This window comes from Streptomyces sp. NPDC058157, assembly GCF_042884105.1.
In the GTDB taxonomy this organism is placed as follows: Bacteria; Actinomycetota; Actinomycetes; order Streptomycetales; family Streptomycetaceae; genus Streptomyces.
On the sequence record NZ_JBHVUQ010000018.1, the window covers coordinates 1 to 55474 of the forward strand.

Consider the following 55474-nt stretch of genomic DNA (forward strand, 5'->3'; position numbering starts at 1 on the left):
GGGATACCCGGGGCGGGGGGCCTTCGTCAGGTGCGGGGGCGTCAGTCCTTGATTTCGCAGATCGTGGCGCCGGAGGTGAGGCTCGCGCCGACCTCCGCCGTCAGGCCGACGATGGTGCCTGAGCGGTGCGCGTTCAGCGGCTGCTCCATCTTCATCGCCTCCAGGACGACGATCAGGTCGCCCTCGTTGACCTGCTGGCCCTCCTCCACCGCGACCTTGACGATCGTGCCCTGCATCGGGGACGCCAGGGTGTCGCCGGAGGCGGCCGGGCCGGACTTCTTCGCGGCGCGGCGCTTCGGCTTGGCACCGCCCGCGGCGGCCGTGCGGGCCAGGGTCATGCCCAGCGAGGACGGGAGGGAGACCTCCAGCCGCTTGCCGCCGACCTCGACGACGACCGTCTCGCGGCCGGGCTCGTCCTCGGTGTCCTCGGCGGCCGGAGCCGCGAACGCGGGGATCTCGTTGACGAACTCGGTCTCGATCCAGCGGGTGTGGACCGTGAACGGGTTGCCGCCGGCCGGGGCGAAGGCGGGGTCGGCGACGACCGCGCGGTGGAAGGGGATGGCGGTGGCCATGCCCTCCACGTTGAACTCCGCCAGGGCGCGCGCGGCGCGCTGCAGGGCCTGCTCGCGGGTGGCGCCGGTGACGATCAGCTTGGCCAGCAGCGAGTCCCAGGCGGGGCCGATGACCGAGCCGGACTCCACGCCGGCGTCCAGGCGCACGCCCGGGCCGGTCGGGGCGTCGAACCTGGTGACGGTGCCGGGGGCGGGCAGGAAGTTGCGGCCCGGGTCCTCGCCGTTGATGCGGAACTCGAAGGAGTGGCCGCGCAGGACCGGGTCGCCGTAGCCGAGTTCCTCGCCGTCGGCGATGCGGAACATCTCGCGGACCAGGTCGATGCCGGCGACCTCCTCGGTCACCGGGTGCTCGACCTGGAGGCGGGTGTTGACCTCGAGGAAGGAGATGGTGCCGTCGGTGCCGACGAGGAACTCGACGGTGCCCGCGCCGACGTAGCCGGCCTCCTTGAGGATGGCCTTGGACGCGGCGTAGAGCTCGGCGTTCTGGGCCTCGGAGAGGAAGGGGGCCGGGGCCTCTTCCACGAGCTTCTGGTGGCGGCGCTGGAGCGAGCAGTCGCGCGTGGAGACGACGACCACGTTGCCGTGGGAGTCGGCCAGGCACTGCGTCTCGACGTGGCGCGGCTTGTCGAGGTAGCGCTCGACGAAGCACTCGCCGCGGCCGAAGGCGGCGACGGCCTCGCGGACGGCGGACTCGTAGAGCTCGGGGACCTCTTCGAGGGTGCGGGCGACCTTCAGGCCGCGCCCGCCACCGCCGAAGGCGGCCTTGATGGCGATGGGCAGGCCGTGCTGCTCGGCGAACGCGACGACCTCGTCGGCCCCGGAGACGGGGTCGGGGGTGCCGGCGACGAGCGGGGCTCCGGCGCGCTGGGCGATGTGGCGGGCGGCCACCTTGTCGCCGAGGTCGCGGATGGCCTGCGGCGGCGGGCCGATCCAGGTCAGGCCCGCGTCGAGGACGGCCTGGGCGAACTCGGCGTTCTCGGACAGGAAGCCGTACCCGGGGTGGATGGCGTCGGCGCCGGAGTCTGCCGCGGCCTGCAGGACCTTGCCGATGTCGAGGTAGCTGGCCGCCGGGGTGTCACCGCCCAACGCGAAAGCTTCGTCTGCCGCGCGGACGTGCAGAGCGTCCCGGTCCGGATCGGCGTAGACGGCTACGCTCGCGATCCCGGCGTCCCGGCAGGCCCGGGCAACGCGGACAGCGATTTCGCCACGGTTGGCGATGAGCACCTTGCGCACGATGGCTCCCTCCTTGAAACAAGCTGAGTTTAGGGACTGCCGACACGGCCTTACGACCCTTCCCCGGTGGTGAGCTTGCCCACACAGAGCGTGATGCGAGTGCCCCTTGAGTGTGAAAACCCTTGTGTCGGCCCAGGTCAGGGAGATCCCCGACTGCACAGTAACCCTGTGGCGCGTCGAAGGTCTCTGTTCTGCGGGTCAGCGGCCCCCGTCGATTCTTTGTGGAGTCCCTACGAACGGCCTAGGCAATCTTTGCGTGAGAGCCGTCACGGCGCCCGTCGTCCAACGGAGCCGTCCCGACCTCTTGTCCGCGGGTTTACTCGTTAGTAGCCTCCCTGACATCGAACACGCTTGTGGCGTGGGAGGGATGGGGGCGTCGTGCTGCGCAGACTCGTGGCGGGGCTGGGCGCGCTCGCGCTCGTCGTGGAGGCCGCGGTGCTCGTGCTCGTCCACCTGGTGCTCGGACGGACGACGGCCGATCAGTCGATGTCCATCCAGGGCAGCGACCCGGACCTCATGTCCAAGGCGACCTACGGGCTGGGCGCGGCCATCGGTGCCTTCCTCCTGCTGACCGCCGTCCTCCTCGCCGTCACCGCCGTACGGGACCACCCGCCCGGCCGCTTCGCCCGTGTCGTCCTCGTCGCCGCCGCCGTCACCCACGGGGTGCTCGGCGCCCTCGCGGCCGCCCTCGTCGGCTGGGGCGCCTTCGCGGCGACGATGGCCGTCTTCTGCCTGATCGTGGGCGTCCTGATCCTTCACGGAGACGGCCGGCGCGGAGCGCGCGCGGCGGCCGGGAAGCGGCTCAGGCCCACAAGTCCGTGATGGACACGTCCAGTTCTCCCAGCAGGGAGCGCAGCAGCGGCATCGACAGGCCGATGACGTTGCCCGGGTCCCCGTCGATGCCGTCGATGAACGCCGACGACAGCCCGTCCAGCGTGAACGCCCCGGCCACGTGCAGCGGCTCGCCGCTCTCCACGTACGCCGCCACCTCCGCGTCCGTCGGCTCGCCGAAGCGGACCGTCGTGGAGGCCGTGGCGGACACCTGACGGCCCGTCGCCGTGTCGATCACGCAGTGCCCCGTGCGCAGCACGCCGGCCCGCCCGCGCATCGACTTCCAGCGGGCCGTGGCCTCCGCCGCGTCCGCCGGCTTGCCCAGGGCCTCGCCGTCCAGCTCCAGCACCGAGTCGCAGCCGATCACCAGCGCGCCGGCGGCCTCCGGCAGCTCGGCCACCACGCCCGCCTTGGCCTCGGCCAGGGCCAGCGCCAGCTCGGCGGGCTCGTCGTGGTCCAGCGTGTCCTCGTCGAAGCCGCTGACGATCACGTGCGGGGCCAGACCGGCCTGCCGCAGCAGGTTCAGCCGGGCGGGGGAGGCGGAGGCGAGGACGAGCGTGCGTACGGTCATGGGGGCCAGCCTAGCCAGCCTAGAACGGGGCCACGCCCAGCACGTAGACGCCCACCACGGTCGCCAGCAGCAGCACCACCAGCATCCGCCGCAGCATCGCCTGCGCGTCGCGCATGTCCTTGGGCGGCTCGTCCTTCGGGTCTGACCAGAGCATGCTCCGATCCTTGCCCCGGCGCGGCGGTGGCGCCTGAGTACGGGTACTCAGGCGCCACCGTCCGTTCGCGCCATCTTCGGGTGCCCCGCGGGCCCCCGGGAGGGCCTCAGCCCTGGTGGGGCCAGTACGTACGGCCCCACGCCCGCGGCCCCGGCCGCATGACGTGCCGCCGCGCCACCCGGGCCGGCGCCGCCCACTCGTCCGGGACCCGGGGCGCGCCCGACGGCGAGGAGGCCAGCGCCGCCGCGCGCGCGTGGACCACCGCCAGTGCGGCGGCCAGCTCCTCGGGGGTCGGGTTGCCCTTGACGACCTTGATCATCACTGTGAGCTCCTCGGGGGCCTAGAGGGGGATGTTGCCGTGCTTCTTCGGGGGCAGCGACTCCCGCTTGCTGCGCAGCTGCCGCAGCCCCTTGACCACGTGGGCGCGGGTCTCGGACGGCATGGTGACCGCGTCGATGTAACCGCGCTCGGCGGCCGTGTACGGGTTGAGCAGGGTGTCCTCGTACTCGGCGATGAGCCGGGCCCGGGTCTCCTCCACCTCCTCCGGAGCGGCTTCCGCGAGGGTGCGCCGGTGCAGGATGTTCACCGCGCCCTGCGCGCCCATGACGGCGATCTGGGCGGTCGGCCAGGCCAGGTTCAGGTCCGCGCCGAGGTGCTTGGAGCCCATGACGTCGTAGGCGCCGCCGAAGGCCTTGCGGGTGATGACGGTGATGAGGGGGACGGTGGCCTCGGCGTAGGCGTAGATCAGCTTCGCCCCGCGCCGGATGATTCCGTTGTACTCCTGGTCGGTGCCCGGGAGGAAGCCCGGCACGTCGACGAACGTCAGCACCGGGATGTTGAAGGCGTCGCACGTCCGGACGAAGCGCGCGGCCTTCTCAGAGGCGTTGATGTCCAGGCAGCCGGCGAACTGCATCGGCTGGTTGGCGACCACGCCCACCGGGTGTCCCTCGACGCGGCCGAAGCCGGTGAGGATGTTCGGGGCGAACAGGGACTGCGTCTCCAGGAACTCCCCGTCGTCCAGCACGTGCTCAATCACAGTGTGCATGTCGTACGGCTGGTTCGCACTGTCCGGGATCAGCACGTCGAGTTCGAGGTCGGCCTCGGAGACCTCGGTGTCCGCCTCCTCCGGGAAGGCCGGGGGCTCGGACAGGTTGTTGGACGGCAGGTACGCGAGGAGCGACTTCACATACTCGATGGCGTCCTTCTCGTCACCCGCCATGTGGTGCGCCACGCCCGAGGTGGAGTTGTGGGTGCGGGCGCCGCCGAGCTCCTCGAAGCCGACGTCCTCGCCGGTGACCGTCTTGATGACGTCCGGGCCGGTGATGAACATGTGCGAGGTCTGGTCGACCATGACCGTGAAGTCGGTGATGGCCGGGGAGTAGACGGCGCCGCCGGCGCACGGGCCGACGACCAGGCTGATCTGCGGGATCACCCCGGAGGCGTGGACGTTGCGGCGGAAGATCTCGCCGTACATGCCCAGCGCGCTGACGCCCTCCTGGATGCGGGCGCCGCCGGAGTCGTTGATGCCGATGACCGGGCAGCCGGTCTTCAGGGCGAAGTCCATCACCTTGATGATCTTCTGCCCGTAGACCTCGCCGAGGGCCCCGCCGAAGACGGTGAAGTCCTGGGAGAACACGGCCACGGGGCGGCCGTCGACGGTGCCGTAGCCGGTGACGACGCCGTCGCCGTAGGGGCGGGTCTTCTCCAGCCCGAAGTTGGTCGACCGGTGCCGGGCGAACTCGTCCAGCTCGACGAACGACCCCTCGTCCAGCAGCAACGCCACCCGCTCACGTGCCGTCAGCTTGCCCTTGGCGTGCTGCTTCTCGACGGCGCGCCCGGAACCGGCGTGCGTGGCTTCCTCGACTCGGCGCCGCAGGTCCGCGAGCTTGCCCGCGGTCGTGTGGATGTCGATCGGCTCTGAGGGTTGGGACATCGGGGTCGCGGCTCCCTGTGTGGTGTCAACTGCCTGGTCAATTGATTGACTGCTGCTGGCTACTGGTGCGTAGCGTATCGGCGGGCATGGCGCTCGGCAGTGCGGCGTTTGACACACCTAGATTGGGTTGCTTGGCCTTGCCGCCTTCCCTAAGGGGAGGCGGTGCACCCTCGCGGGTGGGGGCTTCCTGCTTCACCGCGCGCCGCCCCGGCCGGGAGGGGTCCCGGTGGGGTCTTACGCGCGCTCCACAGGCGGCAGCCGCCAGCCCGGCGGCCAGGAGGTTGACCGCTGCGTTCACGTCGCGGTCGTGGGTCGTGCCGCAACCTGTACAGGTCCATGTGCGGATGTTCAGGGGCATCGCGTCGGCGAGCGCCCCGCAGGCCGAGCACAGCTTGGAGCTGGGGAACCACCGGTCGACGACGATCAGGGTGCGGCCGTACCAGGCCGCTTTGTACTCCAGCATCGTCCGCAGCTCGCGCCAGGAGGCGTCGCCGATGGCCCGGGCGAGGCGCCGGTTCTTGAGCAGATTGCGGACGGTGATGTCCTCGATCACGAGCGTTTGGTTGTCGCGCACGAGCCGAGTCGTCAGTTTGTGCAGGTGGTCCCTGCGGCGGTCGGCGATCCGAGCCCGCATCCGCGCCACACGGATGCGGGCCTTGGCCCTGTTCGCCGAACCCTTCTGCTTCCGTGAGAGCGTGCGCTCCGCGCGGGCCAGCCGTTCGCGACCCCTGCGTCCATGTTTCGGGTTGGGCACCTTCTCACCGGTGGAGAGCGTGACGAGAGCCTTCAGCCCGACGTCGATACCGACTGCCTGTGTCGTGATCGGCAGAGGAACAGGGGTGGCCGCGAACAGCAACGAGACGAACCACCGGCCGGCCGGGTCCCGGGACACCGTGACCGTGGTGGGTTCCTTGTCCTTCGGCACCGGACGGGACCAGGCGACGGCCAGAGGAGCCGCCATCTTGGCCAACGTGAGCTGCCCGGCATGGAAGCGGAAAGCGGACCGGGTGTATTCCGCGGCGGCCCGGGACCGCCGCTTGGACTTGAAACGCGGGTGCCGTGCCCGTCCCTCCCGGAAGGCCGTGAACGCACTGTTCAGGTGCCGCAGGGCCTGTTGCAGGGGGACGCAGGACACCTCGGCCAGGTAGGTGAACTCCTCTGTCCGCTTCCACTGGGTGAGCATCGCCGAGGTCTGGCCGTAGCCGACGTGCTCCCGGCGGGCCCAGGCCTCGGTGCGGGCGGCGAGGGCGAGGTTGTAGACCTTGCGCACACACCCGAACGTCCGTGACAGCTCAGCTGTCTGGTCGTCGTCGGGGTAGAAACGGAACTTGAATGCCCTCTTCACTGCGGAATTCCCCACGGCCCGGAAGCTAAGGTCGGTCACGATCCGAACACAATCCCGGGTCAGGGGATCACGTACGGCGACCGAAGGAATTGCTCATGGCATCAGACGCTTCAGCCGCAGCGGGAGCCGGGCGGTGGTCGAGCCTGGACCGGCCGCCTCTGAACGCCTCCTCCCTCTCGCGGGCCCTCGTCGTCGCGGACGGGCTCTGGACCTCGCTGGAGGTCGTGCCCTCCACCGGGTCCACCAACACCGATCTGGCCGCGCGGGCCGCCGCGCTGCCCGAGGGGGCCGTGCTGGTCGCCGAGGAGCAGACGGCCGGTCGGGGACGGCTCGACCGCAGCTGGGTCGCGCCGGCGCGGTCCGGGCTGTTCTTCTCCGTGCTGCTCAAGCCCGGGCCGGGCGTGCCCGAGGAGCGGTGGGCGTGGCTGACCCTGCTCGCCGGGGTGGCCACGGCGACGGGGCTCTCGCGGGCGGCGGGCGTGGACACGCTGCTCAAGTGGCCCAACGACCTGCTGGTGACCGTGGAGGGCGAGGAGCGCAAGGCCGGCGGGATCCTCGCCGAGCGGGTGGGTGGGGGTCCCTCCCAGGCCGGAGGCTCTGGGGGAGGGGTGGTCATCGGGATCGGCCTCAACGTGACCCTCACCGAGGACGAGCTCCCCGTGCCGACGGCGGGCTCGCTGGCCCTCGCCAAGGCGACCGTGACCGACCGGGAGCCCCTGCTGAAGGCCGTCCTGCGGTCCCTGGAGGAGTGGTACGGGCGCTGGCGCGACGCCGCCGGGGACCCGGGGGACAGCGGGCTGCAGGAGACGTACGCGGCGGGCTGCGCCACGCTCGGCCGGCACGTCCGGGCGGACCTGCCGGGGGGCCGGGAGCTCCTCGGCACCGCCGAGGCGCTGGACACCGACGGGCACCTGGTGATCCGGACGGCCGACGGGGAGCGGGTGGCGGTGGGCGCGGGCGACGTCGTCCACCTGCGGCAGGTGCGGTAGCGGCCGGGCGGGGGCCGGGGAGGGGCCCGCCGGTTACGGGGTCCCCTGTCCGGCCGAAGCGGGCACGAGGCTCTGAGCCGAAGGGGCGCGCCTGTGAGCCGGGCTCCGGCGCCCCGGAGGCGAGGAGCCTCCCGAAAGACGGGTGAGTGAGCTACGGCACACCTGCCGTATGGTTTAGGCGATCCCGATCGGGCTCCCCGGATTGCGCACGGAATGGACAGGAGGCGGCCCTTGACCGTCGGCGACCCCACGTCCAGCGCGTCCTCGTCCGGTCCTTCGGGCAGTCCCGGGACGCCGATCGGACGGGACCAGCACACCCCCTTCCACGAGGTCGACCACGCGGCCCAGCCCACGGCGGATCCGCTCGCCATCCGGCTGGAGCAGCTCATCCTGGGCGCGGAGCGGCGCTACACGCCCTTCCAGGCGGCCCGCAGCGCCGGGGTGTCGATGGAGCTGGCCTCCCGCTTCTGGCGGGCCATGGGCTTCGCGGACATCGGGCAGGCCAGGGCGCTGACGGAGGCGGACGTACTGGCGCTGCGGCGCCTGGCGGGCCTGGTGGAGGCCGGGCTGCTGAGCGAGCCGATGGCGGTGCAGGTGGCGCGGTCCACCGGGCAGACCACCGCCCGGCTGGCGGAGTGGCAGATCGACTCCTTCCTGGAGGGGCTGACGGAGCCGCCGGAGCCGGGGATGACCCGTACGGAGGTCACGTACCCGCTGGTCGAGCTGCTGCTGCCGGAGCTGGAGGAGTTCCTCGTCTACGTGTGGCGGCGCCAGCTGGCGGCGGCCACGGGCCGGGTGGTGCAGGTCGCGGACGACGAGGAGATGGTCGACCGGCGGCTCGCGGTGGGCTTCGCGGACCTGGTGGGCTTCACCCGGCTCACCCGGCGGCTGGAGGAGGAGGAGCTCGGCGAGCTGGTCGAGGCCTTCGAGACGACGGCGGCGGACCTGGTCGCCGCGCACGGCGGCCGGCTGATCAAGACGCTCGGCGACGAGGTGCTGTACGCCGCCGACGACTCGGCGACGGCGGCGGAGATCGCGCTGCGGCTGATCGAGACGATGGAGGCGGACGCGCGGATGCCGGAGCTGCGCGTGGGCATCGCGTTCGGCACGGTGACGACCCGGATGGGCGACGTGTTCGGGACGACGGTGAACCTGGCGAGCCGGCTGACCTCGATAGCACCGAAGGACGCGGTGCTGGTGGACGCGGCGATGGCCGAGGAGCTGGCCCGGACGGGTGCCGCGCCGAAGTCGGAGAAGGACGCCGAGAACGAGGAGGGCGGGGGCTCGTACCGCTTCGCGCTCCAGCCGATGTGGCAGCGGCCGGTGCGCGGACTGGGTGTCGTGGAGCCCTGGTCGTTGACGCGGCGGACGCCTAGGATCCCCGGGTAACGTTCGTTAACTTTTTCGGGGAGAGTGTGCCGTGGGCGGGAGCGACGTCCGGTTCGGGGAGTTCGTGGCGGTGCGGCGGCACGGTGACGGCGGGGTGGTCGCGGAGCTGGTGCTGGACCGGCCCAAGGCGATGAACGCCGTCTCGACGGAGATGGCCCGTTCGATCTCCGCCGCCTGCGACGCGCTCGCGGCCGATCCCGGCGTACGGGTGGTCGTGCTCACCTCGACGCACGAGCGGGCCTTCTGCGTGGGCGCGGACCTCAAGGAGCGCAACTCGCTGTCGGACGCCGAGCTGGTGCGCCAGCGGCCGACCACCCGGGGGGCGTACGGGGGCGTGCTGGAGCTGCCGATGCCGACGGTCGCGGCGGTGCACGGCTTCGCGCTGGGCGGCGGCTTCGAGCTGGCGCTGGCCTGCGACGTGATCGTGGCCGACGAGACGGCGGTCGTGGGGCTGCCCGAGGTGTCGGTGGGCGTGATCCCGGGCGGCGGCGGCACGCAGCTGCTGCCGCGCCGGGTCGGGGCGGCGCGGGCCGCCGAGCTGATCTTCACGGCCCGCCGGGTGGAGGCGGCCGAGGCGCTGTCGCTGGGGCTGGTCGACGAGGTGGCCCCGGCCGGAGAGGACCGTGCGCGGGCCCTGGAGCTGGCCGCGGCGATGGCGGCGAACTCCCCGGTCGGGCTGCGGGCGGCCAAGCGCGCGCTGCGGCTGGGGCACGGGATGGACCTGGCGGCCGGGCTGGAGATCGAGGACGCGGCCTGGCGGACGGTGGCCTTCTCGGGCGACCGTGCGGAGGGCGTGGCGGCGTTCAACGAGAAGCGCAAGCCGCAGTGGCCGGGGCACTAGGACGGCGAGCAGCGGGCGCGGCCGTACGGGCCGGCGGCCGGTCTCGGCCGCGCGGTGTCGTTTCGGATTCACCCGAACTCGCGCCATCCATCACTTAATCGGATAAAACTCCCTAATCTGGGGTGATGGGAGTTGACGGACGGCTTCGGGCCGTCGTGGGCCTCGCGCAGGCCATGGCGGCGGCCTGCGCGCCGCGGGACAGCGTCCGGGCCGCCGCCCGGGGCGCGCGGCTGGCGATGGACGGCTCCTTCGCCGCCATCTCCGCCTGGGAGCGGGAACGCGGCCGGCTGCGGGTCCTGGTGAACGAGGGGGAGCTGCGGCCCGGGGAGGAGGAGTTCCCCGAGGACGAGTCCTACCCCGTCCACGACTTCCCCGAGATCACCGAGTTCCTGCACGAGCGCTGGGTCGGGGGCGCCGGCCCCCACGCCTGGGTCGACAGCGCCGACGGCGGCCGGCCGGGGCGCCGGGGGGCCGCCCTGCGGGCGCGCGGGCGCGGGACGTGCGTGGTGGCGCCGATCGTGCTCAGCGGGCGGGCCTGGGGGGAGCTGTACGTCGCCCGGAACGAGGGGCTGCCCGGCTTCGACGACACCGACGCGGAGTTCGCGACCGTCCTGGCGGCGGTGGTGGCGGCCGGGCTCGCGCAGAACGAGCGGCTGGAGGAGGCCCGGCGGCTGGCCTTCACCGATCCGCTGACCGGCCTGGCCAACCGGCGGGCCGTGGACATGCGGCTCGACGAGGCGCTGGAGGAGCACCGGCGCACGGGGGCGGTGGTGAGCCTGGTCGTCTGCGACCTGAACGGCCTCAAGAAGGTCAACGACACCCTCGGGCATGCGACCGGAGACCGGCTGCTGGAACGTTTCGGCTCGGTGCTCAGCCTGTGCGGGGCCATGCTCGCGGGCACGCTGGTCGCCCGGCTGGGCGGGGACGAGTTCTGCCTGGTCAGCGTCGGCCCGTCGGCGGACGAGGTGGTGCGGGTCACCGAGGAGGTGTGCGTACGGGCGGCCGCGCTGGAGCTGGGGGAGGGCGTGGCCTGCGGGGTGGCCTCCACCGGGGACCCGATCGGGGCGGTGAAGTCCTCGCGGCGGCTGTTCCGGCTCGCGGACGCCGCGCAGTACAAGGCCAAGGCCGCCCGGTCGGCGGGCCCGGTGGTGGCCGGCCGGGACACGGCGGTGGTCCGGCTGGCCGACGCGGCGGCGCGCGAGGCCCCGGGGGAGCGGCGGCGGTTCCGGGGGCGGGTTGATCCGTAAGGCGGGTTGATCCGTAAGGGGACGGGTTGATCCGTAAGGGGTAACCGGCCGACCCGATCGTGACATTTTCAGCTAGTGACATGAAGGGATTCAGTCCGTAGGGTGCTGAATATGGATATGCACACTGTCGTGGTGGGAACCTCCGGGACCACCGCCGAGGACGTCATCGCCGTCGCCCGCGGCAACGCGCGGGTCGAGCTGTCCGGCGAGGCGCTCGACGCCCTCGGCCGCGCCCGCGAGATCGTCGACGCGCTCGCCGCCAAGCCCGAGCCCGTCTACGGCGTCTCGACCGGCTTCGGCGCCCTCGCGTCCCGGCACATCAGCCCCGAGCTGCGCGCGCAGCTCCAGCGCAACATCGTCCGCTCGCACGCCGCCGGCATGGGCCCGCGCGTCGAGCGCGAGGTCGTCCGCGCCCTGATGTTCCTGCGCCTGAAGACGGTGGCCTCAGGGCACACCGGCGTACGGCCCTCGGTCGCCCAGACCATGGCCGACCTGCTCAACGCCGGCATCACCCCCGTCGTCCACGAGTACGGCTCCCTCGGCTGCTCCGGCGACCTCGCGCCGCTGTCCCACTGCGCCCTCGCGCTCATGGGCGAAGGCGACGCCGAGGGCCCCGACGGCACCGTCCGCCCGGCCGGCGAGCTCCTCGCCGAGCACGGCATCGAGCCCGTCGAGCTCCGCGAGAAGGAGGGCCTCGCCCTCCTCAACGGCACCGACGGCATGCTCGGCATGCTGGTCATGGCCCTCGCCGACCTGCGGACCCTCTACACCTCCGCCGACATCACCGCCGCCCTCACCCTGGAGGCGCTGCTCGGCTCGGAGAAGGTCCTCGCGCCCGAGCTCCACGCCATCCGCCCCCACCCCGGCCAGGGCGCCGCCGCCGCCAACATGGCCGCCGTGCTCAAGGGCTCCGGGCTCACCGGGCACTTCCAGGAGGAGTCCGCGCCGCGCGTGCAGGACGCCTACTCCGTGCGCTGCGCCCCCCAGGTCGCCGGCGCCGGCCGCGACACCATCGCGCACGCCGCCCTCGTCGCCTCCCGCGAGCTGGCCTCCGCCGTCGACAACCCCGTCGTCCTGCCGGACGGCCGCGTGGAGTCCAACGGCAACTTCCACGGCGCGCCCGTGGCCTACGTCCTGGACTTCCTGGCCATCGCCGCCGCCGACCTCGGCTCCATCGCCGAACGGCGCACCGACCGGCTCCTCGACAAGAACCGCAGCCACGGCCTGCCGCCGTTCCTCGCGGACGACGCCGGCGTCGACTCCGGCCTGATGATCGCCCAGTACACGCAGGCCGCCCTGGTCAGCGAGATGAAGCGGCTCGCCGTCCCGGCGTCGGCCGACTCCATCCCGTCCTCCGCCATGCAGGAGGACCACGTCTCCATGGGCTGGTCGGCGGCGCGCAAGCTGCGCACCGCCGTCGACAACCTGACGCGCATCATCGCCATCGAGCTGTACGCGGCCACCCGCGCCCTGGAGTTGCGCCACGGCCTCACCCCGGCCCCGGCCAGCCAGGCCGTCCTCGCGGCGGTCCGCGCGGCGGGCGTCGAGGGCCCCGGCCCGGACCGCTTCCTGGCCCCGGACCTCGCGGCGGCCGACGCCTTCGTCCGCGCGGGCGCCCTGGTGGCGGCGGTCGAGCCGGTGACGGGACCGCTGGCGTAGCCGCACCACTGCCACTACGAGGCCGCGCTCCGGGAGGTACCGGGGCGCGGCCTCGCCTTTTTCCCCTCGCGGGGCGGGGGCCGGGCGCCTCCCACGGGGCGGGACTTGAAGGCCCGCCGGCAGCGGGGATGGTCGGGACCCCGCTCTCCCCGGTGCCGGGTTTCTAACCCACCCGGGCCCGGCGGACCGAGAAGGTGACGAAGCCTGCGCCCAGGCCCAGGCAGAGGGTGCCGCCCAGGACGTACGGGGTGGTGTCGATGCTGCCCGTGTCGGCCAGCGAGAGGACCGTGATGGTCGCGGGGCGTTCCTCCGGGGCGATCGTGCCGTCCCCCGTGCCCTCGCCCGTGACGGTGCCGGTGTTGGCGGCGGCCGGGGCTCCGGTGGAGGTTTCGGGTTGCGGGGCGGTGGCGTTCGCCGACGGGACGAACCAGAGGGCGGCGAGGAGGGTGGTCGCTCCGAGAGCGGTGAGCAGCGGTCGAGGTGCGGACACGGTGCGATCCCCCTTGCGGAAGCAGCGAATTGGCCGTGTGCGCAGATGCTAGTGAAAGGGGCGGGTCGCGGGAAAGTCGAGGCTGTCAGGGGCTTACTCTCCGTCGTATGAACCCTTCTGAGACGACACGTTACGTCCGACTTCGGGTGGATTTGGTGCTGGAGGTGTCGGATTCCGACGCCCTCATCGGTGCCGCCCTCGCGCACATCAAGGCCGACGAGTTCATGCCGGACGAGGAACGTGGCCACGCCGAGTCCGCGGTGAGGGAAGATGAGTCCGAGGCCCTGGCCTACCTCGTCGACCCGACCGACCTGGTCGCGGAGCTCGCCGGCGTGGAGCTGGCCCAGGCCTCGTGGAGCAGTGAACCCGTCGAATACGACCCCGAGTCCCTGGAGTGGGACCTGGACGAGGAAGATGGGGTCTTCGAAGAAGAGGCCGACAACGCCTGACCGTGGGGTTGCACACATTCGAACGGAGTGTGGAACCGAACCGCGTCGTTAACGCGTTGTCAGGACGTGCAGGGGGTGATGCCCCCTGCCCGGCCCGATCCCGGGAATGCAGCCTCGGGGTTTCCGGCAACGATGGAGTGACGTGTGAGGACGTACAGCAAGCGGCGGCGAAGGTCCCTGGTGGCCGTGTCCGCCGTGCTCGGCGGCGTACTGATGCTTTCGGCCTGCAATGACGGGGGTGCCGACAAGTCTCAGGGCGGTGGTTCGGCCAAGTCCCAGGCCGATGTCGACGCGGCGGCGGCGAAGGACGCCTCCAAGGCGAAGATAGCGATCACGCCGAAGGACGGATCCACCAACATAGCCACGACCGACGGCGCGAGCGTCACGGTCAGCGACGGCACGCTCACCAAGGTCGAGCTCAAGAGTGCCGACGGTACGGCCGTCGAGGGCAAGATCGCGGCCGACGGCAAGAGCTGGAAGCCGGACGGCGCGCTGAAGCGTTCCACGAAGTACGCCCTGGCGGCGACGGCGAAGGACGAGGCCGGGCGCGAGGCGCACGAGAACGCCTCCTTCACCACCCTGTCGCCGGAGAACAGCTTCATCGGCGACTACACGCCGGAAGACGGTCAGACGGTCGGCGTGGGCATGCCGGTCTCGATCAACTTCAACAAGCCGATCAAGGACATGAAGGCCGTCCAGGCGGCCATCACGGTCACCTCCAGCAGCGGCCAGGAGGTCGTCGGCCACTGGTTCGGCAACCAGCGTCTGGACTTCCGTCCGGAGGAGTACTGGAAGGCGAACTCCACCGTCACGCTGAAGCTGGCGCTCCAGGGCGTGCAGGGCGCGCCCGGCATCCAGGGCGTGCAGAACAAGACCGTCACCTTCAAGGTCGGCCGGAGCCAGGTCTCCACGGTCGACACGAAGACCAAGAAGATGACGGTCACCCGCGACGGGCAGGTCATCAAGACCATCCCGATCTCGGCGGGCTCCCCGGACAACCCGACCTACAACGGTCAGATGGTGATCTCCGAGAAGTTCAAGGAGACGCGGATGGACGGCTCCACCGTCGGCTTCAAGAACAGCGAGGGCAAGGGCGAGTACGACATCAAGGACGTCCCGCACGCGATGCGGCTGTCCACGTCGGGCACGTTCATCCACGGCAACTACTGGGGTGCCGACTCGATCTTCGGCAGCGTCAACACCAGCCACGGCTGTGTCGGCCTGAACGACTCGAAGGGCGCCAACGACCCGGACACGGCCGGTGCGTGGTTCTACGAGAACTCGCTCATCGGTGACGTGGTGACCGTGGTCAACTCCCCGGACAAGACCATCAAGCCGGACAACGGTCTCAACGGCTGGAACATGACCTGGGCCGAGTGGAAGGCCGGTCCGTCCGCGTGACGTGACGGTCGGACGCCGGTAGGCGTGAACGGCGGGGAGCCTCCTTCTGGGGCTCCCCGCCGTCGTCGTTTCAGGCCCGCTCCTCCGCGGACGTGGACGCCGACGTGGACGCGGGCGCCGTCGCCGGCGCCGGCGGCATGGGGGCCGTCCACGAGGACAGCAGCCGCAGGGCGTCCGCCGACGGTGAGCCCGGGGCGGCGTGGAAGGTGACCAGGAACTGGGCCGGGTCGTCGGGCAGGGTCAGCGTCTCGAAGGCCAGCTCCAGCTCGCCCACGAGGGGGTGGCGCAGCCGCTTCACCCCGTGCGTCTTGTCGGCCACCGTGTGTGCCGCCCACAGCCGGCGGAACTCCTCGTTCTTCACCGACAGCTCCCCGACCAGCGCCGTCAGCTGCTCGTCGTCGGGGTGCTGGCCGGCGTACAGGCGCAGGTTGCTGACCACCTCGCAGGCCCGGCACTCCCAGTCCGCGTACAGCTCCGCCGTCGCCGGGTCCAGGAACACCAGCCGCACCAGGTTGCGCTCCGCCGGCGGGTGCGCCCCGAAGTCCCCGAACACGGCCGCGGCCAGCCGGTTCCAGCCGATCACGTCCTGGCGCCGCCCCACCAGGTACGCCGGTACGCCCTCCATCGCGTCCAGCAGCGTGCGCAGCTCAGGGCGGACCTGCTGGGGGCGGCGGGAGCGGCCGCCCCGGCGGGTGCGGGGGCTCGCCAGGTGGTTGAGGTGGGCCGTCTCCGTGTCGCCCAGGCGCAGCGCCCGTGCGACGGCGTCCAGGACCTCCGCCGACACGTTGTGGCCGTGGCCCTGCTCCAGGCGCGTGTAGTAGGCCACCGACACCCCGGCCAGCTGCGCGAGTTCCTCCCGGCGCAGCCCGGGTACCCGGCGGCGGCGCCCGTGGTCGGGCAGGCCCACGTCCTCGGGGCGCAGCCGGGCGCGGCAGGTGCGGAGGAAGTCCCCCAGTTCGGCTCGTTGGTCCAGGTGGTGGTCCATGGCGCAAGTATCCGTGCCCGGGCCGCCCCGCGCGGGGCTCAGCCTGACCCCCTCAGGGGTAGGCACGGCAGTCCTAGGCTCAGCAGGGGTCTGGGTACGCGGCCCGGACCGGGCCAGGGTGGAGGACGTTCGCAGTACCGACCGAGGAGCACACCCCCATGTCCGTCACCCAGGTAGCCGCCTACGCCGCCCCCGCCCCCAAGGCCCCGCTGGAGCGCACCACCGTTCCGCGCCGTCCGGTCGGCGAGCACGACGTCCTCATCGAGATCAAGTACGCCGGCATCTGCCACTCCGACATCCACCAGGCCCGCGACGGCTGGGGCGAGGGGATCTTCCCCATGGTCCCGGGCCACGAGATCGCCGGTGTGGTCGCCGAGGTCGGCGCGGGCGTCACGAAGTACGCGGTCGGCGACCGGGTGGGCGTCGGCTGCTTCGTCGACAGCTGCCGGGAGTGCGAGCACTGCCTGGCGGGGCAGGAGCAGCACTGCGTCCGGGGGATGACCGGCACGTACAACGCGCTCGACAGGAACGGCGAGCCCACGTACGGCGGTTACTCCACGCACCTGGTCGTCGACGAGAACTACGCCGTCCGCATCCCCGAGGGGCTGTCCCTCGACGTGGCCGCGCCGCTGCTGTGCGCCGGGATCACCCTCTACTCGCCGCTCAAGCACTGGGGGGCGGGCCCGGGCAAGAAGGTCGCGATCGTCGGCCTGGGCGGCCTCGGGCACATGGGCGTGAAGATCGCGCACGCGCTGGGCGCGGAGGTGACCGTCCTGTCGCAGTCCCTGCGCAAGCGGGAGGACGGCCTGCGGCTGGGCGCCGACCACTACCACGCGACCGCCGACGCGGCCACGTTCGAGGAGCTCAGGGGCCGCTTCGACCTGATCCTCTCCACGGTCTCGGCCCCGCTGGGCCTCGACCGCTACCTGTCCCTGCTGCGGGTCGGCGGCGCGCTGGTGAACGTCGGCGCCCCGGAGGAGCCGGTGGAACTGAACCTGTTCTCGGTCATCGGCGGCAACAAGACGCTGGCCGGCTCCATGATCGGGGGTATCGCGGAGACCCAGGAGATGCTCGACTTCTGCGCGGCGCACGGGCTGGGCTCGGAGATCGAGGTGATCAGCGGCGAGCAGATCAACGAGGCCTACGACCGCGTCCTGGCCAGCGACGTCCGCTACCGCTTCGTGATCGACGCCTCGACGATCTGACCCTGCCGTTCCTGCCGCTCCTGCCGCTCCTGCGGCTCCGCCCGCCCCAGGGCCTCCCGCAGCCGGTCCCGGGCCGCCGTCTGCGCGGCGATCCGGGCCTCCAGGACGGCGAGCCGCCGCCGGGCCACGGCCAGCCCCTCGGGGGAGGGCGGGCCGGTGGCGACGTCCCCGTCCAGGCAGGGCAGGAAGACCCGTACGTCGTCCAGGGTGAGTCCCGCGTCGAGCAGGGCCCGGATGTTGCGGACCCTGGCGACGGCCCGGCCTTCGTAGACCCGGTAGCCGTTCGGCATCCGCGCGGAGGAGATCAGCCCGGCGCCCTCGTAGTGGCGCAGGGCGCGGGCGCTCGCGCCGGTGGCGTCGGCCAGTTCCCCGATCAGCATCCGGCCATGCTCTCAGCCCACGGACGCGCCCCCGTCGACCGGGACCACCACCCCGGTCAGGAACGAGGCGGCCGGGTCCGCGAGCCGGCACACCGCCCAGGCGACCTCCTCGGGCCGTCCGATCCGGCCCAGCGGGGTGCGCGCCAGCTGCCAGGCCCGCACCTCGGCGGCCCGCTCGGGACTCAGCCCCTGGTGCTCCCCGATCGGCGTGTCCACGGCCCCCGGGGCCACCGCCACGACCCGCACGCCGCGCGGGGCCAGCTCCACCGCCCAGCTGCGGGTGAGGGTGTCCAGGGCGGCCTTGGTGGCGGCGTACACGGACGCCCCCGCCCACCCCCGCAGCCCGACGGCGGTGCTCACGTTGACCACGACCCCGCCCCCCGAGGCCTCCAGCGCGGGGAGCGCGGCCTGCGCGAGCAGCACCGGCGCCACGAGGTTGACCCCCAGCTGCTCGGCCACGTCGGGGGCGGCCACCGCGCCGAGGGGGCCGGCCCGCACGATCCCGGCGTTGTTGACGAGCACGTCCATCCGCCCGTACGCCGCGAGGACCTCACGGACGATCCGCTCCGGCTCCCCGGCGCCGGCGACGTCCCCGGGCAGCACCCGTATCCCGGCGTACCCCCCGGCGGTCTCCTCCAGCGGCCCGGGCCGCCGCCCGACGGCGACCACGAGATCCCCGCGCGCGGCGAAGGCCCGGGCGGTGGCCCGCCCGATCCCGGTCCCGGCGCCGGTGACGAGCACGACGCGCGGACCGCTGTTGCTGTTCTTGTCGCTGTCCATGCCCCGAGGGAACAACCCTGCCGCCAGTGACAAGGTCAAGCCGGCCGGGGACTACAGCGCCTCGAACGGCGGGACGATGCGTACGACGACGATCAGTCTCGCCCTGGGCGCGGCGAGGAAGTAGAACCATCCACCGGCGGCGTCCATGCGGCGCAGGCCGCCCGGCCGGGGGCCGTCGCCGATCTCGTCCAGGTGCGCCCCCAGGACGGCCAGGTCGACGAGCTGTCCGGCCAGACGCTCCACCTCGGCCACGACTGCGGCGGGAACGCCGCCCGCCACGTGGGCGTGGTCGGGGTCGTACTCCCAGCGCCAGCCGGTGTTCACGGCAGAAGGACGGCGAGCGCCGCGTGGGCGTCCAGGATCATGCGCGAGATTCTGGGCCCCGCCGCCGGCGTACCCAGGGCTCGGCCGGCTTTCCCCACCGAAAGGGTGACCGGCGGCGGCCCTGCGGGTTCGGGGCCCGCCGGGCCGCCGCCGGTCGTCGGCGCGGGTGGCCTACGCCCCCGGCGCCGGGGCCACGCCGATCGGGCAGGAGACGCCCGTGCCGCCGATGCCGCAGTAGCCGCCGGGGTTCTTGTCGAGGTACTGCTGGTGGTAGGGCTCCGCCGGCCAGAAGGGGCGGGGTTCCGCCGGGAGGACGGCCGTGGTGATGGCGCCGTAGCCGGAGGAGGTCAGGACCTGCTGGTAGGCCTCGCGGGAGGCCTCGGCGGTCTGCTGGTGGGCGGGGGAGTGGGTGTAGACCGCCGAGCGGTACTGGGTGCCCACGTCGTTGCCCTGGCGGAAGCCCTGGGTGGGGTCGTGGGACTCCCAGAAAAGCTTCAGGAGGGTGGAGTAGGAGACCTGCGCCGGGTCGAAGACGACGCGGACGACCTCCGTGTGGCCCGTCTGGCCCGAGCAGACCTCGTCGTACGACGGGTTCTCGGTGTAGCCGCCCTGGTAGCCGGCCAGCGTCGTCCACACCCCGGGGGTCTGCCAGAACTTGCGCTCCGCGCCCCAGAAGCAGCCCAGGCCGAAGTCGGCGACCTCCAGGCCCTCGGGGTAGGGGCCGGCCAGGGGGTTGCCGAGGACCGTGTGGCGCTCGGGCAGGGAGAACTGCGCTTCGGCGCGGCCCTTGAGGGCTTCCTCGCGGGTGGGCAGTTCGGGCGTGCGGCGGTACGAGAACATGGTCGCCTCCTTGTGGGAGGGACAACGGACGGGGGCGGGCGGGGATTCCCGGCGAGGGGGTTCCGGCCCGCCCCGCGTCCGTCAGGCGTCCGGCGTCGTCACGTCCACCGCCCAGTCGCGGGCGTACAGGTAGCGCTGCTTCGGCTCGCCGGCGTACGTCCACGGCACGGCGCCGATGTACCCGTCGACGTGGCGGAACTGCTCCACCGCCTCGGCGTCGCGGTCCTGCCAGAACAGCAGGTAGGCCAGCATGTGCCGGATCCGGGGGGCGCCGGGGTGGGCGTGGCCGGCGGCGGCCAGGTCCGCGAGGGCCGCGTCCACGGCGGCGACGATCTCCGGTTCCTTGTAGTACGTCTCCGCCAGGAGGTCGTCCTCCCACTCCTGCTGCTCGAAGTAGGCCATGAGCGGGATGAGGGTCAGCAGGTCGCCCGGCTTCCCGGCGGCCGCCGACGCGCGGGCGTACTCCCCGGCCAGCTCGTGCGAGCCCTGCCACTTCGCGCACCAGTACTGCAGGCCCGCGACGTGCGACCACAGCAGGCGCGGGGCGCGTTCGGTGATCTTCCCCCACAGCTGCCGGTAGTCCTCGTGCGAGTAGCCCAGGCCCATGGCGACGGCCTGCTCGACGACGTACGGGGTGGGGTCGGCGGGGTCGGCCAGCTCCTGCGCCGCGCGGGCGTCGGACCGGGCCTTGGTGAGCAACTGGTGGAAGAGGCGGAACTGCTCCTGGGTCGTGCGGCTGCCGGCCTGGCTGCCGCGCACGTTCCAGGCCACCATCACGCTGGTGTCGGCGTGGACGAGCGCCGCGGTGGGGTCGGCGGGCCGGGCGGCGCGCCAGGCCAGCAGCCAGGCGTCGTCCTCCGCGGCTGCCTCGGCCAGCGGGCGCACCCGCTCCAGCCGCTCCTGCCAGTCCTCCCCGGCGGCCTCCAGGTACGCGGCGGCGGCCTCCCAGTCGCCCGTGCGGACGGCTGCCAGGACGGCGAGGCGCTCGGCCGGGACCGGCGCCGGGTGGTCGGTGTCGAGGCCGGCCTCCGCGACGAAGCCCTGGGCCACGGCGGCGGCCGCCTTGCGGGCCCGCTCGTCGGTCCGGCCGGCCTCGGCCCGGGCGTCCAGGCCGGCGATCTCGGCTTCGAGCCGCTTGGCCTTGCGGATGAGGAGCACCCCGCGCAGGACCCAGCAGGCGACGGCCAGGACCAGGACGCCGAGGACGGCGAGTACGACGGTCACGGGGCGAGCACCAGCTTCCGCAGGAGTCCGGTGTCGGGCAGGTCGGCGACGACCGCGTCCAGGGCGGGGCCGAGCTCGTCCTCGAAACCGGGAACGGGGTAGGACAGGGTGGCCTGGTCCGACCAGGACAGCTCCCAGCGGGCGGCGCCGCGGGCGAGGAGTTCGACGGTGACCAGCCGCTCGACGGCGCGCCGGACGACCGGGCGGGCGAACTCGCGGGCGGTGCGGCCGGTCGCGGCCCGGGCCTCGTCGGACTTCGGGAAGCGGTCGGCGATCCGCCAGCGCACCGCCGGGTCGGCGTCGACGGCGTCCAGCAGGTCGCCGAGGCCGGGGCCGGCGCCCTCGGCGGTGAGGGCCTCGCGGATCTCCTCGGCGCCCCGGCCGACGTAGGTGGTCATCGACCGGTGGACGAGCTCCTCCCAGCTCACGCGGGTGAGCGCGAGGGCCTCGGGGGTGAGGACGACCTGCTCCAGCGCGGCCAGCGCCTCCTGCGGGGAGGAGAGCAGCTCCAGGGCCGGGCGGGCGGCCTGGCCGGCGCGGCCGTCGTCGGGCAGGGCCTCGATGCGGGCCACGCGCTCGGCGAGCGCGGGGTGGGAGTCGTAGGGGGAGGCGGGCTCGGTGGACAGGTCCTCGCGCATCTCCTGCAGCTCGGCGGAGCGGGCGTCGAGGAGGTGGCGCAGCCCGCCGAAGACCTCGCCGGGGCCCGGCAGCAGGCCGGCGCCGACGCCGAGGGTGGCGTACGAGCTCATGTAGAAGTCGTGCGCCGAGCCGAGGGCGTTCAGCTCGCGCAGCGCGGAGGCGGCGGAGTCGCGGCCGGCGACGCGGACCGAGGCGAGGTCGGCGGCGAGTTCCTGGCGGCGCGAGGAGGACAGGGTCGCGCGCATGTAGAAGTGGGCGTACCCGGTGTAGATCTTCGCCATGGCGCGGTACGTGATGCCCTCGCCCTCGGTGTCGATCGCCTTGGCCTTCTTGCCCTTGGCGATCCGCTTCTCGGCGCGCTTCTCCTGCTTGGCGCGCTCCTTGGCCTCGGCGTTGTCCGCGCGGTCGTGGAAGTGGCCGATGGTGCGCACCAGCTGGGCGCGGCCGCGCACGATGAGCGGGGTGAGGCGGGTGTCGAGGTTGGCGTAGTGGCCCATCTCGTGGGCGAGGACGGCGCGCAGCTGCATCTCGTCCAGGCCGGTCATCAGGGGCAGGCCGAGGTAGAGGCGGCGGGTGCCGGAGCGCAGGCCGAGGAGCTCGGCGTCCTCGGAGACGGCGGCGTTGACCTCGTCGATCAGCAGGATCTCGTCCGGGGCGCGGGTGCCGACCTGGTCGGCGGTCTCGCGGACGGCCCGCCACAGGGCGGGCTCCTGCGCCTCGGTGACGCGGACGCCGGGCATGGGCTCGGCCCTGGGGGTGCGGAGCATGAACATGCCGCGCACGATCGGGATCGCGAGGACCACGGTGCCGATGACGATCTTGCCGGCGAGTGCGCCGTGCAGCCAGGAGAAGGCCGCCCAGTCGGCGAGTCCGAGGACGGCGAGCAGGACGACGCTCAGCAGGTAGAAGCCTGCGAGCAGGACGAGGGCGCGCAGAGCGCGCAGCGAAGCGCCCATATGGACGGGATCCCCCCACGGGATGGCGCGGGTCTTTGACGCGCGCTTGGTGCGATGTTTACGCGCACCTTACGTCCCGGGGGCGGGCGGCCGGGAGTGGGGGGTACCGGTGGGTACGGGTCGGCCGGCGGGGCGGGACACCCCGCCCGCCCCGCCGCCCGCCGCCCCGCGCCCCAACTCCCTTACGCCCGGCCGCGGATCAGGCGGATCAGGCGGATCAGGCGGATCAGGCGGATCAGGCGGGTCGGGGGGATCGGTGCGGATCAGTGCGGCAGCGTCGCCGGAGACCCGCCGTTCGCCTCGTACCCGGCCACCGCCAGCGCCCGGACCAGCGCGTACGTGTGCGCCGGGTCCCCGGACGCCGACCACGGCAGGGCGCCCACGTAGCCGTCCACGTGCCGCACCTGCTCCATCGCCTCCGCCCAGCGCTCCATCCGCACCAGGAACCACAGCAGCAGGTGCCGTACGTGCGCCAGCATCGGATCGTCGGCGCGCGCCTGGTGCACCGCGAAGAGGGCGCCCTCCACGGCCCGCGAGACGACCGCCGTGCGCCCGAAGTCGTTCACCAGCAGCTGGTCGGGCAGGTTCTCGTACACCGAGAACAGCGGCAGCGCCGCCAGCAGCGAGCCGTGCGGGGCGCGGGCCGCGGCCGCCTCGGCGAAGGCGGCGGCCTTCTCCCGCGAACCGTGCCACTTCTCGCACCAGTAGTGCAGCGCCGCCAGGTGCGCCCCCATGTGCGCGGGCGCCACGTCGAGCACCTTCGCCCACAGCGCGTCGAACTCGGCCTCCGAGTAACCCAGTCCGCGCGCGACCGCCAGCTCGGTGATGAACGGCACCGGGTCGCCGGGGGCCAGCAGCGCCGCCTTGCGGCAGGCCTCCCGCGCCTCCTCCAGGATGATCCGGTGGTCCTGCGCGCCCACCCCGCCGGAGGACCGCCAGGCCTGCTGCACCAGCAGCTCCGCGTGCACCTGCGCGCCGCCCGCGTCCTTCTCCGCCTCCAGCCGCCACGCCTTCAGCCACGGCGCCCCGACCCCGGGCCGCTGGACGAGGTCCAGCGCCGCCGCCCCGCCGAAGGCCTGGACGCGCTGCCAGCGCTGCTCGCCGTCCTTCGGGGTCCCGGCGAGCAGGGCGGAGGCGGCCTGCCAGCCGCCCCCGCGCTGGACGTTGCCCAGGGCGTCCATCAGGTCCTGGTCGGGCCCGGGCACCCGGACGTCGAGCTCCTCCTGCCGCACGAACCCGTAGTCGGCGGGGTCGGCGGCGTCGGGGCTGCCCGGTGACACCAGACGCAGGCCGCCGCCCCGGCGCACCCGTACGAACCGATAGATCATGACGCCGGCCAGCACCAGCATCATCAGGACCCAGATCATCTGCATGTCTCCCAGCGAACCAGACCCGGCGGGGCAAACGCGAATGCGTGAGCGATCGCGCCGGACGGTCCCGGAGGACCACGGGCCGCGCGGGGCATAGCATCTGCCACATGAGCGACGACAGCCACGAGCACCAGAGCTTCGAGACCCGCGCGATCCACGCGGGCAACACGGCGGACCCGCAGACCGGCGCGGTCGTACCCCCGATCTACCAGGTGTCCACCTACAAGCAGGACGGTGTGGGCGGCCTGCGCGGCGGATACGAGTACAGCCGCAGCGGCAACCCCACCCGCACCGCGCTGGAGGAGAACCTCGCCGCGCTCGAAGGCGGCCGCCGCGGCCTGGCCTTCGCGTCCGGGCTCGCCGCCGAGGACTGCCTGCTGCGCACGCTGCTCGCCCCGGGCGACCACGTGGTCATCCCCAACGACGCCTACGGCGGCACCTTCCGCCTCTTCGCCAAGGTCGTCTCCCGCTGGGGCGTGGAGTGGTCGGTCGCCGACACCTCCGACGCCGACTCCGTGCGCGCCGCGATCACCCCGAAGACCAAGCTCATCTGGGTCGAGACCCCCTCGAACCCGCTGCTGGGCATCACCGACATCGCGGTGGTCGCGGACATCGCCCGCACGGCCGGCGCCAAGCTCGTCGTCGACAACACCTTCGCCTCCCCCTACCTCCAGCAGCCCCTCGCGCTCGGCGCCGACGTCGTCGTGCACTCGCTGACCAAGTACATGGGCGGCCACTCCGACGTGGTCGGCGGCGCCCTCGTCGCCGCCGACGAGGCGCTCGGCGAGGAGCTCGCCTACCACCAGAACGCCATGGGCGCCGTCGCCGGCCCCTTCGACTCCTGGGTGGTGCTGCGCGGCATCAAGACGCTCGCCGTGCGCATGGACCGGCACGCCGAGAACGCCGCGAAGATCGTGGAGGTGCTCCAGCGCCACCCGAAGGTCACCAAGGTCCTCTACCCGGGCCTGCCCGAGCACCCGGGCCACGAGGTCGCCGCCAAGCAGATGCGCAACTTCGGCGGCATGGTCTCCTTCCAGGTCGCCGGCGGCGAGGAGGAGGCCGTCGCGATCTGCGGCCGCACCAAGATCTTCACCCTGGCCGAGTCCCTCGGCGGCGTCGAGTCCCTCATCGAGCACCCGGGCCGCATGACCCACGCCTCGGTGGCCGGCTCGGCCCTGGAGGTCCCCGCGGACCTGATCCGCCTGTCCGTCGGCATCGAGAACGCCGACGACCTGATCGCGGACCTCACCCAGGCCCTGGGCTAGTACCCCCCGCGCCGTCCCTGGGGGTCACCAGCCCTCCAGGGGCGGCGAGACGTGGCTGGGCGGCGTCACCCACGGGTGGACCAGCGCCGCCCACACCGCGAAGGCGACCGCCGCCGCCCACAGCACCGCCCAGCCGAACCGGCGCAGGGCCCGGCGCCGTCGCAGCATCCGCCGCCCCCGGGTGGCGGCAGCCGCCGCCAGACCGGCCGGCACCACCGGGTGCGGCCCCTCCAGCAACTGCCTGACCTGCGCTTCCTTACGGTCGTACGGGCTCATGCCGCCCCCGCCGCCGGCCGCAGCCCCTCGCGCAGGGCGGCCACCGCACGGTTGCGCAGGGCCTCCACCCGCTCCGGCGCCAGCCCCAGCTGAGCGGCCGTGACCTCCTCGGCGACGCCCTCGTAGACCCGCAGCACCAGCACCAGCCGCTGCGCCGGGCTCAGCGGCGCGAGGACCCCGCTCCCCGGCGGCAGCCGCCGCGCGGTGCGCGCGTACGCGGCGCAGACCTCCTGGCGGGTGTGGTCGTACGGGTCGTCCCCGCGCAGCCTCTCCCAGTGCGCGTACGTACGGGCCAGCGCGCCGGCGAGGATCCGGTGCGCCGCGTACGCCTGCCCCGCAGGCTCGGCCGTCAGCAGGACCGCGACGTGCAGCAGCCGCCCCGCCGCGCCCGCGACGAAGGCCTCGAACTCCGGGTCCCGCCCCGCACGCCGGTCCACAGCACACATGGTGCGGCCTGCGCCACCACCCCGGTCAAGGGGTGTGACACGGCGGGATCCCGGACCGGCTCAGGAGGCCGGGCCGCCCTCGGAGGCGGCGGACATCAGCTCCGACAGCGAGCCGTTGAAGCGGGTCAGCAGCCGCGTGAACACCTCGCGCTCGTCCTCCTCCCAGCCCTCGGTCACCCGGGCCATCAGCTCGCGCCGCGAGGAGCGGACCTCCTCCAGCCGCGCCAGCCCGCGCGGGGACAGCGCGAGGACCACGGCCCGGCCGTCCTCGGGGTGCGAGGTCCGCTTGACCAGCCCGCCGTCGACCAGCGGGGCCACCTGCCGGGTGACGGTGGAGGAGTCGATGCCCATCCCGCCCGCCAGCGCCTTGACGCCCATCGGGCCTTCGAGGTCGAGCCGGTTCAGCAGCAGGTACGCGGCGCGGTCCATGGAGTTGCGGGCCTGGCCGACCCCGCCGAGGCGGGTCTGCTCGGCCCGGCGGGCGAAGACGGCCACCTGGTGCTGGAGCGCGTCCAGGAGTCCGGATCCGGCGGGCGCTTCGGCCGCCGTGGGCAGGTCGGAACTGGCCGGGATGGAGGGCATGCCGTGGCTCTCTTCGCGTGGGGCCGACAAGGATGGGGGACAGAGTACGCGGCCGTGCGGCGGCTCGTACGCCGCGTTTGACAACTGATACGACCCATCCGCGCGAGCGTCCTCCGCACGTTCCGCATGGCGAGATTTCGCCCCCGCCCCAGGGGCCTCCCGGGGCCCGCCTCAAGACCGCGCGGACGCCCCGTCCATCCCTGCGCCGGGGCCCCCGCGGGCTGCGAGACTGGCCGCATGAACTACCGCGTGCAGCCCGTCCCGCAGGTGATCCTCGACGACGTCCGGGGGGCTCAGAAGATGCTGTCCGGGGTGTCCCGGGTGACCCCCATGGAGGGCAGCCGGCACCTCACCTCCCTCGTGGGCGCCCCGGTCCACTTCAAGTGCGAGAACCTCCAGCGCACCGGCTCCTTCAAGCTCCGCGGCGCCTACGTGCGCATCGCGGGCCTGCGCCCCGAGCAGCGCGCCGCCGGGGTCGTCGCCGCGAGCGCCGGCAACCACGCCCAGGGCGTGGCGCTGGCCTCCTCCCTGCTCGGGGTCCGCTCCACCGTGTTCATGCCGGTCGGCGCCCCGCTGCCCAAGGTGGCCGCCACCCAGGAGTACGGGGCCGAAGTACGCCTGGAAGGGCAGGTCGTCGACGAGACGCTGGCCGCCGCCCAGGAGCACGCGGACCGCACCGGGGCGGTGTTCATCCACCCCTTCGACCACCGCGACATCATCGCCGGCCAGGGCACGGTCGGCCTGGAGGTCCTGGAGCAGTGCCCCGAGGTGCGCACCATCCTCGTCGGGGTCGGCGGCGGCGGGCTGGCCGCGGGCGTCGCCGTGGCGGTCAAGGCGCTGCGCCCGGACGTGAAGGTGATCGGGGTGCAGGCGGCGGGCGCGGCCGCGTACCCGCCCTCCCTGCGGGCCGGCCACCCGGTGTCCGTCGACCGCCCGGTCACGATGGCCGACGGGATCAAGGTCGGCCGGCCCGGCGACGTCCCGTTCGCGATCATCGGGGAGCTGCTGGACGACGTGCACACGGTGTCGGAGGACGCCCTGTCCAGCGCCCTGCTGCTGTGCCTGGAGCGGGCCAAGCTGGTGGTGGAGCCGGCCGGCTGCGCGCCGGTGGCGGCGCTGCTGAGCGAGCCCGAGCGGTACGCGGGCGGGCCGGTGGTGGCCGTGCTGTCCGGTGGCAACGTGGACCCGCTGCTGCTCCAGCGGATCCTGCGGCACGGGATGGCGGCGGCGGGCCGCTACCTGTCGCTGCGGCTGCGGGTGGCGGACGCCCCGGGGGCGCTGGCGGGGCTGCTGGGGGTGCTGTCGACGGTGGACGCGAACGTGCTGGACGTCAGCCACGTACGGACCGACCCGCGCCTGGGCCTCACCGAGGTGGAGGTGGAGCTGCACCTGGAGACGAAGGGGCCCGAGCACTGCCGGGAGGTGGCCCGCACCCTGCACGGCGCGGGGTACCGGGTGATGGGGTGACCGGCCGGGGGCACGGGAACAGAGGTCCGTGCGCCCGCCCCGTAGCACAACGCGATATGACGCGATATGGTTCCGTTGCGCCGGGCGGGCCCCTTCCGGTGCACCTAGGATTTGACTGGTAATGCCCTGATTCGACTGCTGATCGCTGGGAGAATCCGTATGCCAGGCGCCATCTATGCCGAAGCCCTGGTCAAGACCTTCGGCGACGTACGGGCACTGGACGGCGTGGACCTCGACGTCCCCGAGGGAACCGTGCTGGGCCTCCTCGGCCCCAACGGCGCGGGCAAGACCACGGCCGTGCGCGTCCTGACCACCCTCCTCCAGCCCGACAGCGGCCGGGCCGTCGTCGCCGGGATCGACGTGCTCAAGCACCCCAACGAGGTCCGCCGCTCCATAGGCCTCTCCGGCCAGTTCGCCGCCGTCGACGAGTACCTCACCGGCCGCGAGAACCTCCAGATGGTCGGCCAGCTCTACCAGATGAGCGGCCGCGCGGCCAAGGCGCGGGCCGTCGAACTCCTGGAGCGCTTCAACCTCACCGAAGCCGCCGACCGCACCGCCAAGACCTACTCCGGCGGCATGCGCAGACGCCTCGACCTCGCCGCCGCCCTCGTCGTCCGCCCGCCCGTGATGTTCATGGACGAGCCCACCACCGGCCTCGACCCGCGCAACCGCCAGGCCCTGTGGGACGTCATCGAGGAACTCGTCGCGGGCGGCACCACCCTCCTGCTCACCACCCAGTACCTGGAGGAGGCCGACCGCCTCGCCCACGACATCTGCGTCGTCGACCACGGCAAGGTCATCGCCCGCGGCACCTCCGACCAGCTCAAGGCGCAGACGGGCGGCGAACGCGTCGAGGTCGTCGTCCACGCCCGCGAGCACATCACCACCGCCCGCGAGGTCCTCACCGGCTTCGGCCGCGGCGAGACCACCGTCGAGGAGCACACCCGCAAGCTCACCGTTCCCGTGCAGGGCGGCGCCAAGCTGCTCGCCGAGGTCATCCGCGAGCTCGACCTGCGGGGCATCGAGATCGACGACATCGGCCTGCGCCGCCCCACCCTCGACGACGTGTTCATCTCCCTCACCGGCCACGCGGCCGAGCTCACGGAGAACAACGGCAGCGGCAGCGGCAACGGCAACGGCAACGCCGACGGCGGCGAAGCCGCGCCCGCGAGCCGGGGCGGCAGGAGGGCGGCGAAGTGACCAGCACCGTATCCGGAACCGAACTCGCCGCCCCACGCCCGCGCGGGGGCCTGCTCCAGGGCGTGCGCGACTCCCTGGTCATCGCCAAGCGGAACCTGATCCGGATGTCCCGGATCCCCGAGGTCATCGTCTTCGGCGTGGTCCAGCCGGTCATGTTCGTCGTGCTGTTCAGCTACGTCTTCGGCGGCTCCATCGCCGTCGGCGGCAGCACCTCGCCGGACGCCTACCGCGAGTTCCTCATGGCCGGCATCTTCGCCCAGACCGTCACCTTCGCCACCGCCGGCGCGGGCGCCGGCATCGCGGACGACATGCACAAGGGCCTCATCGACCGGTTCCGCTCCCTGCCCATGGCCCGCGGCGCGGTCCTCACCGGCCGCACCCTCGCCGACCTCGTGCAGACCGCGCTGACCGTGGTCGTCCTGGCGGTCGTGGCCCTGATCGTCGGCTGGCGCACCCACGAGAACATCGGCAAGGTCCTCGCCGGCTTCGCCCTGCTGCTCCTGCTCGGCTACGCCTTCTCCTGGATCGGCGCCCTGATCGGCCTGTCCGTGCGCACCCCGGAGGCGGCCACCTCCGGCGGACTGATCTGGCTGTTCCCGCTGACGTTCATCTCGAACGCCTTCGTCCCCTCCGAGAACATGCCGTCCTTCCTGCGGCACATCGCGGAGTGGAACCCCTTCAGCGCCACCGTCCAGGCGGCCCGCGAACTCTTCGGCAACCTCCCCGAGGGCTACCCCGTGCCGGCCGCCTGGCCGATGCAGCACCCGGTCCTCGCGTCGGTCCTGTGGTCGCTGCTGATCATCGTGGTCTTCCGCACCCTCGCGGTCCGCAAGTACCGCTCGGCCACCGCCTGACCCCGGGCGTGCGCGAGCCCCCGCCGGAACGGTCCGGCGGGGGCTCGCGCGCAGGTCCTCGTAAAGGGGCCGGCCGGGCCGGTCAGCCGTTGAAGGGCTTGACGGCCATGACCTTGACGGTGGCCTTCTTGCCGTTCGGGAGCTCGTACTGGGCGTCCTCGCCGATCTTCTTGCCCAGCACGCCCGCGCCCAGCGGGGACTGCGGGGAGTAGGTCTCGAAGGCGTCGGAGGCGTACTCGCGGGAGGCCAGCAGGAACTCCAGCGTGTCGTCCTCGTCACCGTCGAACGCGATGGTCACGAGCATGCCCGGGGCCACCTCGCCCTCGGCGGTCGTCGGCGCGGTGCCGACCTTCGCGTTCTCCAGGAGCTGGGTGAGCTGACGGACGCGGAGCTCCTGCTTGCCCTGCTCCTCCTTGGCCGCGTGGTAGCCGCCGTTCTCGCGCAGGTCGCCCTCCTCGCGGGCAGCCGCGATCTTCGTGGCGATCTCCGTGCGGGCGGGACCAGAGAGGTAGTCCAGCTCGGCCTTCAGCTGGTCGTACGCCGCCTGGGTCAGCCAGGTGACGCTCTCGCTCGTCTGGGTCACGGGTGCTCCTCGTCGGTACAGGGGACTACAAAGCCGCCAGCGGCGGGCGAAACCACGAGCCTAACAATTCGGGAAGAAAAGGGGGAGGACACGATGTGTATGAAGTGTGTCATTGGTCGCGGAGGGTGCGCGCGTCCTCCCAGACGGTGCTGGTTCCGAAGTACGTGTCGTACAGGTCCTGGACGTCCAGCAGGCTCTCCGGCGGCACCTTCCCGAACCTGATGCGCTCCAGGTGGCGGAAGTACTCGAACCGCTCCACCCCCGGGGTGATGACCACCAGCATCTCGGCGCTCTCCCCGGGCGTGGCGGCGAAGGCGTGCTGCTGTCCCGGCGGCACGACGACCAGGTCGCCGGCCTCGGCGGTGACCACCTTGTCGCCGGCCAGCAGCTGGGTCGTCCCGTCGATCACGTAGAACATCTCGGCGGACCGGCCGTGGTGGTGCGGACGGGCGCCGTCGGAGCCGGCGCGCAGGCTCACGCGCATGGTGGACAGGAACCCGCCGGCGGCGGAGCTGTCGGCCAGCAGCCGCAGGGTGGAGTCGGGCCCGTAGTGGATCTCCTCCGCGCCGGCGGCGCGGACGACGACCGAGTCGTCGAAATCCGGGATGAACAGGGACATGGCGAGGCTCCTGAGGCTGCGGGGGCTGCTGGGGCTGTTGGTGCGCGAACGACGGAACACCCCGTTCCCTACCCCGCCCGGGGCGTACCGCGAACGCCCCGGGCGGTACTCCGTCAGCTCTTGGGGCGCTCGAAGTTCGTCAGCACGCAGCCGTCGACCTGTGCCCGCTCCACCCGGTAGCCCGCCGGGGCGCTGAAGCCGGGCTCGCAGTTCAGGTAGAGGAACTGGCGCTGGTAGAGCCCGTCGAGGTTGGCGGCGGCGTTGACCTCCAGGGCGATGTTGGTGCCGACCAGCAGCTTGGTCTGGGTGAGGTTGATGCGGCCGTCGTCCTTCAGGTCGGCCAGCTGGGCCGCCTTGGCCTTGGTCTGCAGGGTCTTCATGTCGCTGACGACGTCCAGCCAGTTCAGGTTGTGCGCGCGCTGCGCGCCGCCGAGCTGCCCGCAGACCGCCCGCTCCTTGACGCCCCAGGCGGCCGGGCCCTCTCGGCCGACGACCGGCAGGTAGTCGATCGACTGGACGTGTTCGTCGGTGACGGTGATCTGCGTGCAGTCGATGTAGTAGGGGTGGACGAGCTTCTTCAGCTCCTCCATGCTGCCCGCGCTGGGCAGCCCCAGGCTGCCGGTGGCCGGCTGGCCCGGCTTCTCCGACCCCTCGGAGGAGGGGTCGTGCGGCTCCTCCAGGTTCGGGCTGCCGTCGCCGTCCTTGCTGCTGACGAAGTCGGTGAGGCCGCAGTAGTCGACCAGGGTCTTCTCCCTCTTGTAGCCGGCCGGTACGGAGAAGCCCGGGTTGCAGGAGATGATCCGCATGTCGGACGCGACCAGGTCCACGGCGGTCTTGGTCTTCCTCGGCACGACCACGAAGCCCTTGCCGACGATCGTCCGGCTGAAGAGTCCGACGCTGCCGTTGCCCGCCTGCATCTCCTTCATGGTGTGGTCGTAGTAGGCCTGCTGGAAGGCCTTCATGTCCGGGACCAGGTAGATCAGGATGTCGCCGTGCCGCTTGACGTCCGTGCAGACGCCGCGCTCGGTGACGCCCCAGTTGCCGTCCTTCGTGTCGTCGGTGGCCGGCAGCCGTTCGTCGTTCGGCCCGGTGCCCAGGCGCTCGCAGGAGGTGAACTTCTGGAGGTAGGCCTGCACCTCGGCGAGCGTGGCCGGTGCGGCGCCGGCGGCCGCGGGGGAGGCCTGGGCGGAGGCGCCGGCGGTCGCGGCCGGGCTCGCGGCGGGCGGGGTCGGTTTGGCCGGGTCCTCGCAGGCGGTGGTGAGGGTGATGAGTGAGGCTATGGCTGCGGTCGCGGTCAGGGTCCGCTTGAAGCGCATGGAATTCTTCCGTCGGCTGGACAGGGCACGGGGGATGGCGTGCACATGCTAGGCGCGGAAGCGATCATGACGCGGGGATTCGGCGGGGTGTCGCCCCGGGCGGTCCGGCGGGAGGCTCGGCGGGCGGCTCGGCCGACGGCTCAGCGGGCGGTGCCCGCCTCCTGGCAGCCGACCAGCTGCACCATCGTGGCCCGGCCCGTGGTCTTCAGCGTGACCACCTCGTCCACCCGCGTCGCCTTCTGGGGGAACGTGAAGTCCGCCCGGCCGACCTCTCCGTGGTCCTGGTCCTGGGAGTCGAGGGTGCAGACACCCGTGACGGAAGCGTCCTTGCGGACCTCCAGGTGCACCTTCACCTCGGAGTCGGAGACGATCTGGAACTTGATCACCTCGGCGCTGACGCTCTGCCCGCCGACGTAGTCCCAGCCGATCCAGCCGACGACGGCCAGCAGCCCGACGCCGAGCACCGACCCGACGACCTTGAGCTTCCGGTCCGCACGCTCGTCCGCCGACCGGCCGTAACGGCCTTCCGGGAGCCCTTCGCGCACCGCGCTCATGATCGATTCCTCTCGCTGGGGAGGGTGAGGCACCCAGGAATTTTCCGTCCCCCGATTCGGTCAATATAGAGGTTGACCGTCGCGCCGAATCACAGAGGATCCTGTCTTGACCGAGCAGCTTCGACTGATGGCCGTGCACGCCCACCCCGACGACGAGTCGAGCAAGGGCGCGGCCACGATGGCCAAGTACGTTTCCGAGGGCGTGCCCGTCCTGGTGGTGACCTGCACCGGCGGTGAGCGCGGTTCCGTGCTGAACCCCAAGCTCCAGGGTGACAAGTACATCGAGGAGAACATCCACGAGGTGCGCGCCAAGGAGATGGACGAGGCGCGCGAGATCCTCGGCATCGAGCAGGAATGGCTCGGCTACGTGGACTCCGGCCTGCCCGAGGGCGACCCGCTGCCCCCGCTGCCCGAGGGCTGCTTCGCCCTCGCGGACGTGGACGAGGCCGCGGGCGAGCTGGTGAAGAAGATCCGCGCCTTCAAGCCGCAGGTCATCACCACGTACGACGAGAACGGCGGCTACCCGCACCCCGACCACATCATGACCCACAAGATCACGATGGTGGCCTTCGACGGCGCGGCCGACACCGACAAGTTCCCCGAGGCCGAGTACGGCGCCGCCTACCAGCCGCAGAAGCTCTACTACAACCAGGGCTTCAACAAGCCGCGCACCATCGCGCTGCACGAGGCGCTCCTCGCGCGCGGCCTGGAGTCCCCCTACGGCGAGTGGCTGGAGCGGTGGAAGGAGTTCGAGCGCAAGGAGCGGACCCTGACCACGCACGTGCCGTGCGCGGACTTCTTCGAGATCCGTGACAAGGCCCTCATCGCGCACGCCACGCAGATCGACCCGGACGGCGGCTGGTTCCGCGTCCCGATGGAGATCCAGAAGGAGGTCTGGCCCACGGAGGAGTACGAGCTGGCGAAGTCGCTCGTCGACACTTCCCTCCCCGAGTCCGACCTCTTCGCGGGCATCCGGGAGAATGTGTAGCCATGAGCGCTATGCAGGCAGCAGTCACCCAGCTCGTTCCGCTGGCCGCCGACACCTTCGACAAGAACAAGGTGACCCCGGGGCTCCTCGGGTTCATCGTGTTCGCGGCCCTCGCCCTCGGCGTGTGGGGCCTGATGAAGTCGATGAGCAAGCACATGGGCCGGGTGAACTTCGAGGAAGCCCCGGAGCCGGCCGGCGCGACGGCGGCCCCGGCCGCCGACGGCCCCAAGGCCTGATCCCGCACCACGGGTGAGCCCCTGCCCCCGCCCCCGCCGCCGTGGAGCGGCAGGGGCGGGGCGCTCGCGCGCGCCGTCGCTGCGGCGTGCGGTGCTCTCCCGCGTGGGCGGTGCTCGCGTCGGTGAGCGGTGCTCCGCTCGCCAGGGTCAGGCCGACGGCGCCGGCAGGGGGACGCCCATCACCTCCCGGGCGCGCAGGTCCGGGACCAGGCCCAGACGCCAGGCCTGCCAGCCCTCCGCCGGGTCCACCCCGCGCGCCAGGACCGCCCCGTACGCCTCCACGCACTCCTCCAGCCGGTCTCCGCGCAGCCCGTGTGCGCCCTTCGCCAGCGCGGCCAGCTCCACCGCGGCCTCCTGCGCCCCGCCCGGCGTGCCCGCGTGGGGCAGCAGGGTGCAGCGCAGGAATCGGGCCCAGTCCTCCCCGCGCCGGTCCCCGTACGAGGCGAACAGCCCCGCCGCCTCCCCGCACAGCGCCAGCGCCTGCGGCACCCGCCCGTTCCCCGCGTCCACCACCGCCAGCTCCAGGCACGCCCAGCCCTCCCCGTGGGCCAGCCCGATGCGCCGGAAGTCCGCCCGGGCGTCCACGAGCAGCTGCCGTGCGAAACCGGAGTTGCGCAGGTTCCCCGTGCGCGCCGCCCGCTGGTCCCGCGTCACCCGCCCCGAGTGGTAGCGGGCGTGCGCCAGCCCGTACACGTCCCGCATCCGCGAGAACATCGTCCGGGCCCGTTCCAGCTCCCGCACCGCCCGGTCGATCCCGCCGTCCTCCTCCAGCGCCTGCCCCAGGTAGTACAGCGTCCACGCCTCCCCGCGCGCGTCCTCCGCCAGCCGGTGCCGGGCCAGCGCGTCCCGCAGCCGCTCCAGCGCCGTCCCCGGATCCCCGGCGATCACCCGGGCCCGCCCCAGCTGGGTCAGCGCCCACGCCTCGCCCCGGTCGTCGCGGGTACGCCCGTACAGGCCGAGGGCCAGCAGCAGCTCCTCCTCCGCCCGCGCCACGTCACCCACCCGCACGTGCACCTGGCCCAGCTGGAAGTGCGCCCAGGCCTCCCCGTGCACGCTCTCGCTCTCCCGGTGCAGCGCCAGCGACCGCTCCAGCAGCACCACCGCCTCCGCCAGGCGCCCCCGGTCCCGCTCGACCGCCCCCAGCGCGTGCAGCGACCACGCCCGGTCGCCCGCCAGCTCCGCGGGCCCCTGCAGCGCGAGCGCCTCCCGGATCCGGGCCGCCGCCTCCGGGAGGTTCCCCTGGTGGTGCAGGGTGATGCCCAGCGACAGCAGGGCCATCGCCGCGCCCGGCTCCTGCCGGGCCTCCTTGAACTGGTCCACCAGCGAGGTCAGCGTCGTCCGCGACTTGTCCAGCTCGCCGAGCTGGCGCGCCGCGATGCCCGTGCGCCACTGCACCGACCGGTTCAGCCGGCCCTGGTCCACCGCCCGCGTCAGCTCGTTGATCTCACCCAGCCGGTACAGGTCCCCGCGCAGCAGGCAGAAGTCGCACAGCGCCCCCAGCAGGTCCAGCACCGCCTGCTGGTCCACCCCCTCCGAGTGGCGCAGCGCCGCCGTGATGAAGCTCGACTCGTCGTCCAGCCAGCGCAGTGCCGCGTCCAGCGAGGGGAAGCCGTGGCCCCCGAAGTGATGCGCCCGGGTCGACATCTTCCCGTCGACCATCCGGATCACCGAGTCCGCCAGCCGCGCGTAGTCCCGGATCAGCCGTTCGTGCGCGGCCGCCGCCTCCGCCCGGTCCTCGTCCGCCGCCAGCCGCGCCGCCGCGTACGCGCGCACCGCGTCGTGCATCCGGTACCGCTCCCCGCGGACGAGGTCCAGCAGGCCGGCCCGTGCCAGCTCGCCCAGCAGCCGCCCGGCCTCCACCCGTTCCGTGTCCGCCAGCGCGGCGGCGGCCGCCGCGCCCAGCGAGGCCCGCCCGGCCAGGGTCAGCCGGCGCAGCAGCCGGCGCCGTTCCTCGGGCAGGCGCGCGTAGGCCAGCTCCAGGGCCCGTTCCAGCGCACCGCCCCCGTCCCCTTCCCCGTCCCCTTCTCCGCCGCCGTCCGAGGAGCGCGTCGCCCCCAGCGGGGCCAGCACCCGCAGCGCCAGCGGCAGCCCCGCCGCCAGTTCCAGCAGCCGCGCCTCCGCCTCCGGCCCGGGCGCCGTCCCGCCCGCGGCGCGGGCCCCGGCCCGCAGCACCTCGGCCGCGTCCGGCTCCGCCAGCCGCACCACCGGCAGCTGGTGCACCCAGGCCGCCAGGTCCGCGGGCAGCTCCAGCGGCTCCCGCGCCGTGACCAGCACCAGGCTCTCGGACCGCTCCGGCACCAGCGCCCGCACCTGCTCCGGGTCCACCGCGTCGTCCAGCACCACCGTCACCGGCAGCCCCTGGAGGTGCTGGTGGTACAGCTCCCCGAGCCGGCGCACCTGCTGCTCGGCCGAGGCCCCCTCGCGGAACAGCAGCTGCTCGCGCGGGGCGCCGAGCCGGTTCAGCAGGTGCAGCAGTGCCTCCCGCGTCGACAGCGGCGCCTCGCCCGCGGCCGGGGCCCCGCCCCGCAGGTCCACCGCGCACGCCCCGCGGAACTGGTCCCGCAGCCCGTGCGCCGCCCGCAGCGCCAGCGCCGTCCGGCCCACCCCCGGCTCCCCGTGCAGCACGACCACCACCGGCCGGGTCTCGGTGCTGGCCCGCGCCGTCCGCACCCACTGCCCGATCCGCTCCAGCTCCGCCCGCCGGCCGCCGAACAGGGCGTCGGCGTCCGGGAGCTGCCCGAACGACTGCTCCAGCATGCTCCGCCGCCGCGCCTCGGCGCTCCGATCGGCCCCGCGCAGCTGCGGCGGCACGGCCCCCCGCGCCGGTCCGGCACCCGCGGCGCCCGCCGAACCCGCCGAACCCGCCGAACGCGCCCCGGCCACCGCCACGGCCCGCTCCTGCGCCAGGAACGGCCGGATCCCCCGCACCTCCAGCGCCGTCAGCCACTTCAGCCTCAGCTGCTCCGGCCCACCCGGGCGCCCCGCGGCCCCGGCCCGCCGGTTCGCGGCCGGCACGTGCACCGCCGCCACCCGCACCGCCGCCGTCGCGGCCCCCGCCGCACCCGCCACGATCCCCGCGCTGAGCGCCGTACCGGCGTCGACCCCGAAGGCCATGTCCGCCCCGGCGGCGGCCGCCGCGGCGACGGCCGTCACCAGCAGGGCCGTCCCGCTGCCGGCCCGCCGGAACGCCTCCCCGAACGTCTGCTCCCCGGCGGCGGCCTCGTCCAGCGCGGCCACGTACGCGGCGTACTCCTCGTCCGCCACCGAGGCCAGCCCGTCGAGCGCCTCCCGCCCCCGCCCGAGCAACACCTCCGCGTCCACCCCGCCCCCCGCCCGCCGGACCTCCTCCTGCACGGCCCGGACCAGCACCCGCTCGGCCTCGACACGATGGCTGTCCCGCATCGGCATCCTCCTCGGAGAGCTCCGCAAACGTGCGCCAAGTGTCCTGCGGGACGGTCCGCAGCGCGAGTCAATCTGAGCTAGATCAGAGGGAGTTGGTCCACGAACGGCCATCGCCGTGCATATATGTACGCGTCGCGGCGCCGCCGGGCGCCCGGCGGCCGAACCGGGGTACGACGGGCCCGTCGCGTGGCGGACGGCGGGTGGTGGGGCAGGATGGGCGCATGTCGAACCGCCTCGTGAACGAGACCTCGCCGTACCTGCTCCAGCACGCGGACAATCCGGTCGACTGGTGGCCCTGGTCGGCGGAGGCGTTCGCCGAGGCGCGGGAGCGGAACGTGCCCGTCCTGCTGAGCGTCGGGTACTCCAGCTGCCACTGGTGCCACGTCATGGCGCACGAGTCCTTCGAGGACGAGCTCGCCGCCGGCTACATGAACGAGCACTTCGTCAGCGTCAAGGTCGACCGCGAGGAGCGGCCCGACGTCGATGCCGTGTACATGGAGGCCGTGCAGGCGGCGACCGGGCAGGGTGGGTGGCCCATGACCGTGTTCCTGACGCCCGATGCCGAGCCCTTCTACTTCGGGACCTACTTCCCGCCCGAGCCCCGGCACGGCATGCCCTCCTTCATGCAGGTGCTCGAAGGCGTGCGCGGGGCCTGGGTCGGGCGGCGGGAGGAGGTGGCCGAGGTGGCGCAGCGGATCGTGCGGGACCTCGCCGGGCGGCAGCTGGACTACGGGAAGGCCGGGCTGCCCGGGGGTGAGGAGCTCGGGCAGGCGCTGCTCGGGCTGACGCGGGAGTACGACGCCGTGCGGGGCGGGTTCGGCGGGGCGCCGAAGTTCCCGCCGTCCATGGCGCTGGAGTTCCTGCTGCGCCACCACGCCCGCACCGGGTCCGAGGGGGCCCTGCAGATGGCGGCCGACACCTGTGAGGCCATGGCCCGGGGCGGGATCTACGACCAGCTCGGCGGGGGGTTCGCGCGGTACTCCGTGGACCGGGAGTGGGTCGTGCCGCACTTCGAGAAGATGCTGTACGACAACGCCCTGCTGTGCCGGGTGTACGCGCATCTGTGGCGGGCCACCGGGTCCGATCTCGCGCGCCGGGTCGCGCTGGAGACCGCCGACTTCATGGTGCGGGAACTGCGCACCGAGCAGGGCGGGTTCGCCTCCGCCCTCGATGCCGACAGTGCGGAGCAGGGGACCGGGCGGCATGTCGAGGGGGCCTATTACGCCTGGACGCCCGGGCAGTTGGCGGACGTGCTCGGGGAGGCCGACGGGGAGCTGGCCGCCGCGTACTTCGGGGTCACCGGGGAGGGGACCTTCGAGCACGGGAAGTCGGTGCTGCAACTGCCGCAGGACGGGCCGGTGGTGGAGGCCGACCGGATCGCCTCCGTCAAGGCGCGGCTGCTCGCGGCGCGCGGCGCGCGGCCCGCGCCCGGCCGGGACGACAAGGTGGTGGCCGCCTGGAACGGGCTGGCCATCGCCGCCCTCGCCGAGTGCGGGGCCTTCTTCGAGCGGCCGGACCTGGTCGAGCGGGCCGTCGAGGCCGCCGACCTGCTGGTGCGCGTGCACATGGACGGGACGGCCCGGCTGGCGCGGACCAGCAAGGACGGGCGGGCCGGGGCCAATGCCGGGGTGCTGGAGGATTACGGGGACGTCGCCGAGGGGTTCCTGACCCTGGCCTCCGTCACCGGGGAGGGGGTCTGGCTGGAGTTCGCCGGGTTCCTCGTCGATCTCGTGATGGCCCGGTTCACCGCCGAGGACGGGTCCCTCTACGACACCGCGCACGACGCCGAGCAGCTGATCCGCCGCCCCCAGGACCCCACCGACACCGCCGCCCCCTCCGGCTGGACGGCCGCGGCCGGCGCGCTGCTGTCGTACGCCGCGCACACCGGCTCGCGCCCCCACCGCGAGGCGGCCGAGCGGGCGCTCGGGGTGGTACAGGCCCTCGGTCCGCGCGCCCCGCGCTTCATCGGGCACGGCCTGGCGGTGGCGGAGGCGCTCGTGGACGGGCCCCGCGAGGTGGCCGTCGTCGGGCACCCCGAGGATCCGGCGACGGCCGCCCTGCACCGCACCGCGTTGCTGGGGACGGCTCCCGGGGCGGTGGTGGCGGTCGGGCTGCCGCGTGCGGCGGACGGGAGCGGAGGGGAGTTCCCCCTGCTGGCCGAGCGCACATTGGTGCGCGACCTTCCTACGGCGTACGTGTGCCGGCACTTCGTCTGCGCGCGCCCTACGACGGAACCGGTCGAGCTGGCTGACCAGTTGGGTGGGGTTCGTCCCTGAAGGGCCCGGAGTAGCGTCAATTCCGGTTGCGGTACATCAACTCGGAAATGTGGTTTTTAACTGGGCGGCGCCTGAGCTTCACATGTGGTGCCTAGTCTCGTGTCCTCGGGAGTCACCGAGGGGAGTCACCGAGACGCGCACCGGGGGGTGTGCACGAGGGGGAACACGGGGGCGGCGGGCCGGGGGGCCCGCATCACGCCTCCGGGGGGTTTGCCGGTCGCCGCCTGGGGTTGCGGCATGTCTGTGGGGGACGGTTTGTTCACCTCTGTCGTTATATCCGCCATTTCTCTTGCCCTGTTCTGGATGGCCGCCTTCACCCTGTGGTGGCAGATGCACGCCTGGCGCACGCCCGAGACGCTGGCCTCGACCCGCTTCGACCGCCCCGACGGCGGCGACCGGCTGGCCTTCTCGCTCCTGCTGCCCGCCCGCCACGAGCAGGCCGTACTGGAACACACCATCGACCGGCTCCTGGAATCGAGCCACACCGACTACGAGATCATCGTCATCGTCGGCCACGACGACCCGGAGACCGCCGCCGTCGCCGACCGGGCGGCCGCCCGCGCGCCCGAGCGGGTACGGGTCGTCGTCGACCACAACGAGACCAAGAACAAGCCGAAGGCCCTCAACACCGCCCTCCCGCACTGCCGGGGCGACATCGTCGGGGTCTTCGACGCCGAGGACCAGGTCCACCCCGAGCTCCTCTCCCACGTCGACCACGCCTTCCGCGCCACCGGCGCCGACGTGGTCCAGGGCGGGGTCCAGCTGATCAACTTCCACTCCAGCTGGTACAGCCTGCGCAACTGCCTGGAGTACTTCTTCTGGTTCCGCTCCCGCCTCCACCTGCACGCCGAGAAGGGGTTCATCCCGCTCGGCGGGAACACCGTGTTCGTGCGCACCGGGGTGCTGCGCGAGGCCGGCGGCTGGGACCAGAACTGCCTCGCCGAGGACTGCGACCTGGGCGTACGGCTCTCCTCGGTCGGCAAGAAGGTGGTCGTCGCCTACGACTCCGACATGGTCACCCGCGAGGAGACCCCGGGCTCGCTGATGAGCCTGCTCAAGCAGCGCACCCGCTGGAACCAGGGCTTCCTGCAGGTCTACCGGAAGAAGGACTGGCAGCAGCTGCCCGGCCGGGGGCAGCGCTGGCTGGCCCGCTACACCCTGATGACCCCGTTCATGCAGGCGGCCTCCGGGGTGATCATCCCGGTGAACTTCGCCGTCGCGGTCTTCCTCGACGTGCCCGTCGGGGTCGCGATCATCACCTTCCTGCCCCTGATCACGGCGATGGTGACCTTCGTCTTCGAGATCGTCGGCCTGCACGACTTCGGCCGCCAGTACGGGCTGCGCGTGCGCTTCGTGCACTACCTCAAGCTCATCGTCGGCGGCCCGTTCTACCAGGTGATGCTGGCGGGCGCCGCGATCCGCGCGGTCTGGCGCGAGCAGCGCGGCCGCAACGAGTGGGAACTCACCAGCCACACCGGCGCCCACCTGGAGACCGCCCCCGCCGGCGCCGCGCCCTCCTCCGCCCCGAACCGAGAGGACGCCCACCGGTGACCGCCACCGTGCCCACGGCCACTGATCCCCAGCCCGCCGACCCGGCCGCCACCGCCCAGCTCCTGCCCGTACGCCGGCTGCCCGGCTCCCGGCGCCCCGCCGGCCGGGACGCGGCCTCCGGGAGCGCGGGCGTCCGGCAGCCCGCCCCGGTCCGCCCGGTGGTCCGCTTCCGCTCCTCGCGCCCCGACCTGCTGCTGTGCGGGGTCCTGCTGCTGGTGATCCTCCTCGTCCAGGGCTGGAACCTCACGAACTTCCCCGCCCTGAGCGACGACGAGGGCACCTACCTGGCCCAGGCGTGGGCGGTCCAGCAGGGCCGGGGCCTGGCGCACTACACGTACTGGTACGACCACCCGCCGCTCGGCTGGATCCAGATCGCCGGCCTGACCTGGCTGCCGTCCCTCCTCGTGCCCGACTGGATGACGGTCGCGCCGATGCGCTTCTCGATGCTCGCCGTCTCGGCCGCGAGTTCCGTGCTGATCTACGTGCTCGCCCGCCGGCTGTGGCTGCCGCGCTGGGCGGCCGGGCTCGCGATGGGCCTGTTCGGGCTGTCCCCGCTGTCCGTGGTGCTCCAGCGGGAGATCTTCCTCGACAACCTCGCCGTGATGTGGATGCTGCTGGCCTTCTGCCTGGCCGCGTCCCCCAGCCGGCACCTGTGGCACCACTTCGGGTCGGGGCTGGCGGCCGCCACCGCCGTCCTGACCAAGGAGACGATGCTGGTGGTGCTCCCGGCGCTGCTGGTGACGATGTGGCGCCACAGCCACCCTGACACCCGCAAGTTCGCCGTCACCGGGGCCATCACCGCCTGCGCCCTGATCGGCCTGGCGTACCCGCTGTACGCGCTGCTCAACGACGAGCTGCTGCCCGGCGCCGGACACGTCTCCCTCATCGACGGCATCACCTACCAGATGAGCCGCCCCGGCTCCGGCTTCATCCTCGACCCCGGCTCCGGCTCCAACGGCGTCTTCCGGTCCTGGCTGTACTACGACACGGTCCTGCCCCTGGGCGGACTGGCCGGCGCCGTCCTGCTGCTGGCCACCCACCGGTGGTCGGTCACCGCCCGGGCCCTCGCGGGGCCGGCCCTGGCCGCCGTGATCCTCGCGGTGGTGGCGATGCGGCCCTCCGGCTACCTCCCGGCGATGTACGTGATCCAGGCCCTGCCCTTCCTCGCCCTGGTCCTCGCCGCCGCCGCGGCCAGCGTCACCCACGCCGTCCTGCGCCGGCGCCGCGGCCCCGGGGAGCGGCGGGCGCTGGTGTACGCGCGGTGGGCGCTGATCGGCGTCCTCGCCGCCTCGGCCGCCGCGTACGTGCTCCCGCGCTGGTACGAGGGCGACCGCACCGCCCTCACCGCCGACGCCAACGCCCCCTACCGGCAGGCCGCCGCCTGGCTGGGCCGGGAGGTGTCCGACCCGGCGCACACCCGTGTCCTCGTCGACGACGCGCTCTGGCTCGACGCTGTTCACTCCGGTTTTGCACCCGGACCCGGCGCCATCTGGTTCTACAAGGCGGACCTCGACCCGGCCGTCACCAAGACCCTGCCGCGGGGCTGGCGGGACATCGACTACGTGGTCTCCTCGCCCACCGTGCGTCGCGACGCGGTGGACCTGCCCACGGTGAAGGCTGCTCTGGAGCATTCGACCGCGGTCGCCGTCTTCGGTACGGGCGAGGACCGTATCGAGATCCGCCGCACCGACCGCGAGAGTGGGAGCTGAACCACCATGAGCGAGGACCTGTGGCCCCCGCACGCCCTGGACGATCCGGAAGTCGCCGCTCCGCCGGCGTCCTCCGGGCCCGGCGGCGTCACCCTGATCATCCCGACCTACAACGAGTCCGCGAACGTGGCCGAGTTGCTCGGGCAGCTGCGCGCCGCCCTGCCCCCGCGCCCCGCCTGCCGGGTGCTGTTCGTGGACGACTCCACCGACGACACCCCGGCCCTGATCGAGAAGGCCGCCGCCGACTGCCCCTTCCCGGTGGACGTCCTGCACCGCGACAGCCCGGCCGGGGGCCTGGGCGGGGCCGTGGTCGAGGGCATCGCCCGGGCCGCCTCGGACTGGATCGTCGTCATGGACGCCGACCTCCAGCACCCCCCGCACCTGGTCCCCGAACTCGTCGGCGAGGGCGAACGCACCGGCGCCGACCTCGTCGTGGCCTCCCGCTACCTCCCCGGCGGCAGCCGGGCCGGACTCGCCGGCGGCTACCGCGTCGCCGTCTCGCGCGGCGCGACCTGGCTGGCCAAGGGCCTCTTCCCGCGCGCCCTGCGCGGCATCAGCGACCCGATGAGCGGCTTCTTCGCCATCCGCCGCTCCGCCGTCACCGGCGCCGCCACCGGCGGGGCGCTCAAACCCCTCGGCTACAAGATCCTCCTGGAACTGGCCGTCCGGTGCCGCCCGGAGAAGACCGCCGAGGTCCCCTTCGTCTTCCAGGACCGCTTCGCCGGGGAGTCCAAGTCCACCGCCCGCGAAGGACTGCGCTTCCTGACCCACCTGGCCGCCCTCCGCTCGGCGAGCCCGCTCGCCCGGATGATCGGCTTCGGCCTGATCGGGCTCTCCGGCTTCGTCCCCAACCTCCTCGCGCTGTGGCTGCTCACCCACGCCGGGATGCAGTACCTCGCCGCCGAGGTCGTGGCCAACCAGGCCGGGGTGCTGTGGAACTTCCTGCTCATCGAGACCCTCCTCTTCCGCGACCGCCGCCGCCACCGCCACTGGGCGGACCGCGTCGGACGCTTCGCCCTCCTCGCCAACGCCGACCTGCTGCTGCGGATCCCGCTGATCGCGCTGTTCGTCGACCGGTTCGGCCTCGGCGTCCTGCCCGCGACCGCGCTGGCGCTGGTCACCACCTTCGTCCTGCGCTTCGTCGCCACGGAGGCCCTCGTCTACCTGCCGCGCGGGCCACGCGCGGCGGCCCGCACCCGTCCCACGACCAGGAGTTGAGCCGCACCGAAAGGAACCACCGCATGCCAAGGACGATCCGACGGAGGGCAGGGCGCAGGGCCGCGCTGGCCGCCGTCGGGGCGATGACCGCAGGCCTGCTGCTCACCGCCCCCCAGCAGGCCACGGCCGGAGCGCCCAACCTGCTCACCAACCCCGGTTTCGAGACCGCCGGCGCGCCCGGCTCCGACATGCCCTCCTGCTGGGAGAAATCCGGCTGGGGCGACAACGACTTCACCTTCGCCACCGTCGCCGACGTCCACAGCGGCACCAAGGCCATGAGGGTCTCGCTCACCCGCCGCGTCGACGGCGACCGCAAGGCCCTGGTCACGGGGAACACCACCTGCGCCCCGGCCGTCACGCCGGGGAAGCAGTACGACCTCTCGGCCTGGTACAAGTCGAACACCCCGGACGTGGCGGTGACCGTCTTCCGCCACGACACCGCCGCCGGCTGGCAGTACTGGACCGACCTGCAGAACCCGCCGGTCAGTGCCGCCTGGTCGCGCACCCGGGTGCGTACGCCCGCCGTCCCGCCGAACACCGACAAGATCGCCTGGGGGCTGTCCGTCTACGGGGTGGGCACCCTCACCACCGACGACTACGCGCTGGAGGAAGTGGCCGCCGTCCCGCCCCAGCCCACCTGCACCGGGACCGCCGAGGAGTGCGCCAAGGGCAAGTGGGAGGTGATGGGCACCCAGAACCCGGTGCGTTCGATGCACGCCGTGGTCCTCAAGAACGGCAAGGTGCTGCTGATCGCCGGCTCCGGCAACGACATCTCCCAGTTCAACGCCGGCACCTTCACCTCCGCCGTCTACGACCCGGTCGCCGGGAGCGTGAAGACGATCCCGACCCCGGTGGACATGTTCTGCTCCGGGCACGTGCAGCTGGCCGACGGCCGGGTGCTGGTGATGAGCGGCAACAAGGGCTACCCGTCCGCCGACGGCAAGATCGGCTACCAGGGCCTGAAGGACTCGTACGTCTTCGACCCCGCGACCGAGAGCTACACCAAGACCAACGACCTGGGCGGCGGGCACTGGTACCCGTCCGCGACCATCCTCGGCAACGGTGACGTGATCTCCTTCGGCGGCCTGAAGGAGGACTCCACCGGCAACGTCACCGCGGAGCTGTTCTCGGCGGCGCAGAACAAGTGGCTGCCGCTGAACCAGGTCAACCAGACCTGGTCCTACTGGGGCCTGTACCCGTCGATGATCCTCATGCAGGACGGCCGCCTCTTCTACTCCGGCAGCCACACCTTCGGCAACGGCACCGCCGGATCCGGCTCCTCCGTCTACGACTACGGGGCCAACACCGTCACCGACGTGCCCGGGCTGCGCAAGAAGGACGAGCGCGACGAGTCCGCGAGCGTGCTGCTGCCCCCGGCCCAGGACCAGCGGGTCCTGACCATCGGCGGCGGCAACAACGAGACCAACCCGGCCGCCAACCGCCTCACCGACCTCATCGACCTCAAGAAGCCCAGCCCCGCCTACACCGCGGGCCCCGACCTCCCCCAGGGGCTGGTCGACACCGGTACGGGCAAGCGCCCGCAGACCGGGGCCGAGGGCAAGATGTACGTCTCCGCCGTGCTGCTGCCCGACGGCAAGGTGCTGGAGACCGGCGGCGGGCTCCACGACCGGGCCGACCCGGTCTTCGAGGCCTCCTTCTTCGACCCCGGGACCAACACCTACCAGCCGGGCCTGGCCACCGACCCCGTCCCGCGCACCTACCACTCGGGCGCCTTCCTGCTGCCCGACGGCCGGGTCATGTCGGTCGGCGACAACCCGGGCAACGGCACGTACAACCACGCGGTGTCGGTCTACAGCCCGCCCTACCTGTTCAAGGGCCCGCGCCCCAAGCTCACTTCGGTGATCGACACCGACTGGGTGTACGGGGACACCCAGCGCATCACCGTCGACCGGCCCCTGGCCAAGGCGGAACTGATCCGCCCGGCGGCGGTCACCCACTCCTCCGACCCCAACCAGCGCTTCGTCGACCTGCCGATGACCGTGGTCAACGGCACCACCATCGACCTGAACGTCACCAGCAACCCCAACCTCGCCCCGCCCGGCTGGTACATGCTCTTCGGCGTCGACGCGGCCGGCATCCCCTCCGTCGCCACCTGGGTCCACCTGGGCGGAGCCCCCTCGCTGGCCGCCGCGAAGCAGCAGCCCGCCGCGCACGAGCACACCTTCGCGAACGAGCTGGCCGCGCCGAAGGAGAACCCGGGGCAGCGGGCCTCCGTCCCGGTCGCCCCCGCCGTGGCCGGCTGCGACCGGCACTACGGGACGGCCAACGTGTGCGTCCCGGCGGCCTTCCCCGCGGAGGTGGCGAAGACCACACAGGCCCGCTGCGACTGGCTGGCCGCGCACCGCTTCCCGAAGCGGATGAAGGTCAACGGCAGCGACCCGCTGCGCCTGGACGCGGACGGGGACGGATACACCTGCTAGCCGCCCGCACGGGAAAGGGGCCCCACCGCGTGCTGCGGTGGGGCCCCCTCCATGGGCCGCGCCCGGCGTGCGAGCTCCGGGCGGCCGTGCGATAACGGCAGGATGGAGCGGTCCCCGGCGGAGTCCTCAGTGCGAGTAGGCGGCCAGCGAGATGCCGACGTAGTGGGCCACGAAGGCTGCCAGCGTCAGGGAGTGGAAGACCTCGTGGAAGCCGAAGAAGCGCGGCGAGGGGTTCGGGCGCTTGATCCCGTAGATCACCCCGCCCACGCTGTAGAGGAGGCCGCCGACGATCACCAGCACCAGGACCGCGATGCCCCCGGTGCGCAGGAAGTCCGGCAGGAAGAAGACGGCGGCCCAGCCCATCGCTATGTAGCAGGGGGTGTAGAGCCAGCGCGGGGCGCCGACCCAGAACACGCGGAAGGCGATGCCGGCGGCGGCCGCGAGCCACACCGCCCACAGCAGGGTCCGCCCGGTGGAGTCCGGCAGCAGCAGGACGGTGAGCGGGGTGTAGGTGCCCGCGATGATCAGGAAGATGTTGGCGTGGTCGAGGCGGCGCAGGATCGCCTCGCCGCGCGGGCCCCAGGTCCCGCGGTGGTAGACGGCGCTGACCCCGAAGAGCAGGCACGCGGTGAGGATGTACACCCCGCACGCGACGCGCGCCCGCGTCGAGTCGGTGAAGGTCATCAGCACGAGGCCCGCGACCACCACGGCCGGGAACATCCCGGTGTGCAGCCAGCCGCGCATCAGCGGTTTGGCCTCCGGAGCTGCGCGTTCGTCCGGTGCGGCCGCGACGGCAGCGGCGTCAGAAGTCATGGTCGTCATGCTACCTACGGGTCCGTAGGTTTCTGTTAGTCCTCTTTACGGAAGATTGACTGACGTGGCGATGCTCACGTGAGAGGCCCCCTGGACATATGCGCACATCCACCGGATGATCAGATGAGTGCGGTCGACACCGGATGAGCGGAGCGCGAAGCGTCCGGGTCGCGGCCCCCACGGGGCATACACCAAACAAACCCCTCAACAAGGAGCAATCGTGGCGCGCGACAACGCGGCTCCCACCCCTTCCCTCCCGACGACGCACCAGGAGCTGATCTCCTGGGTCGACGAGATCGCGGCGATCACCCAGCCCGACCGCGTCGTCTGGTGCGACGGCACCGAAGCCGAGTACGAGCGCCTGTGCGAGGAGCTCGTCGCCAAGGGCACGTTCAAGAAGCTCGACGAGACCAAGCGCCCGAACTCGTACTACGCCGCCTCCGACCCCTCCGACGTCGCGCGCGTCGAGGACCGGACCTTCATCTGCTCCGAGAAGGAGGAGGACGCGGGCCCGACCAACCACTGGAAGGCCCCTTCCGAGATGAAGGAGCTGTTCGCCGGTGAGAAGGGCATCTTCCGCGGCTCCATGAAGGGCCGCACGATGTACGTCGTGCCCTTCTGCATGGGCCCCCTCGGCTCCGAGCTCTCCGCGATCGGCGTCGAGATCACCGACTCCGCCTACGTCGCGGTCGCCATGCGCACCATGACCCGCATGGGCAAGGCCGTCCTCGACGAGCTCGGCACCGACGGCTTCTTCGTCAAGGCCGTCCACACCCTCGGCGCCCCGCTCGCCGAGGGCGAGGCCGACGTCGCCTGGCCCTGCAACACCACCAAGTACATCTCGCACTTCCCCGAGACCCGCGAGATCTGGTCCTTCGGCTCCGGCTACGGCGGCAACGCCCTGCTCGGCAAGAAGTGCTACGCCCTGCGCATCGCCTCCGTCATGGCCCGCGACGAGGGCTGGCTCGCCGAGCACATGCTGATCCTCAAGCTCACCCCGCCGGCCGGCGAGGGCGAGACCAAGTACGTCGCGGCCGCGTTCCCGTCCGCCTGTGGCAAGACCAACCTCGCCATGCTGGAGCCGACCATCCCCGGTTGGACGGTCGAGACCATCGGCGACGACATCGCCTGGATGCGCTTCGGCGAGGACGGCCGCCTCTACGCGATCAACCCCGAGGCCGGCTTCTTCGGCGTCGCCCCCGGCACCGGCGAGCACACCAACGCCAACGCCATGAAGACGATGTACGCCAACACCGTCTTCACCAACGTCGCGCTCACCCCCGACGGTGGCGACGTGTGGTGGGAGGGCATGACCGAGGAGCCCCCGGCCGAGCTCATCGACTGGCGCGGCAACCCGTGGACCCCGGAGTCCGAGACCCCGGCCGCCCACCCCAACGCCCGCTTCGCCGTACCGGCCGCGCAGTGCCCGACGATCGCCGCCGAGTGGGAGGACCCCAAGGGCGTCCCGATCTCCGCGATCCTCTTCGGCGGCCGCCGCGCCTCCGCCGTCCCGCTGGTCACCGAGTCCTTCGACTGGAACCACGGCGTCTTCATCGGCTCGAACATCGCCTCCGAGAAGACCGCCGCCGCCGAGGGCAAGGTCGGCGAGCTGCGCCGCGACCCGTTCGCGATGCTCCCGTTCTGCGGCTACAACATGGGCGACTACATGGCCCACTGGGTCAAGGTCGCGGCCGACAAGGACCAGACCAAGCTCCCGAAGATCTACTACGTGAACTGGTTCCGCAAGAACGACGCGGGCAAGTTCGTGTGGCCCGGCTTCGGCGAGAACAGCCGCGTCCTGAAGTGGATCGTCGGCCGCCTCGACGGCAACGCCGAGGGCGTCGAGACCCCCATCGGCGTCCTGCCGACCAAGGCCGCCCTCGACCTCGACGGCCTCGACATCGCCGACGAGGACCTCGACTTCCTCCTCACCGTCGACAAGGACGTGTGGCGCGAGGAGGCCGCCCTGGTCCCCGACCACCTCAACACCTACGGCGAGCACACGCCGAAGGAGCTGTGGGAGCAGTACCACGCGCTCGTCGAGCGCCTGGGCTGAGCCCGACGCCTGCCCGATGCCGCAGGCCACCTGAACGTGGGAGTCCCCGACCAAGGTTCTCCCACCGCTGTGGGAATCCCCGACCAAGGCTTTCCCAGAGCAGCACACGCCCCACCGACGGGCGGAAGCCACTGTCCCGGCCGCCGCCCGTCCGCCCCTCAGGAGCGCCCGCGCTCCTCGAGATAGGTCGTGTGCGTCTGCTGACGGCGGGCCTCCCTGTCCTGGAGGCCCGCCGTCAGGCGTTCCGCTTCGCCGAACAGCACCGACAGCTGCCGCTCCAGGTGCCGCTCCGGCGACTCCCCGCCCGGCGTCAACCGGGTCCACCAGCGGGTCCGGTTGTACGTGTCCACGCATTCCGGCACGTCCAGCCGGATCGCCCGCGACAGCGCGTGCACCGCGTCCGGCTCCGCGGCCAGGGCCTCCGTGCCCCGGCCCGGCTCCAGCAGCGCCGCGTACAGGTCGAGCAGCTCGCCCAGCTTGCCGTCGGCGGCCGGCGGCAGCTCCACCTCCGCCACGTAGTCCCGCAGCCGGGCCAGGTCCTCCCGTACGGCGTCCAACTGCTCGGCCGTGCCCGGGAACACCGGCACGGGCGGCCGCTCGGGCGGGGCGACCAGCGCCCCCGCCCCGTACAGCCCGGCGATCACCAGCGGCCAGTACGTCCCCGCGACCCCGGCCACGGTCAGCGCCAGACCGACCAGGCCGCAGGCGCTGCCCGCCAGGTTCTTCTTCGACTCCAGGTAGCCGAGCGCCCGCGCCAGGGCCCTATTGGTAGCCACGGATCTCCTCGAAGGCCCCGTCCAGCGACCCGTTGCCGTTCGTCGCGTCGAACAGCCGGCCGCCCGTCAGCTCGGTGATGTGGGAGAGCTCCTTGCGGTCCGAGTCCCCGAACAGGACCGCGAAGACCGGCGTGTGCTTCTGGCCCTCGGGCAGTCCGGCGTAGAAGGAGTCGAAGTCCTGCACCTTGTCCCCGCTCTGCCCGTCCGTCATGAGCACGATCGAGGTGAACGCGTCGCCGCCGCCCTGCCCCAGGTGCTGGTAGGCCGCCTTCAGGCTGCCGTAGACGGCCGTACCGCCCTCGGGGCGCAGCGACTTCACGTCCCCGCGGATCGCGTCCAGGGCCGGACCAGGGTTGCCGGGCTCCACGACGTGCGTCAGCACCTGCTTGACCTGGTCGCCGAAGGGCAGGAGGGTCACCTCCTCGCGGTCCCTGAACCGCTGCCCCGGACCCGAACTCCCCGTCCCCGTCAGGTCGGTGAGCGCGTCGCGCAGCCGGCCGATGCGGTTGTCCTCGCCCATCGACCCCGAGGTGTCCAGCACGTACACCGTCCGCGAGGGCCGGCGCAGCTCGTTCTCGTACGAGGCCAGCAGCCCGTCGGCGACCGACCGCGACCCGGGGAACGGCAGCTCGCGCCGCTTCTCCGCGTCCAGCCCGGCCGCCGGCGCCACCCCGGTCGCCACGGGGCGCCGGAAGGTCCGCTCGGTGATGGCCTTCTGCGCCGCGTCGCCGCGCAGGTACTCCGTCAGCCGCCGGCCCGACTCGCGGGCCCCGGCGGGGGAGGAGGTCAGCAGGGTGAGGGGGTAGTGGGCGGTGACCACGCCGTCCTTGGGGCGGATGACGGTCAGCGGGGCCGCCTTGGACGCCGCCGCGTCCTTGTTCATGGAGAGCAGGACCGACTCGTAGTTCACGAGGGCGTCGACGTCCCCGCGCTTGGCGTACGCCGTCGCCAGCCAGCCGGAGGAACCGGAGGTCAGCTTCTGCCCGTTGAAGAAGTCCTTCAGCCGGGGCCGGGCCTTCTTCACGTCCTCGTCGGTGAGCGCGGCCTGCGCCCCCGAGAGCCCCGACGCCACCGACACGAGGGCGGAGAACCCGGAGTTGGAGCGCACCGGGTCCGTCATCCCGTACGTCAGCTTCCCGGCGGCCACGGCCTCCTCGACCGCCGCCCAGGTCACCTCCTGCGGCTTCCAGCCGAGCCGGGCCAACGCCTCCGGCCGGACCCCGAGGGCCACCGGCGAGGACATCACCGGGGTCTCGTTCGCGAGCTTGGCGGCCGCCTCGGGGCGCAGGCGCAGGTAGTCGTTCGAGGAGAGCCAGATCGCGTCGTACGCCCCGTCCGCCTTGCCCGAGGCCACCTGCTCGGCCGCGTCCAGCGTCCCCGACCAGGTGAAGTCGACGGAGACGCCGGTCGCGGCCTTGGCGTCCGCCAGGACCGGCGCCATGTCGGCGAGCTCGCTGGAGGCCAGGACGCGCAGCCTGCCCTCCTTGTAGACGGCCGAGGGCTTGCCGGAGGCCCCGGCGGTGCCGGTGTCGTGCTCGTCCTGCGTGCAGGCCGAGGCCCCGAGCAGGGTCGCCGCCAGGGCCACGGCCGCGGCGAGGCGCCTGCGGATGCGCGCGGTGTGCCGCTTCATGCCGCGCCGCCTTCCGGCGCGCCCGGGGTGCGGGTGCGGGCCAGGTAGGCCGAGGCGGCCTGGAGCTCGCCCGTCAGGGACTCGACCGTGGCCGCCATGTTCTCGGTGGCCTGCACCTTGAACGAGTCGATCGCGTCGAGGGTCCGGTAGATCTGCCCGAAGGCCGTCCGCAGGGTCTCCACGCCGACCGCCGGGTCGGCGGCGATCCGCTGGATCTCCCCGCTCTGGGTCTCCAGCATCTGCGCGTTCCCCCGGATCAGCTCCTCGGTGGTCCCGCGCAGGGCGGTGACCTGCTCGATCACCTTGCGCTGGCTGTCGAGGGCCGAGGCCAGCATGACCGCGATGCGCAGCGCCGAGACGGTGGTGGTCGCGGCCCGGTCGACGCCCTTGATCAGCTCGTCGTTGTTGCGCCGCACCACGTCCATGGCCAGGTAGCCCTGGGCGCAGACGGCCAGCTGGGTCAGCAGGTCCTGGTGCTTCTGGCGGACCGGGAACAGCACGTCGGAGCGGAGCGCGTCGGCCTGCCCGGGGTCCGTGTGCCCGGCCTCGGTGATCCGCTGCTCGACGGCGGCGTCCAGGGCCTCGGTGAGGACCGCGTACTCCTGGAGCCTGCCCATGGTCTCCCACAGGCGGGCCCGCTCGGTGTGCAGGGCGGCGTTGTCGCGGCGCAGCTCGTCCTGGCCGCCGCGCAGGGCCTGCACGATCCGGTTGAGGGTGTCCTGGGAGGAGGCGTACTTGGCGACGTGGTCGCGGAAGCGGTTGCCGCCCGGCAGCTTGGCCAGCAGCCTGCGGGCCCCCTTGGCGGGGGCGGCGGCCTGCGGGTCGAGGTCCTCGACGGTACGGCGCAGCTCCACGAGGGAGCCGGCGACCCGGGCCTGGGCGTCGCCGCCGCCGTCCGCGCCGATCGCGCGCACGGCCCGTTCCAGCATCCGGTTGGACTGGTGGGCGGCGGTGCGCATGTCGGCGGAGCCGAGCGCGGCGATGTCGTCGACGCGGGTGGCGAACTCGGGGGAGCGGGCGTCGACCCCGGCCAGCTGGCCGACGAACTCCCCGGCCCGGCGGGACATCTCGTCGCGCACGGACTCGTCCAGCGGGACGAGGCCGGAGGCCTGCTCCCGCCGCACGGCGGGCACGGGCTCGGGCGGGGTGAGGACGAGCGGGCTCCCGGACTCGTCCCCGGGCGGTGTCGGCGGATACGGCGTCATCAGTTGTCCCCCTGGCCCTTGGCGCGGGCGGCCAGCGCCATCAGCACCTTGACGGTCGGAGCGCCCACCTGCCGGATCCCGGTCAGGCCCGGGTTGAGGTAGCCGGGGAAGGGCGCGGTGGCGGCGGTGAACTCGGCGACGCCCTCCTGGGGCCGGAACCCGTGGCGCACGGCCAGCCGGCGCAGCTCGGGGTCGGTGGCGAGGAGGGTGCCGAGTTCCTTGCTCTTGTCGTTCAGCGGCACGAAGGTGTGCGGGGAGTTGACGGTGGTGTCCGGGTAGAGCACGACCATGCCGGCGACCTCGGCGTTGGTCTGCTTCTGCATGAGGAGGGAGGCCACCTGGGACTCGTACGCCAGGATCAGCGGCTCCCCGCTGCCGCTGATGAAGGCGCGGAACGGGTCGTCGGTGGAGGGTTCGAGGGCGCCCTGGACCTGGACCAGCTTGCGCAGGAGCGGGGCGGTGCGGTTGATCCCGGCGTCGTCCGACACGACCGTGCCGCCGTTGGCGACGTTGGAGGTCGCGGCGATGAACAGGGCGCCGGAGTTGGAGGTGGCCGGGTCGGTGGTCTTGACGAACACGGTGCCGGTCAGCTCGGTGAAGGCGGCCGAGCCGTTCAGCTGCTGCCAGGTCCGGTCCTCGCCCGCGGCCTTGAGGTAGGGGCCCATCAGGAGGGTCCCGGAGTTCTTCCCGTTCATCTTCACGAGCCCGTTGTCCGCGAGGACCTTCGCGGCGTTGGCGCGGGCGATGACGACGAGGGGGGAGAAGAAGGGCTTGGCGGTCTGCGCGCCCTTCACCCCGGCCGCCGCCTCGATCTCCTGGGCGGGCTCACTGCTGCCGGGGAAGGCGAAGTCGAACGCCTTGAGGTCCAGCTGGTCCATGGCCCAGGAGCCCGAGGTCTCCGTCCGGACGGTGTAGCCCTTGGCCGCGAGGGCCTTGACGACGTCGGGATCACGGAAGTACTCGGACTTCTCCGATCCGATGACGCCACGCACGGTCTTCGTTGCCGTGCCCTCTGTTCCGTTCCCCCCGAGGACGATGACGGCGATCACGCCGCCTGTCAGGAGGACCGCCAGAGCGATTCCTAGGATGCGTCTCACGGGTGCAGCCTGCTCACGGAAACCCACATTCCGCGGCGAGTCGGGTGAACGGCCGGTGTCCAGGCGGTCCCGCTTCGAAATGCTGTGTGAGTGGGCGGGTGCTGGCGGGGCGGGGGGCGTGCCGGGAGGATCGGGGGATGGCACTGAAATGGCAGGGGTGGGTGGTCGGCCTCGTGAGCCTGGCCGGCCTCCTGGTGTTCGCCCCGCTGGGCCTGTACGTCTGGGCCAGCAGCCCGTCCCGCCCGGCCGCCGCGACCACCCCGCCCCCGGAGGTCCGGGTCACCGGCTGCCGCGTCGACCCGGCGAGCCGGCGGGTCCTGGCGGAGGTCGAGGCGCGGGGCGGGGAGGGCTCGTACGTGGCCACGGTCGAGTTCCGCGACCGCGAACCCCCGCAGGCGGACGCCCGCACGTCCCGGACCCTGGTCCGCCTCCCGGGCCTCGCCCCGGACACCCCGCCCGCCCGCACCGAGGCCGTCGGCCCGGTCTGGCCGCCGGCGACGCCGCCGTGGTGCGGGGTGGCGGCGGTGGCGCGGGAGGGCGCGCCGCAGAAGTGAGGCCCACCCCTGAGCGTCAGGGGCGGGCCTCGGGGGTGAGCCTCGGGGGTGAGCCTTGGGGGTGAGCCTCGGGGGTGAGCCCGGCCGGGTGCCGTCAGTGGCCCCAGGTGACGTCGGTGCGGTGCGACTGGTGGCCGGTGTTCTGGTCCAGCGGGATGGTCGTGCCGGTACCGATGCCGTCGGCGGAGACGTGGTGCGGCGCGGTGGGCTCGCCCGTGGTGAAGGAGTGCGCCACACCCAGCGCGCCGACGGCGATGACGGCCGCGGCCACGGTCTTGGCGATTCGAGTGGCGAACATGGGCATCTGATTCCCCCTGAGCACAAGTGCGTCTGGTGCGTCTGTCGAGTGGTCTTCTCGGTCCTGGCTGGTCCCGCCTGCCGATGCCTCTACTCTGCTTCGACTTCAGAACGGGTGGAAGAGGTTCGCGGTGGACGGATCCTGCAGCTGCATATCCCGTCCATCGGAGCCCAGTACCGCGTCCCAGTACTCCGGGACCAGGGCCGCGCCGAAGGACACCACGTCCACCGCGGCCAGCGAGGGGTGCGCGAGCAG

At 72.8% G+C, this 55474-nt stretch carries 52 protein-coding genes (1 of these 52 cut by a window edge); 22 read left to right on the top strand and 30 right to left on the bottom strand.

Going from position 1 to position 55474, the window contains the following annotated elements:
• Positions 1-41: 41 nt before the first annotated feature.
• Positions 42-1805 carry an acetyl/propionyl/methylcrotonyl-CoA carboxylase subunit alpha gene (locus tag ACFVXK_RS06885; RefSeq protein ID WP_389610468.1) on the bottom strand — a complete coding sequence of 588 codons (1764 nt, stop codon included), beginning with the start codon at positions 1803-1805 and terminating at the stop codon, positions 42-44.
• 378 nt (positions 1806-2183) lie between these two features.
• Here ACFVXK_RS06885 and ACFVXK_RS06890 point away from each other — a divergent pair, with 378 nt between their 5' ends.
• A complete protein-coding gene (locus ACFVXK_RS06890; protein WP_389610469.1) occupies positions 2184-2627 on the top strand; it encodes a hypothetical protein in 444 nt (147 codons plus the stop codon).
• On the opposite strand, the gene ACFVXK_RS06895 is transcribed toward ACFVXK_RS06890, so the two are convergent.
• From ACFVXK_RS06895 to ACFVXK_RS06915, 5 genes are all read right to left on the bottom strand, one after another.
• A complete protein-coding gene (locus tag ACFVXK_RS06895; RefSeq protein ID WP_389610470.1) occupies positions 2608-3207 on the bottom strand; it encodes a Maf family protein in 600 nt (199 codons plus the stop codon). The genes ACFVXK_RS06890 and ACFVXK_RS06895 overlap by 20 nt on opposite strands.
• Before the next feature lie 19 nt (positions 3208-3226).
• A complete protein-coding gene (gene mmpB, locus ACFVXK_RS06900; RefSeq protein ID WP_385533464.1) occupies positions 3227-3361 on the bottom strand; it encodes a morphogenic membrane protein MmpB in 135 nt (44 codons plus the stop codon).
• A 106-nt stretch (positions 3362-3467) separates the two neighbouring features.
• Complete coding sequence (locus ACFVXK_RS06905) at positions 3468-3680, bottom strand: acyl-CoA carboxylase epsilon subunit (protein ID WP_389610471.1); 213 nt, start codon at positions 3678-3680, stop codon at positions 3468-3470.
• Between the two features lie 21 nt (positions 3681-3701).
• Positions 3702-5294: an acyl-CoA carboxylase subunit beta gene (locus ACFVXK_RS06910; protein WP_389610472.1), complete on the bottom strand. Its 1593-nt coding sequence runs from the start codon at positions 5292-5294 to the stop codon at positions 3702-3704.
• Between the two features lie 37 nt (positions 5295-5331).
• Complete coding sequence (locus ACFVXK_RS06915; RefSeq protein WP_389610530.1) at positions 5332-6639, bottom strand: RNA-guided endonuclease InsQ/TnpB family protein; 1308 nt, start codon at positions 6637-6639, stop codon at positions 5332-5334.
• A gap of 95 nt (positions 6640-6734) precedes the next feature.
• Between ACFVXK_RS06915 and ACFVXK_RS06920 the strand changes: the two genes are divergently transcribed.
• The 5 genes from ACFVXK_RS06920 (at position 6735) to hutH (ending at position 12764) form a co-directional block, all read left to right on the top strand.
• Complete coding sequence (locus ACFVXK_RS06920) at positions 6735-7628, top strand: biotin--[acetyl-CoA-carboxylase] ligase (RefSeq protein WP_389610473.1); 894 nt, start codon at positions 6735-6737, stop codon at positions 7626-7628.
• A gap of 213 nt (positions 7629-7841) precedes the next feature.
• The gene (locus ACFVXK_RS06925; RefSeq protein ID WP_389610474.1) at positions 7842-9017 is read left to right on the top strand and encodes an adenylate/guanylate cyclase domain-containing protein; all 1176 of its coding nucleotides are present in this window, start codon (positions 7842-7844) and stop codon (positions 9015-9017) included.
• 31 nt (positions 9018-9048) lie between these two features.
• Positions 9049-9858, top strand: coding sequence for an enoyl-CoA hydratase/isomerase family protein (locus tag ACFVXK_RS06930; protein WP_389610475.1), 810 nt, complete (start codon positions 9049-9051; stop codon positions 9856-9858).
• Between the two features lie 125 nt (positions 9859-9983).
• On the top strand, positions 9984-11105 hold the full coding sequence (locus ACFVXK_RS06935; protein WP_389610476.1) for a diguanylate cyclase domain-containing protein: 1122 nt from the start codon (positions 9984-9986) through the stop codon (positions 11103-11105).
• Positions 11106-11222: 117 nt separating this feature from the next.
• Positions 11223-12764, top strand: coding sequence for a histidine ammonia-lyase (hutH, locus tag ACFVXK_RS06940; RefSeq protein ID WP_358893622.1), 1542 nt, complete (start codon positions 11223-11225; stop codon positions 12762-12764).
• A gap of 163 nt (positions 12765-12927) precedes the next feature.
• Here hutH and ACFVXK_RS06945 read toward each other — a convergent pair whose 3' ends face one another.
• Positions 12928-13254 carry an LPXTG cell wall anchor domain-containing protein gene (locus ACFVXK_RS06945; RefSeq protein WP_389610477.1) on the bottom strand — a complete coding sequence of 109 codons (327 nt, stop codon included), beginning with the start codon at positions 13252-13254 and terminating at the stop codon, positions 12928-12930.
• A 107-nt stretch (positions 13255-13361) separates the two neighbouring features.
• On the opposite strand from ACFVXK_RS06945, the gene ACFVXK_RS06950 reads away from it, so the two are divergent.
• Together ACFVXK_RS06950 and ACFVXK_RS06955 are read left to right on the top strand one after the other, a co-directional pair.
• On the top strand, positions 13362-13703 hold the full coding sequence (locus tag ACFVXK_RS06950) for a hypothetical protein (protein WP_389610478.1): 342 nt from the start codon (positions 13362-13364) through the stop codon (positions 13701-13703).
• 144 nt (positions 13704-13847) lie between these two features.
• Complete coding sequence (locus tag ACFVXK_RS06955) at positions 13848-15104, top strand: Ig-like domain-containing protein (RefSeq protein WP_389610479.1); 1257 nt, start codon at positions 13848-13850, stop codon at positions 15102-15104.
• A 70-nt stretch (positions 15105-15174) separates the two neighbouring features.
• Here the strand turns inward: ACFVXK_RS06955 and ACFVXK_RS06960 are convergent, their stop codons facing one another.
• Positions 15175-16089 (bottom strand): helix-turn-helix domain-containing protein, encoded by a 915-nt coding sequence (locus tag ACFVXK_RS06960; protein WP_389610480.1) that lies wholly within the window; start codon positions 16087-16089, stop codon positions 15175-15177.
• A 158-nt stretch (positions 16090-16247) separates the two neighbouring features.
• Between ACFVXK_RS06960 and ACFVXK_RS06965 the strand changes: the two genes are divergently transcribed.
• Positions 16248-17294 (top strand): NAD(P)-dependent alcohol dehydrogenase, encoded by a 1047-nt coding sequence (locus ACFVXK_RS06965; protein WP_389610481.1) that lies wholly within the window; start codon positions 16248-16250, stop codon positions 17292-17294.
• On the opposite strand, the gene ACFVXK_RS06970 is transcribed toward ACFVXK_RS06965, so the two are convergent.
• From ACFVXK_RS06970 to ACFVXK_RS07000, 7 genes are all read right to left on the bottom strand, one after another.
• Positions 17261-17674, bottom strand: coding sequence for a MerR family transcriptional regulator (locus ACFVXK_RS06970; RefSeq protein ID WP_389610482.1), 414 nt, complete (start codon positions 17672-17674; stop codon positions 17261-17263). The genes ACFVXK_RS06965 and ACFVXK_RS06970 overlap by 34 nt on opposite strands.
• Positions 17675-17686: 12 nt before the next feature.
• A complete protein-coding gene (locus ACFVXK_RS06975; RefSeq protein WP_389610483.1) occupies positions 17687-18454 on the bottom strand; it encodes an SDR family NAD(P)-dependent oxidoreductase in 768 nt (255 codons plus the stop codon).
• A 51-nt stretch (positions 18455-18505) separates the two neighbouring features.
• Positions 18506-18778: a hypothetical protein gene (locus tag ACFVXK_RS06980; RefSeq protein WP_389610484.1), complete on the bottom strand. Its 273-nt coding sequence runs from the start codon at positions 18776-18778 to the stop codon at positions 18506-18508.
• A 171-nt stretch (positions 18779-18949) separates the two neighbouring features.
• Positions 18950-19618, bottom strand: coding sequence for a peptide-methionine (S)-S-oxide reductase MsrA (msrA, locus tag ACFVXK_RS06985; RefSeq protein ID WP_389610485.1), 669 nt, complete (start codon positions 19616-19618; stop codon positions 18950-18952).
• 81 nt (positions 19619-19699) lie between these two features.
• Positions 19700-20842 (bottom strand): hypothetical protein, encoded by a 1143-nt coding sequence (locus tag ACFVXK_RS06990; protein WP_389610486.1) that lies wholly within the window; start codon positions 20840-20842, stop codon positions 19700-19702.
• Complete coding sequence (locus ACFVXK_RS06995; RefSeq protein ID WP_389610487.1) at positions 20839-22437, bottom strand: M48 family metalloprotease; 1599 nt, start codon at positions 22435-22437, stop codon at positions 20839-20841. Before ACFVXK_RS06995 ends, ACFVXK_RS06990 begins: the two co-directional genes overlap by 4 nt.
• Before the next feature lie 263 nt (positions 22438-22700).
• Entirely contained in the window at positions 22701-23810 is a 1110-nt protein-coding gene (locus ACFVXK_RS07000) for a hypothetical protein (RefSeq protein ID WP_389610488.1), read from the bottom strand.
• A gap of 104 nt (positions 23811-23914) precedes the next feature.
• Here ACFVXK_RS07000 and ACFVXK_RS07005 point away from each other — a divergent pair, with 104 nt between their 5' ends.
• Entirely contained in the window at positions 23915-25072 is a 1158-nt protein-coding gene (locus ACFVXK_RS07005; RefSeq protein WP_389610489.1) for a cystathionine gamma-synthase, read from the top strand.
• Between the two features lie 24 nt (positions 25073-25096).
• On the opposite strand, the gene ACFVXK_RS07010 is transcribed toward ACFVXK_RS07005, so the two are convergent.
• From ACFVXK_RS07010 to ACFVXK_RS07020, 3 genes are all read right to left on the bottom strand, one after another.
• Entirely contained in the window at positions 25097-25348 is a 252-nt protein-coding gene (locus ACFVXK_RS07010; protein ID WP_389610490.1) for a hypothetical protein, read from the bottom strand.
• Positions 25345-25785: a sigma factor-like helix-turn-helix DNA-binding protein gene (locus ACFVXK_RS07015; protein WP_389610491.1), complete on the bottom strand. Its 441-nt coding sequence runs from the start codon at positions 25783-25785 to the stop codon at positions 25345-25347. The genes ACFVXK_RS07010 and ACFVXK_RS07015 overlap by 4 nt, the downstream gene beginning before the upstream one ends.
• Positions 25786-25854: 69 nt before the next feature.
• Positions 25855-26376, bottom strand: a complete 522-nt coding sequence (locus tag ACFVXK_RS07020) for a MarR family winged helix-turn-helix transcriptional regulator (protein ID WP_389610492.1) — start codon at positions 26374-26376, stop codon at positions 25855-25857.
• A 237-nt stretch (positions 26377-26613) separates the two neighbouring features.
• Between ACFVXK_RS07020 and ilvA the strand changes: the two genes are divergently transcribed.
• The 3 genes from ilvA to ACFVXK_RS07035 all read left to right on the top strand — a co-directional run bounded on the left by ilvA (position 26614) and on the right by ACFVXK_RS07035 (position 29897).
• Complete coding sequence (ilvA, locus tag ACFVXK_RS07025; protein WP_389610493.1) at positions 26614-27843, top strand: threonine ammonia-lyase; 1230 nt, start codon at positions 26614-26616, stop codon at positions 27841-27843.
• Positions 27844-28002: 159 nt separating this feature from the next.
• Positions 28003-29043 carry an ATP-binding cassette domain-containing protein gene (locus ACFVXK_RS07030; RefSeq protein WP_389610494.1) on the top strand — a complete coding sequence of 347 codons (1041 nt, stop codon included), beginning with the start codon at positions 28003-28005 and terminating at the stop codon, positions 29041-29043.
• Entirely contained in the window at positions 29040-29897 is an 858-nt protein-coding gene (locus tag ACFVXK_RS07035) for an ABC transporter permease (protein WP_389610495.1), read from the top strand. Before ACFVXK_RS07030 ends, ACFVXK_RS07035 begins: the two co-directional genes overlap by 4 nt.
• Before the next feature lie 82 nt (positions 29898-29979).
• Here ACFVXK_RS07035 and greA read toward each other — a convergent pair whose 3' ends face one another.
• The 4 genes from greA to ACFVXK_RS07055 form a co-directional block, all read right to left on the bottom strand.
• On the bottom strand, positions 29980-30480 hold the full coding sequence (gene greA, locus ACFVXK_RS07040) for a transcription elongation factor GreA (protein WP_389610496.1): 501 nt from the start codon (positions 30478-30480) through the stop codon (positions 29980-29982).
• A gap of 109 nt (positions 30481-30589) precedes the next feature.
• The gene (locus ACFVXK_RS07045; RefSeq protein WP_389610497.1) at positions 30590-31099 is read right to left on the bottom strand and encodes a cupin domain-containing protein; all 510 of its coding nucleotides are present in this window, start codon (positions 31097-31099) and stop codon (positions 30590-30592) included.
• Positions 31100-31212: 113 nt separating this feature from the next.
• A complete protein-coding gene (locus tag ACFVXK_RS07050) occupies positions 31213-32415 on the bottom strand; it encodes a hypothetical protein (protein ID WP_389610498.1) in 1203 nt (400 codons plus the stop codon).
• A gap of 140 nt (positions 32416-32555) precedes the next feature.
• Positions 32556-32969 carry a DUF4307 domain-containing protein gene (locus tag ACFVXK_RS07055; RefSeq protein ID WP_389610499.1) on the bottom strand — a complete coding sequence of 138 codons (414 nt, stop codon included), beginning with the start codon at positions 32967-32969 and terminating at the stop codon, positions 32556-32558.
• A 106-nt stretch (positions 32970-33075) separates the two neighbouring features.
• Between ACFVXK_RS07055 and mca the strand changes: the two genes are divergently transcribed.
• The gene (mca, locus tag ACFVXK_RS07060; protein WP_389610500.1) at positions 33076-33957 is read left to right on the top strand and encodes a mycothiol conjugate amidase Mca; all 882 of its coding nucleotides are present in this window, start codon (positions 33076-33078) and stop codon (positions 33955-33957) included.
• Between the two features lie 2 nt (positions 33958-33959).
• Positions 33960-34193, top strand: coding sequence for a hypothetical protein (locus ACFVXK_RS07065; RefSeq protein WP_389610501.1), 234 nt, complete (start codon positions 33960-33962; stop codon positions 34191-34193).
• 147 nt (positions 34194-34340) lie between these two features.
• Here the strand turns inward: ACFVXK_RS07065 and ACFVXK_RS07070 are convergent, their stop codons facing one another.
• Positions 34341-37595 (bottom strand): tetratricopeptide repeat protein, encoded by a 3255-nt coding sequence (locus ACFVXK_RS07070; protein WP_389610502.1) that lies wholly within the window; start codon positions 37593-37595, stop codon positions 34341-34343.
• Between the two features lie 221 nt (positions 37596-37816).
• Between ACFVXK_RS07070 and ACFVXK_RS07075 the strand changes: the two genes are divergently transcribed.
• From ACFVXK_RS07075 to ACFVXK_RS07095, 5 genes are all read left to right on the top strand, one after another.
• Positions 37817-39871 (top strand): thioredoxin domain-containing protein, encoded by a 2055-nt coding sequence (locus ACFVXK_RS07075; protein ID WP_389610503.1) that lies wholly within the window; start codon positions 37817-37819, stop codon positions 39869-39871.
• 255 nt (positions 39872-40126) lie between these two features.
• Entirely contained in the window at positions 40127-41422 is a 1296-nt protein-coding gene (locus ACFVXK_RS07080) for a glycosyltransferase (RefSeq protein ID WP_389610504.1), read from the top strand.
• On the top strand, positions 41419-43131 hold the full coding sequence (locus ACFVXK_RS07085; protein WP_389610505.1) for an ArnT family glycosyltransferase: 1713 nt from the start codon (positions 41419-41421) through the stop codon (positions 43129-43131). Before ACFVXK_RS07080 ends, ACFVXK_RS07085 begins: the two co-directional genes overlap by 4 nt.
• A 6-nt stretch (positions 43132-43137) precedes the next feature.
• Entirely contained in the window at positions 43138-44349 is a 1212-nt protein-coding gene (locus ACFVXK_RS07090) for a glycosyltransferase (RefSeq protein ID WP_389610506.1), read from the top strand.
• Between the two features lie 23 nt (positions 44350-44372).
• Positions 44373-46790: a galactose oxidase-like domain-containing protein gene (locus ACFVXK_RS07095; protein ID WP_389610507.1), complete on the top strand. Its 2418-nt coding sequence runs from the start codon at positions 44373-44375 to the stop codon at positions 46788-46790.
• Between the two features lie 126 nt (positions 46791-46916).
• Here the strand turns inward: ACFVXK_RS07095 and ACFVXK_RS07100 are convergent, their stop codons facing one another.
• Positions 46917-47603 carry a hemolysin III family protein gene (locus ACFVXK_RS07100; protein ID WP_389610508.1) on the bottom strand — a complete coding sequence of 229 codons (687 nt, stop codon included), beginning with the start codon at positions 47601-47603 and terminating at the stop codon, positions 46917-46919.
• A gap of 220 nt (positions 47604-47823) precedes the next feature.
• Between ACFVXK_RS07100 and ACFVXK_RS07105 the strand changes: the two genes are divergently transcribed.
• Complete coding sequence (locus ACFVXK_RS07105) at positions 47824-49659, top strand: phosphoenolpyruvate carboxykinase (GTP) (protein WP_389610509.1); 1836 nt, start codon at positions 47824-47826, stop codon at positions 49657-49659.
• Between the two features lie 158 nt (positions 49660-49817).
• Here ACFVXK_RS07105 and ACFVXK_RS07110 read toward each other — a convergent pair whose 3' ends face one another.
• The 4 genes from ACFVXK_RS07110 to ACFVXK_RS07125 are packed head-to-tail and all read right to left on the bottom strand — an operon-like array spanning position 49818 to position 54367.
• A complete protein-coding gene (locus ACFVXK_RS07110) occupies positions 49818-50435 on the bottom strand; it encodes a hypothetical protein (protein ID WP_389610510.1) in 618 nt (205 codons plus the stop codon).
• Complete coding sequence (locus ACFVXK_RS07115; protein WP_389610511.1) at positions 50422-52065, bottom strand: substrate-binding domain-containing protein; 1644 nt, start codon at positions 52063-52065, stop codon at positions 50422-50424. Before ACFVXK_RS07115 ends, ACFVXK_RS07110 begins: the two co-directional genes overlap by 14 nt.
• Positions 52062-53270, bottom strand: coding sequence for a toxic anion resistance protein (locus ACFVXK_RS07120; protein WP_389610512.1), 1209 nt, complete (start codon positions 53268-53270; stop codon positions 52062-52064). Before ACFVXK_RS07120 ends, ACFVXK_RS07115 begins: the two co-directional genes overlap by 4 nt.
• Positions 53270-54367 carry a hypothetical protein gene (locus ACFVXK_RS07125; protein WP_389610513.1) on the bottom strand — a complete coding sequence of 366 codons (1098 nt, stop codon included), beginning with the start codon at positions 54365-54367 and terminating at the stop codon, positions 53270-53272. Before ACFVXK_RS07125 ends, ACFVXK_RS07120 begins: the two co-directional genes overlap by 1 nt.
• A gap of 137 nt (positions 54368-54504) precedes the next feature.
• On the opposite strand from ACFVXK_RS07125, the gene ACFVXK_RS07130 reads away from it, so the two are divergent.
• Complete coding sequence (locus tag ACFVXK_RS07130; protein WP_389610514.1) at positions 54505-54921, top strand: hypothetical protein; 417 nt, start codon at positions 54505-54507, stop codon at positions 54919-54921.
• A gap of 94 nt (positions 54922-55015) precedes the next feature.
• On the opposite strand, the gene ACFVXK_RS07135 is transcribed toward ACFVXK_RS07130, so the two are convergent.
• Both ACFVXK_RS07135 and ACFVXK_RS07140 read right to left on the bottom strand, forming a co-directional pair.
• Positions 55016-55219: a hypothetical protein gene (locus ACFVXK_RS07135; RefSeq protein ID WP_389610515.1), complete on the bottom strand. Its 204-nt coding sequence runs from the start codon at positions 55217-55219 to the stop codon at positions 55016-55018.
• Positions 55220-55324: 105 nt separating this feature from the next.
• A protein-coding gene (locus ACFVXK_RS07140; RefSeq protein ID WP_389610516.1) for a hypothetical protein crosses the window boundary here: on the bottom strand, positions 55325-55474 show its 3' portion. It continues 216 nt past the right edge of the window; 150 of the gene's 366 nt are visible here — the last part of the coding sequence; its start codon lies off the right edge, out of view; it ends in the stop codon at positions 55325-55327.

Coding starts and splice junctions, on each gene's coding strand:
- ACFVXK_RS06895 (WP_389610470.1), bottom strand. CDS start 3,207: ATGACCGTACGCACGCTCGTCCTCGCCTCCGCCTCCCCCGCCCGGCTG.
- mmpB (WP_385533464.1), bottom strand. CDS start 3,361: ATGCTCTGGTCAGACCCGAAGGACGAGCCGCCCAAGGACATGCGCGAC.
- ACFVXK_RS06905 (WP_389610471.1), bottom strand. CDS start 3,680: ATGATCAAGGTCGTCAAGGGCAACCCGACCCCCGAGGAGCTGGCCGCC.
- ACFVXK_RS06910 (WP_389610472.1), bottom strand. CDS start 5,294: ATGTCCCAACCCTCAGAGCCGATCGACATCCACACGACCGCGGGCAAG.
- ACFVXK_RS06920 (WP_389610473.1), top strand. CDS start 6,735: ATGGCATCAGACGCTTCAGCCGCAGCGGGAGCCGGGCGGTGGTCGAGC.
- ACFVXK_RS06925 (WP_389610474.1), top strand. CDS start 7,842: ATGGACAGGAGGCGGCCCTTGACCGTCGGCGACCCCACGTCCAGCGCG.
- ACFVXK_RS06935 (WP_389610476.1), top strand. CDS start 9,984: ATGGGAGTTGACGGACGGCTTCGGGCCGTCGTGGGCCTCGCGCAGGCC.
- hutH (WP_358893622.1), top strand. CDS start 11,223: ATGCACACTGTCGTGGTGGGAACCTCCGGGACCACCGCCGAGGACGTC.
- ACFVXK_RS06950 (WP_389610478.1), top strand. CDS start 13,362: ATGAACCCTTCTGAGACGACACGTTACGTCCGACTTCGGGTGGATTTG.
- ACFVXK_RS06960 (WP_389610480.1), bottom strand. CDS start 16,089: ATGGACCACCACCTGGACCAACGAGCCGAACTGGGGGACTTCCTCCGC.
- ACFVXK_RS06965 (WP_389610481.1), top strand. CDS start 16,248: ATGTCCGTCACCCAGGTAGCCGCCTACGCCGCCCCCGCCCCCAAGGCC.
- ACFVXK_RS06970 (WP_389610482.1), bottom strand. CDS start 17,674: ATGCTGATCGGGGAACTGGCCGACGCCACCGGCGCGAGCGCCCGCGCC.
- ACFVXK_RS06975 (WP_389610483.1), bottom strand. CDS start 18,454: ATGGACAGCGACAAGAACAGCAACAGCGGTCCGCGCGTCGTGCTCGTC.
- msrA (WP_389610485.1), bottom strand. CDS start 19,618: ATGTTCTCGTACCGCCGCACGCCCGAACTGCCCACCCGCGAGGAAGCC.
- ACFVXK_RS06995 (WP_389610487.1), bottom strand. CDS start 22,437: ATGGGCGCTTCGCTGCGCGCTCTGCGCGCCCTCGTCCTGCTCGCAGGC.
- ACFVXK_RS07000 (WP_389610488.1), bottom strand. CDS start 23,810: ATGCAGATGATCTGGGTCCTGATGATGCTGGTGCTGGCCGGCGTCATG.
- ACFVXK_RS07005 (WP_389610489.1), top strand. CDS start 23,915: ATGAGCGACGACAGCCACGAGCACCAGAGCTTCGAGACCCGCGCGATC.
- ACFVXK_RS07010 (WP_389610490.1), bottom strand. CDS start 25,348: ATGAGCCCGTACGACCGTAAGGAAGCGCAGGTCAGGCAGTTGCTGGAG.
- ACFVXK_RS07020 (WP_389610492.1), bottom strand. CDS start 26,376: ATGCCCTCCATCCCGGCCAGTTCCGACCTGCCCACGGCGGCCGAAGCG.
- ilvA (WP_389610493.1), top strand. CDS start 26,614: ATGAACTACCGCGTGCAGCCCGTCCCGCAGGTGATCCTCGACGACGTC.
- ACFVXK_RS07030 (WP_389610494.1), top strand. CDS start 28,003: ATGCCAGGCGCCATCTATGCCGAAGCCCTGGTCAAGACCTTCGGCGAC.
- ACFVXK_RS07045 (WP_389610497.1), bottom strand. CDS start 31,099: ATGTCCCTGTTCATCCCGGATTTCGACGACTCGGTCGTCGTCCGCGCC.
- ACFVXK_RS07050 (WP_389610498.1), bottom strand. CDS start 32,415: ATGCGCTTCAAGCGGACCCTGACCGCGACCGCAGCCATAGCCTCACTC.
- ACFVXK_RS07055 (WP_389610499.1), bottom strand. CDS start 32,969: ATGAGCGCGGTGCGCGAAGGGCTCCCGGAAGGCCGTTACGGCCGGTCG.
- ACFVXK_RS07065 (WP_389610501.1), top strand. CDS start 33,960: ATGAGCGCTATGCAGGCAGCAGTCACCCAGCTCGTTCCGCTGGCCGCC.
- ACFVXK_RS07070 (WP_389610502.1), bottom strand. CDS start 37,595: ATGCGGGACAGCCATCGTGTCGAGGCCGAGCGGGTGCTGGTCCGGGCC.
- ACFVXK_RS07075 (WP_389610503.1), top strand. CDS start 37,817: ATGTCGAACCGCCTCGTGAACGAGACCTCGCCGTACCTGCTCCAGCAC.
- ACFVXK_RS07090 (WP_389610506.1), top strand. CDS start 43,138: ATGAGCGAGGACCTGTGGCCCCCGCACGCCCTGGACGATCCGGAAGTC.
- ACFVXK_RS07095 (WP_389610507.1), top strand. CDS start 44,373: ATGCCAAGGACGATCCGACGGAGGGCAGGGCGCAGGGCCGCGCTGGCC.
- ACFVXK_RS07100 (WP_389610508.1), bottom strand. CDS start 47,603: ATGACTTCTGACGCCGCTGCCGTCGCGGCCGCACCGGACGAACGCGCA.
- ACFVXK_RS07115 (WP_389610511.1), bottom strand. CDS start 52,065: ATGAAGCGGCACACCGCGCGCATCCGCAGGCGCCTCGCCGCGGCCGTG.
- ACFVXK_RS07120 (WP_389610512.1), bottom strand. CDS start 53,270: ATGACGCCGTATCCGCCGACACCGCCCGGGGACGAGTCCGGGAGCCCG.
- ACFVXK_RS07130 (WP_389610514.1), top strand. CDS start 54,505: ATGGCACTGAAATGGCAGGGGTGGGTGGTCGGCCTCGTGAGCCTGGCC.
- ACFVXK_RS07135 (WP_389610515.1), bottom strand. CDS start 55,219: ATGTTCGCCACTCGAATCGCCAAGACCGTGGCCGCGGCCGTCATCGCC.